This is a genomic window from Enterovibrio coralii, assembly GCF_001559595.1.
In the GTDB taxonomy this organism is placed as follows: domain Bacteria; phylum Pseudomonadota; class Gammaproteobacteria; order Enterobacterales; family Vibrionaceae; genus Enterovibrio; species Enterovibrio coralii.
Window position 1 is genome coordinate 168,592 of the sequence record NZ_LNTY01000034.1, and the last position, 57,671, is coordinate 226,262.

43 protein-coding genes and 5 pseudogenes (2 of these 48 only partly in view) are annotated in these 57,671 nt (G+C 44.7%); 36 read left to right on the forward strand and 12 right to left on the reverse strand.

Going from position 1 to position 57,671, the window contains the following annotated elements:
• Together fadI and fadJ are read left to right on the forward strand one after the other, a co-directional pair.
• Positions 1-1,238, forward strand: the 3' portion of a protein-coding gene (fadI, locus tag ATN88_RS12135) for an acetyl-CoA C-acyltransferase FadI (protein WP_067416039.1). It extends 73 nt beyond the left edge of the window; the window shows 1,238 of its 1,311 coding nt (coding positions 74-1,311); its start codon lies off the left edge, out of view; its stop codon occupies positions 1,236-1,238.
• Positions 1,238-3,361 (forward strand): fatty acid oxidation complex subunit alpha FadJ, encoded by a 2,124-nt coding sequence (gene fadJ, locus ATN88_RS12140; RefSeq protein WP_067416042.1) that lies wholly within the window; start codon positions 1,238-1,240, stop codon positions 3,359-3,361. Before fadI ends, fadJ begins: the two co-directional genes overlap by 1 nt.
• 91 nt (positions 3,362-3,452) lie before the next feature.
• Here fadJ and ATN88_RS12145 read toward each other — a convergent pair.
• Positions 3,453-6,223: pseudogene (locus ATN88_RS12145) on the reverse strand (insulinase family protein).
• Between the two features lie 135 nt (positions 6,224-6,358).
• Between ATN88_RS12145 and sixA the strand changes: the two are divergent.
• Entirely contained in the window at positions 6,359-6,850 is a 492-nt protein-coding gene (gene sixA, locus ATN88_RS12150) for a phosphohistidine phosphatase SixA (RefSeq protein WP_067416045.1), read from the forward strand.
• A gap of 61 nt (positions 6,851-6,911) precedes the next feature.
• On the opposite strand, the gene smrB is transcribed toward sixA, so the two are convergent.
• A complete protein-coding gene (gene smrB / locus ATN88_RS12155) occupies positions 6,912-7,442 on the reverse strand; it encodes an endonuclease SmrB (RefSeq protein WP_067416050.1) in 531 nt (176 codons plus the stop codon).
• Between the two features lie 134 nt (positions 7,443-7,576).
• Between smrB and prmB the strand changes: the two genes are divergently transcribed.
• Positions 7,577-8,509, forward strand: coding sequence for a 50S ribosomal protein L3 N(5)-glutamine methyltransferase (prmB, locus tag ATN88_RS12160; protein ID WP_067416053.1), 933 nt, complete (start codon positions 7,577-7,579; stop codon positions 8,507-8,509).
• Between the two features lie 228 nt (positions 8,510-8,737).
• Positions 8,738-9,823 (forward strand): chorismate synthase, encoded by a 1,086-nt coding sequence (aroC, locus tag ATN88_RS12165; RefSeq protein ID WP_067416056.1) that lies wholly within the window; start codon positions 8,738-8,740, stop codon positions 9,821-9,823.
• A 74-nt stretch (positions 9,824-9,897) separates the two neighbouring features.
• Here the strand turns inward: aroC and ATN88_RS12170 are convergent.
• A pseudogene (locus ATN88_RS12170) lies at positions 9,898-10,547 on the reverse strand (trimeric intracellular cation channel family protein).
• A gap of 224 nt (positions 10,548-10,771) precedes the next feature.
• On the opposite strand from ATN88_RS12170, the gene ATN88_RS12175 reads away from it, so the two are divergent.
• Positions 10,772-11,299: an elongation factor P hydroxylase gene (locus ATN88_RS12175; protein ID WP_067416059.1), complete on the forward strand. Its 528-nt coding sequence runs from the start codon at positions 10,772-10,774 to the stop codon at positions 11,297-11,299.
• Positions 11,300-11,308: 9 nt separating this feature from the next.
• Positions 11,309-11,575 carry a YfcL family protein gene (locus ATN88_RS12180; protein WP_067416063.1) on the forward strand — a complete coding sequence of 89 codons (267 nt, stop codon included), beginning with the start codon at positions 11,309-11,311 and terminating at the stop codon, positions 11,573-11,575.
• A 67-nt stretch (positions 11,576-11,642) separates the two neighbouring features.
• Here the strand turns inward: ATN88_RS12180 and mnmC are convergent, their stop codons facing one another.
• Positions 11,643-13,646: a bifunctional tRNA (5-methylaminomethyl-2-thiouridine)(34)-methyltransferase MnmD/FAD-dependent 5-carboxymethylaminomethyl-2-thiouridine(34) oxidoreductase MnmC gene (mnmC, locus tag ATN88_RS12185; protein ID WP_067416066.1), complete on the reverse strand. Its 2,004-nt coding sequence runs from the start codon at positions 13,644-13,646 to the stop codon at positions 11,643-11,645.
• A 206-nt stretch (positions 13,647-13,852) separates the two neighbouring features.
• Here mnmC and fabB point away from each other — a divergent pair, with 206 nt between their 5' ends.
• The 7 genes from fabB (at position 13,853) to accD (ending at position 23,984) form a co-directional block, all read left to right on the forward strand.
• Complete coding sequence (fabB, locus tag ATN88_RS12190; RefSeq protein WP_067416070.1) at positions 13,853-15,064, forward strand: beta-ketoacyl-ACP synthase I; 1,212 nt, start codon at positions 13,853-13,855, stop codon at positions 15,062-15,064.
• A gap of 208 nt (positions 15,065-15,272) precedes the next feature.
• Complete coding sequence (locus ATN88_RS12195) at positions 15,273-16,418, forward strand: 4-phosphoerythronate dehydrogenase (protein ID WP_067416075.1); 1,146 nt, start codon at positions 15,273-15,275, stop codon at positions 16,416-16,418.
• Positions 16,415-17,440: an aspartate-semialdehyde dehydrogenase gene (locus ATN88_RS12200; protein WP_067416078.1), complete on the forward strand. Its 1,026-nt coding sequence runs from the start codon at positions 16,415-16,417 to the stop codon at positions 17,438-17,440. The genes ATN88_RS12195 and ATN88_RS12200 overlap by 4 nt, the downstream gene beginning before the upstream one ends.
• A 206-nt stretch (positions 17,441-17,646) precedes the next feature.
• Complete coding sequence (locus ATN88_RS12205; protein WP_232313152.1) at positions 17,647-21,798, forward strand: FimV/HubP family polar landmark protein; 4,152 nt, start codon at positions 17,647-17,649, stop codon at positions 21,796-21,798.
• Positions 21,795-21,899, forward strand: coding sequence for a hypothetical protein (locus tag ATN88_RS27300; protein ID WP_232313154.1), 105 nt, complete (start codon positions 21,795-21,797; stop codon positions 21,897-21,899). Before ATN88_RS12205 ends, ATN88_RS27300 begins: the two co-directional genes overlap by 4 nt.
• 157 nt (positions 21,900-22,056) lie before the next feature.
• Complete coding sequence (gene truA / locus ATN88_RS12210) at positions 22,057-22,851, forward strand: tRNA pseudouridine(38-40) synthase TruA (RefSeq protein WP_067416082.1); 795 nt, start codon at positions 22,057-22,059, stop codon at positions 22,849-22,851.
• 206 nt (positions 22,852-23,057) lie between these two features.
• Positions 23,058-23,984, forward strand: coding sequence for an acetyl-CoA carboxylase, carboxyltransferase subunit beta (gene accD, locus ATN88_RS12215; protein ID WP_067416087.1), 927 nt, complete (start codon positions 23,058-23,060; stop codon positions 23,982-23,984).
• Between the two features lie 903 nt (positions 23,985-24,887).
• Here the strand turns inward: accD and ATN88_RS12220 are convergent.
• The 4 genes from ATN88_RS12220 to ATN88_RS12235 are packed head-to-tail and all read right to left on the reverse strand — an operon-like array spanning position 24,888 to position 29,719.
• Complete coding sequence (locus ATN88_RS12220) at positions 24,888-26,387, reverse strand: DUF2079 domain-containing protein (RefSeq protein WP_083539476.1); 1,500 nt, start codon at positions 26,385-26,387, stop codon at positions 24,888-24,890.
• 28 nt (positions 26,388-26,415) lie between these two features.
• A complete protein-coding gene (locus ATN88_RS12225) occupies positions 26,416-27,735 on the reverse strand; it encodes an NAD(P)/FAD-dependent oxidoreductase (RefSeq protein ID WP_067416094.1) in 1,320 nt (439 codons plus the stop codon).
• Positions 27,735-28,718, reverse strand: coding sequence for a lysylphosphatidylglycerol synthase transmembrane domain-containing protein (locus tag ATN88_RS12230; RefSeq protein ID WP_067416099.1), 984 nt, complete (start codon positions 28,716-28,718; stop codon positions 27,735-27,737). The genes ATN88_RS12225 and ATN88_RS12230 overlap by 1 nt, the downstream gene beginning before the upstream one ends.
• On the reverse strand, positions 28,715-29,719 hold the full coding sequence (locus ATN88_RS12235; protein WP_067416104.1) for a glycosyltransferase family 2 protein: 1,005 nt from the start codon (positions 29,717-29,719) through the stop codon (positions 28,715-28,717). The genes ATN88_RS12230 and ATN88_RS12235 overlap by 4 nt, the downstream gene beginning before the upstream one ends.
• A gap of 701 nt (positions 29,720-30,420) precedes the next feature.
• On the opposite strand from ATN88_RS12235, the pseudogene folC reads away from it, so the two are divergent.
• From folC to purF, 4 genes and pseudogenes are all read left to right on the forward strand, one after another.
• A pseudogene (gene folC / locus ATN88_RS12240) lies at positions 30,421-31,688 on the forward strand (bifunctional tetrahydrofolate synthase/dihydrofolate synthase).
• Positions 31,689-31,690: 2 nt separating this feature from the next.
• Entirely contained in the window at positions 31,691-32,233 is a 543-nt protein-coding gene (locus ATN88_RS12245; protein ID WP_067416109.1) for an SPOR domain-containing protein, read from the forward strand.
• 63 nt (positions 32,234-32,296) lie between these two features.
• Positions 32,297-32,788: a colicin V production protein gene (gene cvpA, locus ATN88_RS12250; protein ID WP_067416112.1), complete on the forward strand. Its 492-nt coding sequence runs from the start codon at positions 32,297-32,299 to the stop codon at positions 32,786-32,788.
• Positions 32,789-32,874: 86 nt separating this feature from the next.
• The gene (gene purF, locus ATN88_RS12255; RefSeq protein ID WP_067416115.1) at positions 32,875-34,392 is read left to right on the forward strand and encodes an amidophosphoribosyltransferase; all 1,518 of its coding nucleotides are present in this window, start codon (positions 32,875-32,877) and stop codon (positions 34,390-34,392) included.
• A 59-nt stretch (positions 34,393-34,451) separates the two neighbouring features.
• Here purF and ATN88_RS12260 read toward each other — a convergent pair whose 3' ends face one another.
• Complete coding sequence (locus ATN88_RS12260) at positions 34,452-35,051, reverse strand: Yip1 family protein (RefSeq protein WP_067416118.1); 600 nt, start codon at positions 35,049-35,051, stop codon at positions 34,452-34,454.
• A gap of 181 nt (positions 35,052-35,232) precedes the next feature.
• Positions 35,233-36,123 (reverse strand): LysR family transcriptional regulator, encoded by an 891-nt coding sequence (locus ATN88_RS12265; RefSeq protein ID WP_067416121.1) that lies wholly within the window; start codon positions 36,121-36,123, stop codon positions 35,233-35,235.
• A gap of 308 nt (positions 36,124-36,431) precedes the next feature.
• On the opposite strand from ATN88_RS12265, the pseudogene ATN88_RS12270 reads away from it, so the two are divergent.
• From ATN88_RS12270 to wecB, 18 genes and pseudogenes are all read left to right on the forward strand, one after another.
• Positions 36,432-37,485, forward strand: a pseudogene (locus ATN88_RS12270) (response regulator).
• Between the two features lie 214 nt (positions 37,486-37,699).
• Complete coding sequence (gene rfaH, locus ATN88_RS12275) at positions 37,700-38,197, forward strand: transcription/translation regulatory transformer protein RfaH (protein WP_067416124.1); 498 nt, start codon at positions 37,700-37,702, stop codon at positions 38,195-38,197.
• A 110-nt stretch (positions 38,198-38,307) separates the two neighbouring features.
• Entirely contained in the window at positions 38,308-39,369 is a 1,062-nt protein-coding gene (rfbB, locus tag ATN88_RS12280) for a dTDP-glucose 4,6-dehydratase (RefSeq protein WP_067416126.1), read from the forward strand.
• A gap of 70 nt (positions 39,370-39,439) precedes the next feature.
• The gene (gene rfbA / locus ATN88_RS12285) at positions 39,440-40,318 is read left to right on the forward strand and encodes a glucose-1-phosphate thymidylyltransferase RfbA (protein ID WP_067416129.1); all 879 of its coding nucleotides are present in this window, start codon (positions 39,440-39,442) and stop codon (positions 40,316-40,318) included.
• A complete protein-coding gene (gene rfbD, locus ATN88_RS12290) occupies positions 40,318-41,199 on the forward strand; it encodes a dTDP-4-dehydrorhamnose reductase (protein WP_083539477.1) in 882 nt (293 codons plus the stop codon). The genes rfbA and rfbD overlap by 1 nt, the downstream gene beginning before the upstream one ends.
• Positions 41,200-41,201: 2 nt before the next feature.
• The gene (gene rfbC, locus ATN88_RS12295; protein WP_067416136.1) at positions 41,202-41,747 is read left to right on the forward strand and encodes a dTDP-4-dehydrorhamnose 3,5-epimerase; all 546 of its coding nucleotides are present in this window, start codon (positions 41,202-41,204) and stop codon (positions 41,745-41,747) included.
• A gap of 11 nt (positions 41,748-41,758) precedes the next feature.
• Entirely contained in the window at positions 41,759-42,547 is a 789-nt protein-coding gene (locus tag ATN88_RS12300) for an ABC transporter permease (RefSeq protein ID WP_067416140.1), read from the forward strand.
• Positions 42,548-42,565: 18 nt separating this feature from the next.
• The gene (locus ATN88_RS12305) at positions 42,566-43,771 is read left to right on the forward strand and encodes an ABC transporter ATP-binding protein (RefSeq protein WP_067416144.1); all 1,206 of its coding nucleotides are present in this window, start codon (positions 42,566-42,568) and stop codon (positions 43,769-43,771) included.
• Complete coding sequence (locus ATN88_RS12310; protein ID WP_067416147.1) at positions 43,771-44,901, forward strand: class I SAM-dependent methyltransferase; 1,131 nt, start codon at positions 43,771-43,773, stop codon at positions 44,899-44,901. The genes ATN88_RS12305 and ATN88_RS12310 overlap by 1 nt, the downstream gene beginning before the upstream one ends.
• Positions 44,902-44,909: 8 nt before the next feature.
• Positions 44,910-48,011: a glycosyltransferase gene (locus tag ATN88_RS25540; protein ID WP_083539479.1), complete on the forward strand. Its 3,102-nt coding sequence runs from the start codon at positions 44,910-44,912 to the stop codon at positions 48,009-48,011.
• Complete coding sequence (locus ATN88_RS12320; RefSeq protein WP_067416150.1) at positions 48,012-48,803, forward strand: class I SAM-dependent methyltransferase; 792 nt, start codon at positions 48,012-48,014, stop codon at positions 48,801-48,803. It begins immediately after the preceding gene.
• Positions 48,800-49,174 (forward strand): GtrA family protein, encoded by a 375-nt coding sequence (locus tag ATN88_RS28920; protein ID WP_067416154.1) that lies wholly within the window; start codon positions 48,800-48,802, stop codon positions 49,172-49,174. The genes ATN88_RS12320 and ATN88_RS28920 overlap by 4 nt, the downstream gene beginning before the upstream one ends.
• A gap of 4 nt (positions 49,175-49,178) precedes the next feature.
• Complete coding sequence (locus tag ATN88_RS12330; protein WP_067416157.1) at positions 49,179-49,766, forward strand: NAD-dependent epimerase/dehydratase family protein; 588 nt, start codon at positions 49,179-49,181, stop codon at positions 49,764-49,766.
• A 651-nt stretch (positions 49,767-50,417) separates the two neighbouring features.
• A complete protein-coding gene (locus tag ATN88_RS12340) occupies positions 50,418-51,995 on the forward strand; it encodes a GMC oxidoreductase (protein WP_067416167.1) in 1,578 nt (525 codons plus the stop codon).
• 66 nt (positions 51,996-52,061) lie between these two features.
• Positions 52,062-53,612 (forward strand): hypothetical protein, encoded by a 1,551-nt coding sequence (locus ATN88_RS12345; RefSeq protein WP_198158377.1) that lies wholly within the window; start codon positions 52,062-52,064, stop codon positions 53,610-53,612.
• On the forward strand, positions 53,522-54,379 hold the full coding sequence (locus tag ATN88_RS12350) for a hypothetical protein (RefSeq protein WP_157490718.1): 858 nt from the start codon (positions 53,522-53,524) through the stop codon (positions 54,377-54,379). Before ATN88_RS12345 ends, ATN88_RS12350 begins: the two co-directional genes overlap by 91 nt.
• A complete protein-coding gene (locus ATN88_RS12355; protein ID WP_067416179.1) occupies positions 54,372-55,340 on the forward strand; it encodes a glycosyltransferase family 2 protein in 969 nt (322 codons plus the stop codon). The genes ATN88_RS12350 and ATN88_RS12355 overlap by 8 nt, the downstream gene beginning before the upstream one ends.
• A 30-nt stretch (positions 55,341-55,370) precedes the next feature.
• Positions 55,371-56,498 (forward strand): non-hydrolyzing UDP-N-acetylglucosamine 2-epimerase, encoded by a 1,128-nt coding sequence (gene wecB / locus ATN88_RS12360; RefSeq protein WP_067416183.1) that lies wholly within the window; start codon positions 55,371-55,373, stop codon positions 56,496-56,498.
• Between the two features lie 36 nt (positions 56,499-56,534).
• Here the strand turns inward: wecB and ATN88_RS12365 are convergent, their stop codons facing one another.
• Together ATN88_RS12365 and ATN88_RS12370 are read right to left on the reverse strand one after the other, a co-directional pair.
• Positions 56,535-57,287 (reverse strand): glycosyltransferase family protein, encoded by a 753-nt coding sequence (locus ATN88_RS12365; protein ID WP_067416186.1) that lies wholly within the window; start codon positions 57,285-57,287, stop codon positions 56,535-56,537.
• A pseudogene (locus ATN88_RS12370) lies at positions 57,284-57,671 on the reverse strand (polysaccharide biosynthesis protein); it runs 1,489 nt beyond the window's last position. The gene ATN88_RS12365 and the pseudogene ATN88_RS12370 overlap by 4 nt, the downstream one beginning before the upstream one ends.

Consider the following 57,671-nt stretch of genomic DNA (forward strand, 5'->3'; position numbering starts at 1 on the left):
TTGCGCGGCAGTCAACTGCGTATGCAGATGTACCCGCCGTCGATCTAGGAAAAATGGTGGTGAGCGAGATGCTCAATCGAACCGCCATTGACCCGACGTTGATTGACCAACTTGTGTTTGGCCAAGTTGTGCAAATGCCAGAAGCACCGAATATTGCACGCGAGATTGTGCTCGGCACAGGTATGAATATTCATACTGACGCTTATAGCGTTAGTCGCGCCTGTGCGACCAGTTTCCAATCTGTCGTGAATGTGACAGAAAGCATCATGGCCGGTGCAGTAGACATCGGTATAGCGGGTGGGGCGGACTCGTCGTCAGTTTTACCCATTGGTGTTTCCAAAAAGATGGCGGCGACCTTGCTGGCGTTGAGCAAAGCCAAAACCATGAGCAAGCGCCTCAAGCTGCTTTCCAAATTATCATTGAAAGATTTGGCTCCAGTGCCACCCGCTGTGGCGGAATACTCCACTGGCCTTAGCATGGGGCAAACCGCCGAGCAAATGGCGAAATCACATCACATCAGCCGTGAAGACCAAGATGCATTAGCACACCGTTCGCATAGCCTTGCTGCTAAAGCATGGGCTGATGGTTTGGTGCGCGATGAAGTGATGACGGCGTTTCCAGAACCCTTCAAGCAGTGGATTGATAAAGACAACAATGTCCGAGAAGACTCCACGCTTGAAAGTTACGCCAAGTTGCGTCCAGCGTTTGATCGTAAGCATGGCACTGTTACCGCTGCAAACAGTACACCTCTGACCGACGGTGCCGCAGCAGTGATGTTAATGCGTGAAGGCCGGGCGAAAGAGTTGGGGGTGGTGCCTTTGGGTTACATCCGTTCCTACGCATTTGCGGCAATTCAAGTTGAGCACGACATGCTGATGGGCCCGTCATATGCGACGCCGATGGCATTGGATCGCGCAGGTATCACGCTTAACGATTTGACCTTAATTGACATGCATGAAGCGTTTGCTGCTCAAGCACTGGCAAACGTAAAAATGTTCGGTTCGAAAACCTTCGCAGAGCAGAAACTGGGGCGTAGCAGTGCAATCGGTGAAATCGACATGGACAAGTTCAATGTTCTTGGCGGCTCCATTGCTTACGGACACCCCTTTGCTGCAACGGGGGCACGTATGATCACACAAACATTAAATGAGCTTCGTCGTCGTGGCGGTGGCTTAGCGTTGAACACAGCGTGTGCTGCAGGTGGCCTTGGTGCTGCAATGATTTTGGAGGTGGAGTAATGAACGAGCAAACCCCATCAACAGGCTCTGTTTTTTCGCTTCGCCATGGCGATAACGGCATTGCATGGTTGAGTATTGATGTACCCGGCGAGAGCATGAATACGCTGCAAGCGAGCTTCGTCGATGAAATTGGTGCCATTTTGACGGAGCTTGAAGGCAACAAAGACATCAAAGGTATGGTGCTTTACTCAGCAAAACCTGACAACTTTGTCGCGGGTGCGGATGTGCGTATGTTAGACGCCTGCGAAACGGCAGAAGATGCACAAGCGATTGCACAAGCTGGTCAGCAACTTTTTACCCGCCTAGAGAAGTTGCCATTTCATGTGGTCGCGGCGATTCATGGCCCTTGCTTAGGCGGCGGTCTTGAGTTGGCTTTGGCTTGTCACAGCCGCGTGGCGACAGACGATGACAAAACCCGAATTGGTCTGCCAGAAGTGCAACTTGGCTTACTACCCGGCTCAGGCGGTACGCAGAGATTACCTCGTTTGATAGGTGTTGCAGGCTCGCTTGATATGATCCTGACGGGTAAACAACTTCGCGCCAAGAAAGCAAAGAAAGTGGGTGTGGTTGATGATGTTGTGACGCACTCAGTCCTACTTAAGGTGGCGGAAGAGCTGGCAGGCAAGAGCAAACCAAAACGTAAAAGCTCATGGCAAGATTGGGCAATGGGCGGCAACGCGCTAGGGCGCTCTGTGGTCTTTGATCAAGCGGCGAAGAAAACCCACGAAAAAACACGTGGTAACTACCCTGCGACCGAGGCCATTTTGGAAGTGATTAAGCATGGCCTTGATAAAGGAGTAGAGAAAGGCTTGGCTCTCGAAGCGAAACGCTTTGGCGAGTTGGTGATGACCAAGGAATCTGCAGCCCTTCGCAGCTTGTTCTTTGCGACAACGGCAATGAAAAAAGAAACCGGTGCGGAAGCAGAGCCTCGCGAAGTGACGGGCGTTGCAGTGCTCGGTGGTGGCTTGATGGGCGCGGGTATTGCCAATGTTTCAGCGACCAAAGCTAACCTGCCGGTGCGCGTAAAAGACGTCAGCAACGACGGTCTTCTCAATGCGATGAACTACAGCTACAAGTTACTCGATAAGAAACGCAAACGCCGCATCATCTCCAAAGCTGAGCTTCAGGCGCAGATGGCACGCATCAGTGGCTCAACGGATTATTCCGGTATGAACCGCTGCAACGTGGTTGTCGAAGCCGTATTTGAAGACTTGTCCCTTAAGCACAACATGGTGGAAGAGGTAGAAGGTGCGCTGGCGGAAAATACCATTTTTGCCACCAATACCTCCTCACTGCCTATCCACCAAATTGCGGAAGGTGCAAAGCGTCCTGAAAATATCGTCGGTCTTCATTACTTCAGTCCAGTCGACAAGATGCCGCTGGTGGAGGTCATTCCTCACGCGGGTACATCGGAAGAAACCGTGGCTACGGTGGTGAAGCTTGCTAAAAAGCAAGGTAAAACGCCGATTGTGGTTGCCGACAAAGCGGGATTCTATGTTAATCGCATTCTGGCACCTTACATGAACGAAGCCGCGACCACGCTACTGGCTGGCGAGTCGGTGGAACATATCGACAATGCCTTGTTGGATTTCGGCTTCCCAGTGGGGCCTGTTACGCTCTTGGATGAAGTGGGCATCGATATTGGGGCGAAGATCAGCCCAATTCTGCTCAATGAGCTGGGTGAGCGTTTCCGCGCCCCAGACATGTTCGATGTAATGCTTAATGACGGCCGCAAAGGACGCAAGAGTGGAAAGGGCTTCTTCACCTACAACGGCAAGAAGAAAGAAGTGGATAAACGCGTTTACGGCTTATTGGGTGTTGAACTCAAAAGTCAGCTTTCAGGCCACGAACTGGCTATGCGCTGTGTATTGATGATGCTCAATGAAGCCGCGCGTTGTTTGGATGAAGGTGTCGTGAAATCTGCGCGTGATGGTGACATTGGTGCTGTATTTGGTATTGGCTTCCCGCCGTTCTTGGGCGGTCCATTCCGATACATGGACCAAATTGGTGTTAAGCGTGTGGTGGAGCTGCTCGAACAGCATGAGGCTAAGTATGGCGACCGATTTGCGCCGTGTGATCGCTTGAAGGCAATGGCATCAGAAGGTGTCGCTTTTTACGAGTAAGCCTTGGTGTATTCAAACAAATAAAAACCCGGCGTCATTGCCGGGTTTTCTTTTTTCTGTTCGTTAAGAAATATAGCGCAGTCGAGCTCTACTATCGCTCCAAGCGATTGCGGCGAAACTCGGTAACAGACGTGATTTCGTTCGTGCCTTCCAGTGAGCATTGATCGGGGTGGGCGAGGCCGCAACTGTGCATAACCAAACGGTCTGAGGTGCGTGGTTTCAGTTTCTCAACCACAAACTTCACCATGTCTGCGCGGTCCATTTGCTTGATGGCATCTGCGACTTTACGACGTTGCTCAAAATGAACATCTTTATTGCCGATACTTATCCAATAGCGTTGACCGCGAGCACGTAAGTTAGCATCCGGTTCTTCAATTTGCGCTATCAAACCTTGTTTACTGGCTTGCCACTGCGCTTCGTTAAGCTCTAGCAATACCAAGAAGAATGCATTCAAGAAATCATCGATCGCTTCCATCAGCTTGGAAGGGCCAGCCTGCGGCGATTGAACATAGAAAATCAAACCAGGATGGCGGTTAAGCGGCATGTTGCCTGAACCCACCATGTAACCCAGTTGCTGTTTAGTTCTGAGCTCATTAAAGAAAATCGCCGACATCAAATGCTGGGCAAAGGTGTACATGGCGACATCTTGTGGTTCGGTCGTGTGGCTTTGGTAATACACCAGGACCGCGGAATCTTGCTGATCGCTGCTTAGGTGGTATGACGCGCTACCAGCATTGTTCAAAAGCACCAGTGGGCGCGTGGACTCTTGATAGCGTTGGTCATGCACACGTAGAGCTTGTTTGATGGATTCGGCAAGTTCCAGTGTTTGCGCCTTTTGCCAGTTGCCATACACGAACATTTCCACGTGAAGTTCAGACATTACGCGATTAACAAAGTCAGGCAACGCAGACACTTGGAGCGGTTCCAATGCCTTTATCAGCTGTTCGTACGGCGGATTATTAGGCTGCAAAATGCCCGTCATCGCGTTGTACAAACGGCTGATAGGTTTGTTTTGGGTGGCATTCTTCCAACCGCGAAGCAGTTGGGTTTTGATTATGTCAAAACGATCGGGGTTGAAATCGCGTTTGGCAAAGCGTTCCAGCACCAAATCAAGCAGCAGCGGCAGCTTCTCATTGAAACCGCTGAGTTTGAGTGTCACCCCCCTTGATGGGCATAAAGGTTGTAGCTCAGGCCAGCGACTTCAGCGGGATAGGCCGTTTCATTAATGGCTTCTAGCAACATCTCAACGCTGACGCGCGTTTTGACGATGTTCTCCACGGAGGAGACCGCATGTGGACTGTCTATCGCCACATAGATAACACCTTTTGGCACACGATAGACCGTGTCTTGAAGGTGCCATAGTCTAAATCCTGGCAGCTCCTGGATGAGCTGAGGCTTCTCTTTGTCCGGGGCTTCGAGTAGCGCGGGATCTAACTCGTAGCTGATGAACGGGTTTTGATCTGGCAATGACAGCGCAGACGATATGAGTGGAGAACGCCACTTATCGAGCTGCTTTTCGGTAAAGGGTTTGACGCTGTATGGCGTGTCATACCATTTGGCGATGCGATCGTACTTACCGCCTTTGGCAATGAGCGTCAGGCGAAGATTGTCTGGCGTCAGGTAGCCGAGCATTTTTCTGATCAGGCTTTCATCAAATGCCTGCATCATGTAATCGCCATAAAGCACATCATCAGCATCATAGTGTTGCAAGTTGAGCACCAGGTGGCTGACGGTATCGAGCGGTCTCAGTGGTTCTTGGTAGCGAAACGCCATTTCCTGAACAGCACGCTTTTCCGCATATCGCCACTCGGCGAGCCCCGTGTCGCGAATAAGCTTAATCGCCTGAAAGATATACATGACGATGCTGTCGATTTTTGACAGACCCACTTCGGTCAGCCCAACACTGACAGTGAACTCGCGAAAGTTAGAGCCACTGATGCCGCCGCCGGCAGAAAGATTATTGATGTACCCTTTGTTTTTTAGCAGCGACATCACGCTGCCTGCACCTTCGTAGCCCAAAAGATGGGCGATGTACGAAAGCGGTTTTATTTTGTAGAACTCGTCGGTTGACGGCATGGCAAACGCCAGCGTCAATTTGCGTACGTCTTTGAGCGGTTCAATGGCAATGAATTGCTGTAACTGTGCCTTTTCAGTAAAAGCTACTTCTGGAATAAAGGGCGGCAAGTTGTGGTTTGGAATGCTGCCAAACGCGTCATTGGCTAGGCTTTCAAGATCATCAAGCGTGAAAGGCCCAATAACCGCGGCTGTCATTAAATTGGCACTGTAGTGATGCTTATAAAACGCTACCAGTTCATCACGGACACTGCTGCCTTCTCTGTCTTCCAACGTATCCGCACTACCCACCGAAAATTTGGAAAAAGGGTGGTTGGGATTGATGGTCTCTTTTTGCACTTGGTAGATGCGTCTTACATCATCTTGAAGCTTGAGCTTATATTCGGAGTCAACCGCGTTGCGCTCTTTGTCTACGGCGTCGGCGTTAAACAGCGGCGCGGTAAAAAACTGGCTGAAGCGATCTAACGCTTCTTCAAAATGCGGGTGCTGAATGTCAAAGAAAAACGTGGTGTTCTCTGTACCTGTCCACGCATTATTGCTGCCACCGTGGCGGCTAATAAAAGACTGGAACTCGCCGACAACAGGGTATTTATCTGTGCCAAGAAAAAGCATGTGCTCAAGGAAGTGAGCCAACCCTTCGCGGTCAGATGGATCGCAAAAGTGACCGACGTTAACGGTTAACGCGGCGGCACTGCGCGGCGCTTGTGCGTCTTCGATGAGCAAGACACGTAATCCATTGTCGAGTGTGAGGTGGCGATAGCCACGTTGATCGTTTGGACTGATTTGCACAAAGCACCTCCAGTGATGAGGTCTTAATTATGACTATCTAACCAAACTGAGGCAAACATCTGTGCGCTTTATCGTTCCAGAATGCGCGTTTCGCTGGTAGCATTATTTGGAAACTTTTAAATAAGCAGTATTCCTATGCGAATTTATATCATGCGCCATGGTGAGGCGCAGACCTTTGCCGCCACGGACGAAGAACGCGCGCTCACTGAGCGTGGAGAACAGCAATCGATTGAAATGGCGCGTTGGCTAGCTAACGAATTGCCAGATGGGAAGCTGGATATGGTGCTGGTTAGTCCATATCTTCGTGCGCAACAGACGTGGCAAGGGTGTTCAACCGTCTTGCCTAGCCCTAAACGTGTGCTGACAGAAGAAGGCATTACGCCTTACGGTGACAGCGAGCATGTAGCGTCTTATGTTCGCGCGCTGGCTGATGTGGAAAGCCCTGCATCTATATTGCTGGTATCACATTTACCGCTGGTGGGCTATCTGACTGCTGAGTTTGCGCCAGACATGCAGCCGCCTATGTTCCCAACATCCTCTATCTCATGTGTTGATTTCGACCCAGAAACCGGTGCGAGTGATGTGATGTGGCTTAAAACGCCAAGCCAATTGGAAGACTGCGCCTAACAGCATGAAAAAACGCCCGTGATGGGCGTTTTTTTGTAAGTACGGTTTGATGCTTTTGAGCTTACTTTTCTGGGATCTCAATCAGAACCAGCAAAGCTCCGTCGCCGCCAAACTCTAGAGGAGCTTGGTGGAACGCTAAAACGTCAGGGTGCTGAGCAAGCCAAAGTGGGGTCTTTTGCTTCAAAATGTGCTTGCCAATACCGTGCATCACACACGCACAGCTAATGTCTTCTTTTATGCACGCTGCAATCAACGCACCTAACTCGCGTTTGGCTTCCATCTGCGTCATACCATGCAGATCCAAAAACATATCCGGCACATAAACACCACGACGAAGGCGTTTCACTTCGTACTTAGACACGCCAGTGCGCGCGTATTGTGTTGGGCCATCTTCTTTCAACAGCGGCTCAAACTCATCCGAAAAATAGAATGTATGGTCTCTGACCGTCGAGTCTGACAGCTTCTTCTTAGATTGTTCTGTTGTCTGGCGTCTTGGCGGAGTTATGGTATCCTGCTGCAGTTTTTTAACGCCTTTCACCGCATCGCGGAACAATGAGAAATCATCGTCTGGGATCGGGGTATTCTTGCTCATAAGTCAATTCCAAATACTGATAGCTGCATTGTACTCAAAATACGCGCAATGTCTTGTTGTCGGATTTGGAATTGACCTATGCCGGATACGCCGAGAGCGATGCGCTGGGGTGAATCGGGCTAGTGGAGGCCATTTTGGATAAGATTATTGTTGATGAAGTTGTCAACGAGCTACGTACGCTGCAGGACATGCTGCGTTGGACGGTAAGTCGCTTTAACGCGGCAGGATTGTTTTACGGTCACGGAACGGACAATGCATGGGATGAAGCGGTACAACTGGTGTTGCCAACTTTGTATCTTCCTATCGATGTGCCTGCCGATGTTCGTGAATCTCGCCTGACCACCAGCGAGCGTCATCGCATTGTTGAGCGTGTTGTTCGTCGTATCAATGAGCGCACGCCAGTGGCTTACTTGACCAACAAAGCGTATTTCTGCGATTTGGAATTCTACGTCGATGAGCGTGTATTGGTGCCACGTTCACCAATCGGTGAGCTGATCCAAAACCAGTTCAGCCCAATGCTGCCAGTTGAACCACAGCGCATCATGGATCTGTGTACAGGTAGTGGTTGTATCGGTATCGCGTGTGCTTATGCCTTCCCAGAAGCAGAAGTGGATCTGGTAGATATTTCTACCGATGCGCTGGAAGTGGCGGAAATGAACATTCAAGAGCACGGTTTGGAGCAGCAAGTTTTCCCTATCCGTTCTGATTTGTTCCGCGACCTGCCTAAAGACAAATACGACCTGATCGTGTCTAACCCACCGTATGTGGATGAAGAAGACATGAACTCACTGCCAGACGAATTCCGTCACGAGCCAGAGCTTGGCTTGGCTGCGGGTAGCGACGGTCTGAAACTGATGCGTCGTATCATTGCTAACGCACCGGATTACCTGACAGAAGACGGCGTGCTTATCTGTGAAGTGGGCAACTCTATGGTTCACGTTCAAGAACAATACCCACACGTTCCATTGACGTGGCTGGAATTTGAAAACGGCGGTCACGGCGTGTTCATGATGACTTACCAAGACTTGGTAAGTGTTGCTGACGAATTTTCTATCTACAAAGACTAAGCAACGAAAGACGCAGTCACCCTGACGTTTTGCAGAGTTTAAAAGGCCGAAAATACCCATTTCGGCCTTTTTTATTTTTACCGTTCGTATTTTTCTCTTCTTGTCGATATTCAGCCTTTTACACAAAGAGTTGGAAAGCACCGCCTTAAAAAATTTTTGCTTCTCTGAGCTGGTTATGTTTCATTAACCTGAAGCAGTAGTGCCGCAGAAGAAGAGACAGAGGAAGTAATGGCAGGCAACACAATAGGTCAGGTTTTTAGAGTTACCACCTTTGGTGAAAGTCATGGAGTGGCTTTAGGGTGTATCGTTGACGGGTGTCCTCCGGGACTGGAAATTTCAGAAGCTGACTTGCAGGTAGATTTGGATCGTCGCCGTCCAGGCACATCAAAATACACCACGCAGCGTCGTGAACCAGATGAAGTCCGTTTCCTTTCTGGCGTGTTTGAGGGTAAAACCACAGGTACCTCAATCGGTCTGATGATTGAAAATACAGACCAGCGCTCACAAGACTATTCAAAGATTGCCGATCGCTTCCGCCCGGGGCATGCAGACTATACCTACCACCAAAAATACGGTCATCGTGATTATCGTGGTGGCGGCCGTTCATCTGCGCGTGAAACCGCAATGCGCGTTGCTGCTGGGGCCATCGCCAAGAAATACCTCAAGCAGGAATACGGCATTGAAGTGCGCTGCTATCTCTCTCAAATGGGCGATGTCACCATTGATAACGTCGATTGGGATCAAGTCGAGCAAAACCCGTTCTTTTGCCCAGATGCGAGCAAACTCGATGCGCTGGATGAGCTGATCCGTAACCTAAAAAAAGAAGGTGACTCGATCGGAGCCAAACTTACCGTGGTAGCGAACAACGTACCGGTCGGTTTAGGTGAGCCCGTGTTCGACCGTTTGGATGCCGACATTGCTTACGCTCTGATGGGTATTAACGCTGTAAAAGGTGTTGAGATTGGTGATGGGTTTGATGTGGTCAATCAGCGCGGCAGCGAACACCGTGATGAGCTGACGCCGAGTGGCTTCAAGTCCAACCACGCGGGTGGCATCCTGGGCGGCATTTCGTCAGGCCAAGAGATCGTGGCGCATTTGGCACTTAAGCCAACCTCAAGCATTACAGTGCCGGGTGAAACCATCAATGTGGATGGTGAAACCGTGGATGTGGTAACGCGTGGTCGTCATGACCCATGCGTGGGCATTCGCGCAGTGCCAATCGCTGAAGCTATGGTCGCGATTGTGTTGATGGATCACCTGCTGCGCCATCGTGCTCAGAATGCAGGTGTAGAAACCGCGACGCCAAAAATTTAAGTTTGAGCACAGATAGAAATAACAAAGGCCAGCAAGATGCTGGCCTTTTTGTGTTTGTTACTGCGGGCTGAAACTTACTTCGCCTCGGCCTTTTTAGGTTCGTCGTCTGATTCGAAGCTAAACACAGGTAAGCTCCAACCAAAACGCACGGCACTCATTCGAAAAACAAAACCAACAATCAGCGTAGAAATGGTCGCATAGGTTTCATTAATGCCAATTTGCGCGCCGTAGGTCATCAATACCCAATACATGCCGCCGGATAAAAATGCCACGGAGGCATAAAGTTCTTTGTGCAGCACCATAGGTTGACGCCGACACAAAAGATCGCGCAATAAACCACCGAACACACCTGTGACTAAGGCTGATACCACGCAGATCAGCGGTGAAAGGCCCATGTCCATGCCGACACGACAGCCGATGATGCTGAATGCGATAAGTCCTAGTGAATCCAGACCGACAAACAGTTTGTGGTTGCGATGAACCAAGATGCCATCCAGGTCGTGATAATGCCTGCTACGCACACAATGACTAAATAGTGCGGGTTCGCCACCCAACCTAATGGGTAGTGACCCAATAAAATGTCGCGTACCGTTCCGCCGCCAATGGCCGTGCAACTGGCCACCAGCATGACGCCGAACCAGTCCATATTTCTGCGGCCAGCCGCGAGCGCACCAGTCATGGCTTCTGCGGTGATACCTATGATGTAAAGTGTGGACAACAACATTTTCTATTCAGTGAGTTACATAAGATTGACGAATTACCCGCGATTGTATGTGTGATAAATCTCACAAACCAATGAAAGCTTGTGAACTCACGCATGAATTCGATTCATGCTTAAAGGCGGATAAATCACCATTAAAGCGACTTTTTCCTGCGACAAGCCTCTGTGGGATGGGTAAAATGCCTCTCGACCTAATTTGTTGTTACTGATTTTTTACATTTACTTCCATGCACCACGACTACAACGACCTAATTTCTGTCTTTAATCAGACTTTTATCGACACCTTCAATACAGAACTGCTGCTGGGTGGTGATGAACCAATCTATTTGCCTGCTGATGAGGAGCATGCCAAGCATCGCATCATTTTTGCGCGTGGTTTTTATGCCTCGGCACTTCACGAAGTGGCGCACTGGTGCATTGCTGGGCCTGAGCGTCGTTTATTGGAAGACTACGGCTACTGGTATCAGCCGGATGGCCGTGACGAAACAACACAAATGGAATTTGAAAAGGTAGAGATTAAACCTCAGGCTGTGGAATGGATTCTGTCGGCAAGCTGCGGCTTTCGTTTTCAGGTAAGCTGTGACAACTTAAATGGAAACTTTGAACCTGATCGCCCTGCGTTTACCCCGAAAGTGCGTGAACAGGTATTGGCGTATTTGGATGGCAGCATGCCAGAGCGTGCGAAGGCCTATTCAGATGCCCTGAGAACGTTTTATAATCTGCCCCCTTTGACTGCAGCAAACTTTGACGCTTGAGAGAAAAACATGATCCAAGACTATGAAGAAAAGATCCTCGATCTGATTGATGCCATGGTAGAAACCGCATCTGACGATGAGCTGTTTGCAAGCGGTTACCTGCGTGGCCACATTTCACTGGCGGCTGCAGACTGTGAGCAGGAAGGCATTGATGATATCGAGTCGCTGAAAATCCGCGTTGACGGCAGCCTGAAAGACAATGCGAACGAATTGAATCCGGCTGACCAAGCCTTGGTAGCGAACTTGTGGTCTTCACTGCAAGCACAAGCAAACTAAGCGACGGTTGGCTTGAAACAAAAAAGGCACTGATGAACAGTGCCTTTTTTTGTATCTTGTTTTCCTACTACAGAGCTTTACCCTTCAGTAGTTTTCTCACCCACATGCGTCCGGGGTGAAGGGCATCCAATACATCAACAGGCAAAGGCAATGGGTCACCACAAATTTGCGATGCCATCAGCTCACCAAGAATCGGCGCAGACGTTAAACCGCGAGAACCCAGTGCCAACAGGCTGTAAAGGTTAGGGTAGACCGGTACGTCAGCAGCATTGTCCTGATTGTGCTTCAAGTCTGCATAAACCGTTGTTAGCTCATCATACACACACACATCACCCACATACGGCAAATGGTCGCGACTTGCACAGCGGATGCCTACACGGCCTGCACCATGGTCAGTATCAATCGCACTTGGCCACTCTGCTGGAATACAGTCAATCAGGCGTTGTCGGTTCTCAACTTGATCGTCCATGCGAAAATCCATCGACACATCGTTACGGCTGTAAGTGGCACCAATACAATGCGTGTCATTTTTCGGGTTCACAGGTGTGAGGTAACCGTCGTAGCAAAGGACAGTCTTGAGTTTTTTCAGTGCAGGCGTGGTGTTGATATGGCTGACCTGACCACGCACGGCATAGGCTGGAATTGGGGCGGTTTGTTCAAACGCCGTGAACTTATGACCGTTAGCAATGACCACGGTAGCGTGTTCAAACGTTTCGTTTGCTGATTTCAAACTCCAAGCACTTTCATTACGTTCAATTTCTGTAATTTCGGTGTTGTAGTGACAAGTCAGCAGGCCTGTTTCTTCTGCTAATGCAATCAGGCCTTGAGTCAGTTGCTGAGGGCAAAGCCAGCCACCCATCGGGTAGGAAACTCCGCCATGTCCGGTCTCAATGTCAGTAACATCTGCGGTTTGTTCCTTGGTCAGGCTGGTAATGATTGCTTCTGGGAAGCCGCCAGTGAGCATTTTTGCCAGTTTATCGGCACTTTTCTCATCCCAACCCAGTTGCGTCACGCCGCACCAGTCATGGTCAAAATCAATCTTGGTTGCCGCCTGCTCGACAAACTGACGAGAGAACACAAAAGCCGGCGCGAAAAAGCGCGACAATGCATCATTGTTGCCGTTTAGTAGCGGATAGACTGCGCCTTGACGATTACCAGAGGCTGCTTGGCCCGGTTTATCGTGCTCGCAGTAAAGGGAAACACGCTTGCCGCGACGTACTAGAGACAGGGCTAGCGTGGCACTTGCTACACCGCCACCAATGATAGCAACGTCATTGCTGTCGTCAGACGAAACACGTTTGTACCACGGTGCTTGCTGGATAGCTTGGTTGCGCTCTTCCATGGTGCCGACAATCATGTCACGCTTGGTGCCATAGCCTTTGGCTTTTTTCATGGCAAAGCCAGCATCAATTAGGCCGCGACGCACAAACCCTGCTGCGGTAAAGGTTGCGACAGTACAGTCATTTCTGGCAAGTCGCGCCATGCCGTTGAATAGCTCTTGGCTCCACATTTCTGGGTTTTTGCTGGGTGCAAAACCATCAAGGAACCAACAATCCACGATACCGTCATCAGAGGTCCACACTTGTGGCATACAGTCTTTGATGTCACCAAACCACAAATCGAGCGTGATCATGCCATCAGCAAGAATGATGCGGTGGCAACCTGATACGGCCGCCGGGTAGTGGCGTCGAAACTCCGCCGCGAGGTCAGCTAGCTCAGGCCATGCTGCATGGGCTTTTTCTAAGTCAGACGCTGTAACGGGGAACTTCTCAAAGCTGATGAAGTGAAGCTGACGGGTTTGTGCTTCAGGGTGTGCTTCGCGAAAAGCGGCAAACCATTGCCACACGGCAAGGAGGTTAAGCCCGGTACCAAACCCTGTTTCAGCAATGACAAACCGGTCACGATTGAAGTGCTGCCAGCGGTCAGGTAGCTGATTTTGTGCTAAAAACACGTAACGCGTTTCTTCCAAACCATTGGCATTTGAGAAATACACATCGTCAAAGTTATCTGACACAGGTGTGCCGACATCATTCCAATGGATTTGGGCGTGTTCTATGCGAGGTGGGGTCACGGGCCTTACCTTAAATTGTTAGCATCTGTTTCTAGGCGCGGATTCTAACGCCAATTTACGTTGAGATACAGAATCGCAGGCCACGGAATGCGGGGCGAGAGCAGCGTGACCCAAATCTCAGCGTACAAGTGTACACAGGAAAGCTGACCACTTTGCTGATTTAAAACCGCTATCATCGGGGCGAACTCGAATTGTAGGAACAAAAGATGAAACGAGCCGTAATCACAGGTATGGGAATTGTTTCCAGCATCGGTAACAACGTTAAAGAAGTGCTGGAGTCGTTAAAGTCGGGCAAATCAGGGATTAGCTTTTCCCAGCAATTCGCAGACATGAAGCTTCGCAGCAACGTCTGGGGTGATTTAAAGCTAAATCCAGCCGATCACATCGATCGTAAAAAGTTTCGTTTTATGGGCGATGCCGCAGGCTTCGCTTATCTGTCAATGGAGCAGGCTATTGCAGACGCTGGCCTGACCGAAGACCAAGTTTCAAATGATCGTACTGGCCTGGTAGCAGGTTCTGGTGGTGCGTCATCTATCAACCAAGTTGCAGCGACAGACACTCTGCGTGAGAAAGGCGTGAAGCGCGTAGGCCCTTACATGGTGCCACGTACTATGTCTTCTACTGTTTCTGCATGTCTGGCAACGCCATTCAAAATCCGCGGTGTTAACTACACCATGAGCTCTGCATGTGCGACGTCTGCACATTGTATCGGCCACGCGGTTGAACTGATCCAACTGGGCAAACAAGATGTTGTTTTCGCAGGTGGTGGTGAAGAACTGGATTGGTCACTGACTATGATGTTTGACGCAATGGGCGCGCTGTCGACTAAGTACAACGACAACCCAGAAAAAGCGTCTCGTACCTACGATGCGGACCGTGACGGTTTCGTTATCTCTGGTGGTGGCGGCATGATGGTTATCGAAGAGCTTGAGCATGCACTGGCACGCGGCGCGAAAATCTACGGTGAAATCGTAGGTTATGGCGCAACGTCTGACGGCTACGACATGGTTGCACCGTCTGGTGAAGGCGCAATCCGTTGTATGAAGATGGCGATGCAAGACGTAGACAGCATTGACTACATCAACACCCACGGTACATCCACACCAGTAGGTGACGTGAAAGAATTGGGTGCGATTCAGGAAGTGTTCGGCAACAACAGCCCAGCAATTTCTGCAACCAAAGCGATGACTGGTCACGCACTGGGTGCGGCAGGTGTTCACGAAGCGATTTACTCCACCATCATGCTGGATAACAACTTCGTAGCGCCAAGCATCAACATCGAAAACCTAGATTCAGCAGCGGAAGGTTTGGACATTGTGACTGAAACCCGTGAAGTAGAACTGAAGACAGTGATGTCTAACAGCTTCGGTTTCGGTGGCACCAACGCCACGCTGGTGATCAAGAAATACGAGGGATAAGCGTAAGGGGCTAACAGCCACCTTTTGTCCCCTGAGTTTTCCGGGACGTTGGCTCTAAGCCTTCAACAGACGCGGGTTGAGTTCGATGAGAGCCGAGTTCAACCTTTCAGATCCTGGATTTTACCCGGCTTCGGCCGGGTTTTTTCGTTTTAAGTCATGCCGAAAAGCGTCACAATAGAGGCATTGATGTACGTGCAGAGATAACAGCGTGAATATTCTGATTGATGAAAATATGCCGTATGCCGCTGACCTGTTCAGCCGCTTGGGAACCGTAACCGCAAAATCCGGACGTGATTTGACTGCCGATGACTTGGTGGATGTTGATGCTTTGATGATCCGCTCGGTCACGAAAGTGAACGAAGCCTTGTTGGCAAAAGCGAACCGCCTAAAGTTCGTAGGCACAGCAACAGCGGGTACCGACCATGTTGATGCTGACTTGCTGGCAAGCAAAGGTATCTTCTTTACCGCCGCACCGGGTTGTAACAAGGTAGGCGTTGCTGAGTATGTGATCAGTGCGTTGTTGGTACTTGGCCAGCAACAAGGTTTCGAGCTGACTAACCGCAAAGTCGGCGTTGTCGGCGCGGGTCAGGTGGGTTCTTATCTATCAAAATGTCTTTCGGCATTGAGTATTCCGCACCTTCTTTGTGATCCACTGAAAGAAGCTGAAGGTGACAAGCGCGAATTTCACCCACTGAGCACACTGCTGGCTGAGTGTGATGTGATTACGCTGCATACCCCACTGACGAAAGCAGGTGAACACCCGACGCATCATCTAATCAGTGAAAAAGAGCTGGCAGCACTTAAACCTAACAGCATCCTGATCAATGCGGCGCGCGGCCCAGTGGTGAGCAATGATGCGCTGAAAGCGGCATTAAAGACGCAGCAGCTAACTGCTGTACTGGACGTGTTTGAGTTTGAGCCTGAAGTCGACCTAGAGCTTTTGCCATTGCTCGCATTTGCGACGCCGCATGTGGCGGGGTATGGCCTTGAAGGTAAAGCACGTGGCACCACCATGATTTACAACGCCTACTGCGATTTCCTCAATAATGGTGAAGCACACGTCGACGCCTCATCGCTGCTGCCAACGGCACCAATCCCACATGTTTCTCTCAGTAAGAAATGGGACACGGCAGACCTGATGGCACTTTGTCAGCTTATCTACGACGTTCGCCGTGATGACGCAGAGTTTCGCCGAGAGATGGTAGATCTCAATAATCAACGCGCAACCTTTGACCGCTTGCGTAAGAATTATTGGGACAGACGCGAGTACAGTGCAATTACAGTAGCGGGACAACCTGACTTTGGGTTAGAGTCGCTCGCTAATTTAGGTTTTACCGTAGAGGAACAATCATGACACAAGAATTTGATGTGGCTTACGATGTCGCTGTTTTAGGTGCTACTGGCGCTGTTGGCCGCACCATTATCGAGGTGTTGGAAGAGCGTAAATTCCCAGTGCGCACCCTGCATTTGCTGGCGAGTGAGCGCAGTGCCGGTGAAACCATTCGTTTTAACGGCAAAAGCGTGCGCGTTAAAAACGTAGAAGATTTTGATTGGAGCCAGGTGCAAATTGCACTGTTCTCAGCGGGTTCAGAAGCATCTGACCGTTGGGCACCAATCGCAGCCGATGAAGGCGTTGTAGTCATCGACAACACCTCGCGCTTCCGCTACGACTTTGATGTTCCTCTTGTCGTGCCTGAAGTTAACCCAGAAGCGATTGCAGATTTCCGCAACCGTAACATCATCGCTAACCCGAATTGCTCAACCATCCAAATGTTGGTGGCGTTGAAGCCAATTTACGATGCAGCAGGTATCGAGCGCATTAACGTCGCGACCTACCAATCAGTATCAGGTACCGGTAAGAAAGGTATCGATGAGCTGGCGGGTCAAACCGTGAAACTGCTGAACAGCCAAGAAGCAGAGCCAAGTGCGTACAAAAAGCAGATCGCGTTTAACTGTCTGCCACACATCGATCAGTTCATGGATAACGGCTACACCAAAGAAGAAATGAAAATGGTGTGGGAAACGCAAAAAATCCTTGGTGATGAAAGCGTTGCGGTTAACCCGACCTGCGTGCGCGTGCCTGTGTTCTATGGGCACGCAGAAGCCGTGCACATCGAATGTCAGCAACCGATAGATGCAACAGAAGCGATGGATATTCTGGCTCGCACTGAAGGCGTGGAAGTGTTCTACGGTGAAGACTATCCAACCCAAGTGAAAGAAGCGACAGGCAAAGACCACGTTATGGTTGGCCGTGTGCGTAACGACATCAGCCATCCAAACGGTTTGAACATGTGGATCGTTGCGGACAACGTTCGTAAAGGCGCAGCCACCAACTCTGTTCAAATCGCAGAAGTTCTGATCCGCGATTATCTGTAAGAAATCCCAATGAAAAACCGGCATCACGTGACGTGGTGCCGGTTCTTTGATCACAAAACACAGTTTTAACTCTCCACACTACAGTTTTCCTCTGCCCTTCCGATATAGTTAGGGAAATAACCAGTATTATCAGTTTCAGTGAATTTTTGGTCTGAAAATTGCTGCGATTGAGAAAAGCCTATTTCTGCCATAGGGGAATGCGGGCAGTGTCTGACCCAGATTTTAACAACACCATGACGCGACAATTCTTTTCATCTTTTTCTGGCCGTCGTATCGGCAAAACACTTGTCGTCTCTTCATTATTGCTGAGCCTTGCCGCGACCTTCTCTGTGCAGTCGGCGATTCGTATTCTTGGTCCGCAAGATGAGTCTCCATCGCCAAATGCGGTGCAGCCTCTGTCTCAGTCTACTCAACCGACATCGACGGCAAATCGTCGCCAGGCTGTTGGCCCTACACGAGATTCCGATACCCTTTGGTCGATTGCGAACAATTACAAACCAAGCAATGCGGTGACGGTTTATCAGACGCTAGGGGCGATTTACCGCTTAAACCCTGCCGCATTTGAAGACAACAATATTCATGGTCTGATCCCAGGCAGTACGCTGTTGATGCCAACAGTGTCAGAAATCCGACGCGAAAGCACCGACGACGTTGCGCAGCGTCTGCAAATTGACCAAGCACGAAAAGACTCGCTTCGTCGTGTGGACAATCGTCCACTGAGCCAACAAGTTACCGCTCCTGCTCCACAACCCGTTCAACCTGCGCCAGCGCCTGTAGTACCTGCACCTGCGTCAGTAAAAGAAGCGAAGGTTGAGCCGGCAAAACCTGAACCTAAAGAGGCAATGGCAGAAGAAAAAGCCATGATGCCGAAAGAGGAGATGGCAAAGACAGATTCAGAAATGATGAAAGACGGCGCGGAAATGACACCGCCTAAGCCAGACATGGCTGCCGTTCAAAATCAAATCAACGAATCCGATCTTCAAATGGGCAAATTGGTTGAAAGCAACCACATCCTGAAGATCCGTTTGGCAGAAGTGCAAAACGAACTGGCGGCACTGAAAGACCAAATGACCGCTGACGAGGAATTGACGGGCGAAATTCGCGAGTTCCTTGAAATGCAGCGCATGCGCCAAGCGCAAATGCAAATGAAAGAGCCGACTTTCATGGAATCGCTTATCGCGAGCCCATTGATGTTGGCAACCGTCGCGATCATTCCTGCACTATTGATTATCGGTGCTGCGGCATTCTTTATCATGCGTCGTCGTAAAGATGACGACGTAGAAGAGCCGGAAGGAATCGACAGTGAAATGCCGGATGACATGCCAGTCATCATGGTACCAGAACCGGGTGATGACACTGACGAACTCATTCTTGAAGATGACGAACTCGAAGTCACAGAAGACACCGATGCGGATGAGCTCTTCGGTGATGAGAGCCTGTTTGATTCTGAGCTGGATGACATCAACCTGTCTGATTCTCTTGAGTTGTCCGAAGAGCCAGAAGAAGGTGGCTTGGATCTGGATGCGGATACTGACTTTGGCACCGACACTGACCTTGCAGCCTCGCTTGATGATTTCGATACCTCAACCGACTTGGATGTTGAGGCAAGTACTGACGGTGCAATTGGTCTGGAAGACATGGAGCGCGCGCTCGATGAGATGTCGGCCTCGCCAGATGAGTCAGAACTAAGCCCGGACGAAGCGTTGGCTGCGATGTGGGAACAGTCGCTGAGCGGCGGCGGTGATGATGACGTCGATGACATTGATGCGCTGCTAAACGCTGAGCAGGGGGCTCCGGAAGAAGAAAAGGAGTCCGTAGCTGACGTTGAGGCGTCTGAATCAGAGCCAGATACTAATGAAGCTCTGTTCGATAAAGTTTTAGAAGATGAACCAGAAGTTGACCTGACCCAAGACATTGATTTGTCAGATGACGACGACGTGTCTGATGACAATGCCGCGATGCTGGATGACCTGCTTGGTGAAGATGTCGATCTTATTGATGACGATTTCCTCAACGAAAAAGAAGAGGAAAACCTAGGTGAGACCGACGCGCTGCTTGATGAACTGTTTGATGGTGAGCAGCTTGATGAAGACGGCAATACGGTTGAACCAGAAGCCAAAGATGATACTGATGACTTGTCATTGGATGCGCTTCAAGACGAAGACATTACCGACACAGATGCGCTGCTTGATGAGTTCTTAAATGATGACGATGCAGATCCGTTGGATGAGTCAGCGTTACTGGATGAATCTATCGATGACGATGACTTGCTCGAAGAGGTTGTCGGTCAGCAGGAAGATGACAGTGAAGTCGATTTAGGCGAAACCGATGCCTTGCTAGATGACTTGCTCGGCGATGGTGATGAGGACGACGAGACAGCACTGCTTAATGACGTCGAAGACGAAGACTTATTAGGTGAAGACCTTCTCTCCCTTGAAGACGACATCTTATCAGAAGAGCCTGCGGAGACTTCCGCCGATGCAGACTTTGACGATTTACTGGGTGAAGAGACACAGCAAGCAGAGCTGGATGACCTCGAAAGCCTGCTAGAAGAGGCAGACAGTGAGCTGCAATCTGAGCCTGAAGCAGAAGACATTGCCAATCTAGACGAACTCGATGATATCAGCCTCGACGATGACATGGCTGAACTTGAGTCGCTGATTGATGAAGCTCCAACCAATGAGATTGAAGAACCAGAGGCTTCTGACGATGACATGGCATTGTTGGATGAAGCACTGGAAAGTGATGAAGAGCTCTCTCCTGAATCGTCAATGGAAGACGTGCAGGACATTTCTGCAAGCGAAGAGTCGGATGATGTCGCTGACGATAACGTAGACGCTTCAAACGAAGAGCTGGACTTGCTCGACAGTTTGCTGGACGAACAAGCTGACGACAGTGACGCATTAGAGCAAGCAGTAGAATCTGTTGCAGAGTCTGAAGGCGATCTTGCAGAGGCTGAGCAGCCTGAAGTTGCGGAAGACATTGCAGATGATCTGGCGGCGTTCGTCGATGAGCCAACGGCAGACAGTGCAGAGCTAGACATTCCAGATGCAGAAGAAAGCCCAGAAGGTGTAAGTGCCGAAACCGAAGCGGCTGAAGAGTCACCGGCTGTCGAAGCCGACGCTGCTGACGAGATTGAAGACGAGATTCTCGAACAGCCTGAGCCTGAAGACGCTTTCGAGCCAGAGGCGGCCGTTGACGACATTGAGCATGCTGAAGAACCTGTCGCAGAGGTCGAAGCGTCAGACACTGATACACCAGAAGCAGAAGCTTTATCAGAAGATGATTCAGCAGAAGATGATGAACTGCTAGATCTCTCGTCATTGCCAGAGTATGACGAAGAAGCGGCAATGGCTGACATCGACCTTGAGCCAGCACCTATCGAAGAGATGGATGACTACGAGGACGATGGTGCAGATGACGAGCCGCTGGATCTCAATAATCTGCCTGAGTACACAGAGGAAGATGCTGCAGCCGAATTTGATGTTCAGCCTGAAAATGACGCTCAGTCTCCTGAGGATGAGTCAGAAACAGAAGCATTCAACACGGACGATCTGGCTGACGAAGAGCTGGCCGAGCTAGATACTGAATTAGATGCGCAAGAGGCTAATTCACCAGAGCTTGAAGAAGAACCAGAAAACGTCTTTACCGCGACTGAGCCAAACACCTTGGCGTTCCCGAAAGTGGATGCGATCAGCTTAGATGACCTGGGTGAGTTTGATGAAGACGACGCGTTAGATGCGGCGATGGAAGAGCAACGTGAGCTGGAAGAAGGCATTCCAGAAAGCGAACGTTCGCGCTTCACACAAGAAACGCCGCCGCAATCAGCAGGTTTCCGCGCCGCTGAGTTAGATGACATTGCTGACCTTGAAGACGACGCGCACCAAGTCGCGGGTCTGAATATGGACGCGTTGCTTTCTGAGCCTCTGGAAGACGAGCAACTTGGTCTCGGTGATTTTGAGACCGAAGAACTGGATATCCCAGAAGATGAAAGCGGCATCTGGAGTGCGGAAGTTGAGCCAGAACCAGAGCTTGAAAGCGAAGATTGGTCTGAGCAACCAGAAGTGCTTGGTGATGACATCAAGTCAATGGAGCTTGAAGCTGATCTCGAAGGGCTTTTGGAAGACGCTGAAAGTGAGCTGATCGAAGAGTCTACGTCAGACAAAAACTACATCAGCATCGAAGAACTGATGAAAGATGACGGCGTTGAACAAGAAGACCCAGATTCGCTGAAAATGGACTTGGATGTGGGCTTGGAAGACTTCCCAGATGTGTTGAGTGATATCCAACATGCAGATGTCGACAGCAGTGGCGAGTCGGCGATGCAGATGGATTTGGCAAAAGCTATCTGGAAATGAACGATGTCGATGGTGCCTTGCAATTGCTGGAGAAAGTGATGCAAGGTGATGATTCGCAACTGAAAGATGAAGCACGAAAACTCATCGAAAACCTCAACTAGCGAAGAAACACAAAAATGGCGGGAGTTATCCCGCCATTTTTTTGACCATCGTATTTGAGGAAGTGACGGCGAATGTGGTCAAACCCTGCACCTCATCGTCTTTTGTGTATATAATGCGCCGCTCTAAATAACCGCATAGAAAGACAGAGACAACAAAATGAGAATTGCCCTGGGTGTTGAATATGATGGCTCGAAGTATTACGGCTGGCAAAGACAGCGTGAAGTACCCAGCGTGCAGGAACATCTCGAAAAAGCCCTGTCTAAAATTGCAAATCAGCCAATCGAAGTGCAGTGTGCTGGTCGCACTGATGCAGGCGTACACGGCACCGGACAAGTTGTTCACTTTGATGTAGATGGTTCACGCCCACTTCGTGCGTGGACCATGGGCGTGAATACTCATCTGCCTGATAACATTGCCGTGCGCTGGGCGAAAGAAGTGCCTGAGGAGTTCCATGCGCGCTTCTCGGCAACTGCGCGCCGCTACCGCTACGTGATTTACAATAATAACCTGCGCCCAGGTATCCTTCGCCACGGCGTCAGCCATTACCACTGTGATCTCGATGAGACCTTGATGCATGAGGCGGGACAGTACCTGCTAGGTGAGAACGACTTTACCTCGTTCCGAGCGGCGCAGTGTCAGTCAAACACGCCATGGCGCAATATTCATCACTTAAATGTGACTCGTCAGGGGCGTTTTGTGATCATTGATATTAAAGCCAATGCTTTTGTGCATCACATGGTGAGAAATATCACCGGTAGTTTGATTGCTGTCGGTAGCAAAGAACAAAAGCCTGAGTGGGTGAAATGGCTGCTTGAAGCGCGTGATCGCAACCTTGCGGCCGCAACGGCCAAGGCCGAGGGTCTGTACTTGGTTGAAGTCGATTACCCTGCTGAGTTTGATTTGCCTTCTTCTCCGGTAGGACCACTGTTCCTGCCAGATGAGCAACTCTAAGTTATACAGAACGGAGGAGGGCATAACTTGTGAAGTAAATGCGGCAAACAATAGGTAGTACCAGTTTTTTGTCCACAGTCTTTATGAGTTGTGTTTTAATCCTCCGTTGAATTCGTAGATATTTAGGCCACTTGCCTTTGTAAAGATGCTGAAGTTGTCAGCACAATCAAAAAAACAGGCAAGTGCTCCAATAGAAAAGGTCGTTCATGAGCTGGCTTGAAAAAATTCTGACAAAAAGCAACATCGGTTCTTCACGTAAAGCCTCTATTCCAGAGGGTGTATGGACGAAGTGTACGTCCTGTGAGCAGGTGCTTTATCACGCTGAACTTGAGCGTAACCTACATGTGTGTCCAAAGTGTGACCATCACATGCGTATGAGCGCACGTGCGCGCCTAGAGACCTTCCTAGATGAGGGTGAGCGCGTTGAGCTGGCAGGTGATCTTGAGCCAAAAGATCTGCTGAAGTTCCGTGACTCGAAAAAATACAAAGACCGTTTGTCTTCAGCGCAGAAGGCGAGCGGTGAGAAAGACGCACTGGTTGTAATGAAAGGCGAGCTGCTGGGTATGCCAGTGGTTGCTTGTGCCTTCGAGTTTTCCTTCATGGGCGGCTCAATGGGTGCCGTTGTCGGTGCGCGATTCGTCCGTGCTGTTGAAGCAGCGATGGAAAACAACTGTGGTCTGGTCTGTTTCTCAGCCAGTGGCGGTGCACGTATGCAAGAGGCACTAATGTCTCTGATGCAAATGGCGAAAACCAGTGCGGCACTTGAGCGTTTGTCTGAAAAAGGCTTGCCGTTCATTTCTGTACTGACGGACCCAACCTTCGGTGGTGTGACAGCAAGCTTTGCAATGCTGGGTGACATTAACGTGGGCGAGCCCAAAGCACTGATCGGTTTTGCTGGTCAACGTGTTATCGAACAAACGGTTCGTGAGAAGCTGCCAGAAGGCTTCCAACGCAGTGAGTTCCTGCTGGAGCATGGTGCAATCGACATGATTGTTGACCGCCGTGAAATGCGTCAGCGTCTTGGTGGTTTGTTGGCAAAAATGACCAATCATGCGTCTCCGCTGGTAGTGTCAGTAGACAAGCCTCTGGAAGGCGAAGTGATTGAAGCTGAGCTTGTAGATGGCAACGAGTAATTGATTCCGTCTCGTCACAGTAAAAGAGCACCTTATCTGTGCTAGTTCAGGTGAGGTCTGACACTTCAATTTGAAAAGAAGAGAGTTACCCACGTTGATTAAGGTGCTGAATCTTGATCAAAGTGGGTAACTGACATGCTTCACACCAGCAATCCAACCATAAGCATAAAACTGACCCTATAAGTCTCGGAGAAGTGCTCCGTGATGTCTCAAAAACCTATCGAGTGTCTCCGTAGAACTATCTATCGCTAACAAGCGTGAGAAACTGGTGGCGTTTAGGCTTTGATCAATAAAAACCGAAGAACGCTCAACGTGGAAAATCATGTTTATTCGACAAAGGAACCCTTTTTCGTCTATGCAGTGGAATGTCCATCAAATTGGTAAGTGAGAATAAGTGACGACCAGAGGAAAGGAATCTTTATTTCAGCAAGTGCTGTTTTCGTTGTTTGGCAAACTCTCTTAATGATGAGGTCTTTCCTTACTTAGAGTTTGAAGTGCTATCGTTGTCGCTTATCTTCAAAGATAGAGGCAATTGAATATAGGATAGTTTAGTGTTGTTGCCTGAGTGAGCAGTGACATAGACCACACGAAAACAAAAGTGATGTCGTCTCTAGACATCCGCGGACGCTTCCACAAACTCAAGCCCTACTAAGGCATTTTCAGTAAAAAACGCTACACGAATTAGACGAGTTTCAGAAAGAACCATGCGTGACTCAAAGGCGGATATTGTCACGGGCTGTACACTAATGTAAGGGAAATGATCTGGGTAGAGGACAATCCCACCCAGATAGAACTTGATAATACTACTAAGAGTGCGTGGCTATCAGGTAAGATTTGAACGACTGCACAGTCGAGTAGTAACAGACATTCATACAAACCACATTGATAACATTGAGTCCAAAGTTATTTCTTCCTATAAAAACAGCGATCTAAGGCATTAATACGTTCAAAAAACTTTGTTTCGAAGTCATTCTGTTTAAACCACTCTAATGGAAGTGCACTGTTATTAAATGTATCGTGGCGAGTCCATTCACAAGGGATAAAAAGATAGTCAGAATCTTTAATTGAAAGTGGGAATAAGCTTACTTCAGCTTTATCTTTTAAAAGTGCCATTCCAAGTTCATCAGTTACAACATTTTTGCCTAACTGCACCTTAGATTCAACATCACTTCTAATGTCATACCCGGTAGGCAAGCCCATAACCAAGTGCTCGAAAGATATAAAGCTTTTTTGTTGCTCCTCAATTGATGGTAACCTTTTTGAAGTGATTTCAGAGTTATATATATATAGTGATAATATAACTGATGGGAATATTAGTAAAAATTTTGCTTTGGTTTTATATTTAGACATCCATTCTGAATATCCAACCGCACCAGAAAAAACCAAAATGGGGAAGTAGTAACTATGATAATGCGTTAACCAACCTACTTTTTCCGCCCCGCCAACATTTCCAATAATATTTGGAGACATAATAATAAATGATAGAAAAGCAAGTTTTAGATTGCCTAAACAAGCCAACAACAAAGGCAGACTAACAAGTATAAGCGTGAGTAAGTTGTCCCTAAAAGCGTCTAGTGAAAATCTAGAGTATAAATCTGTGAAGCTGGAAGGAAGGAAACTATCATAGTACTGATTACTTAGCATATATGTTTTTACTAAAAATGAGTAAAATAACATAGCACCTCCAATAATCAGATAAGGTGATATTTCTTTTGCACTACAGCTTTTCTTTGTATTAGTAAAAGGGAGTAATAGCATTATCCCACCACCAATTAGTGCAGCTCTCTCATTTAGTAAAATCACAATGATTGCTACACTAATGGTTGCTAAAATATTAACTCTAAAGTAAACCAAGTAGCATAGTATGAATCCGAATAATACAAAAAGTCTGTCAGGATAAAACTGCCCCATCAATGATCCTATAAAGACAGGTGACATTGCGACGACAAGAGTAAACAAACAGGCTGCAAGCCAATTTCGGCTAACTTTTAAAACAGTATACAAAGCACAGCAAAGTAATCCGCTATATGCACTTATATGCATTACAGAAAGAATCAAAGAGCTATCAAAGAGAGATATTAGTGGTGCCACTAAAAATAATAGCCAATATGCATGAAAGCTTAAAATGTTCCTTTCACTACTTTCTGGCTGGCTAAGCTCTGTATTTATTATTTCATTGAAAGGTATTGCAAAGTATACATTGTCAATAAAATGCTGAGTTGAAGAAAATACATTAGAGATAGCTCCACGACCTGCATGTATATTCTCGACTACTTGTTCGAATATGGCAGAGTCTGCACTTCTATTTGTTTGTATTGAGTCCTTTCCAATTGAGAAAATTAGTGTTATTGAACTTAATAACAAAATGGAAAATAAAAATATAAGTTTGCTATTGTTCGTCATTTTATTATAACCTGTTATCGTCTATCAATTATTTAAGCTCATTTGATAACTTTCTTCCCATACGTCTACCTTCCCTGATTGCGTAATTGGTTCCTCTGTCTTCTGGGTAAATTTGAGCCATAGAACAAATGTGCATTCCGGATTCTGGTCCAGTTTCTTCAGGAATAAGTTTGCTGTATTTTTTTTCTACAACAGGCTGCGACCATCGAGCTCGCCATAAATGATGCTTCCTTATCCAAGAAATATCAAATTCTGGAAACATTTTCTTTAAATAAGGGACTGAGTACTCTAATAGTTCATCAGAAGTCATTGAATATAAGTGATCAGTATGAGGTAGATACTTAGAAAGGTAAACGATATGATTTCCACCATAGTTCTCTGGTTTTTTGAAGTTTGTATGTTCAATAATACCAACAAATGGAAAGTCAGGATCATTAACGTTTAGCCAGTAGGTATTAGATAGAGACTTTTCTAATTCTAAAACAAGACATACATTACCTATGTAATTTATACGGTTGAGTGTTTCTAAATACTTTTTATCAGCCCATTCTTCAATCATTTTAGAGATTATTGGCAGTGCGGTTGTAAATACAACATTTTCAGTTTTTATGATTTCATCGCCAATACAGACTTGCCATTCGTTATTATTCTTTATTACGGATGATACTGGAGAATTTAGCCGAACTTCGCCGCCTAATTGTTGAATTTTTTCGCAAAGTGAGTTGGCTAAAGAAACGAACCCACCTGTATAATAGGCAAGTCTCTCTTCTCCTCCTTTACCACGACTTCCACCTCTAAGTTTGAGCTTATTCCAAAACCATACCGCTGAAACATCCTCGGCATAAGGTCCGAACTTGCCTTTCAATAAAGGCTCCCAAACAACTTTATATACGCTTTCACCACCTAACTCTTTGAGCCACTCTTTCGCCGTTTTATCTTCCAGGTCCATCCAGTTTTGGATACGTCTAGCTCTCAATGCGAGTAGCCCTAATCGTATTCTATCTGAAAGTTTTAGTGGGGAAAATTTTAACAAGTCTAAGGGGGTTGACAATTTGAAAAAATTGTTTGAATAGTACATCCCTGTGTTTGTAGGATTAATTTCAATATTTTCATTTAGCCCGAGCTCATCAATTAAGTTCATGACATCTAGATCATTAGTAAACCAATGATGATAAAATCGGTCTAACTTTTCGCCTGATACATCAAAAGAAGCCGCAAGGCCTCCAATCTCACTTTCAGACTCTAAGACTAATACGTCAATATTGTCCTTAGCCAGTTCGTAAGCAATGGATAGACCAGTAAATCCGCCACCAACTATTGTAACTTTATTTTTTTTGATATTTTTCACTACGACAATTTCCTAATTTCTGATGTACTCATGATTGGTTTGAAAATAAAACATAGGGCACCGACTATAGTAGGTGGTATCCATATTACGAGATGAAGTACTAGGGCATATACGGTAGCACTTATTTTGCTGTTTCCACCCATTGTCATTGCTTCTGACGTGAAATAGTCAAAGGTGCCAATGTAGCCAGGTGTGCTTGGAATGACAGTTGCTAATGTTCCAATGGGTAATGCTAACCAAGCTGCGAATGTGTTTGTTAATGTTGGTATGGCTAGAGCAACTAACCAGAAAACCAGCCCTTCGCATACCCAAGCAGCAGCGGACCATAAAATAAGCTTTACGGTAGTAGAGCCAGTTGAAACATAATCTAGTGCCAGAAATATCTTATTGAAAATTTCTTCCACTTTATTTCCCACGTCAACAGAAATTGATTTTAATACTGAAGTAATCACTCTAAATACTGGCTTAAAAACCTTTGGGAAGTTCAAAATAGCCACAATGATAACTCCGATCAAAATTAATCCCCAGCCTCCGATTCCAATTAAAGCTGAGTATTCTCCGTCTAGATAAGGAAGTATTATTCCAAGAATAGTAATCACCATCAATAGGTCTAACATCCTTTCAACTAAAAGAGTAGTAATTGAAGTAGACACGCTAATTTTCAGGTGCTTATTAAAGGCAAATGCTCTTATAATATCACCCAGGCGAAATGGAAGAATGTTATTCGCAGCGACACTAATAAACAGAGGGCTAAAACAGGCTTTCCATGTCAAAGACGGATTGTCATTTTTTAACATTACTCTCCATCTTTCGACTCGACAGGCATAGCCGAAAAAAAACATAACAATAGCTAAAACTATGTATACGAGGTCAATTTGATAAAATAGATCCACTAATTCATTGGTATCTATATCTTTTAAAAACAAAAATCCAAAAAGAGCAGCTGTGGAAATGCCAATAAGTGATTTATGCAGGTTTTTCACACTTTTTCACCATTGACTTCAAACTTATGACTGCCTTTCTGTTTGTCTGGGGAAATCTCAATTATTTCACTCACAATGTATAGAGGTCTGTCTTTTGACTCATTATAAATTCTACCAATATACTCACCAAGGATACCGATACAAACAAGCTGAACGCCACCAATAAACAGTATAGCGATAATTAAGGCAGTCCAACCCTCGACCCATGTATTCGTGAATAACCTTAGCGATAGGGCATAAAAGATACCAGCTAATGCCAAAGTGGCTGAAGTCATGCCCAACCCTATGGATAATTGCAATGGTTTAGTAGAAAACGACAAAATACCATCAGTTGCAAAGCGCAGCATTTTCTTTAGCGGATATTTACTTTCGCCAGCGTATCTTTCTTCTCGATTATAGGGGAGTGCAATTTGCTTAAAACCAACCCAACTTACCATTCCTCTAATAAAACGATCTTTTTCGGGCATGGATTTAAGTGCTTCAACAACGTTTCTTCCCATTAACCGAAAATCACCAGTATCCATCGGGATTGGAACATCCGAAAGTTTGTTCAATAACTTGTAAAATGCTCTAGCGGTAGTCAACTTGAATATTGATTCTCCTCGACGCTCCGCTCGTTGACCATAGACGACGTCGAAGCCTTCTTGCCATTTTACTATCATTTCATGGATAACTTCGGGTGGGTCTTGTAAATCTGCGTCAATTAGTATTACCGCATCCCCCTTCGATACTTCAATGCCTGCGGTAACAGCAACCTGATGACCAAAATTCCGAGCAAAGCAAACAACTCGAACTCTGCTATCTGCTTCTGCAAAGCGCCTCAAATGCTGCTTCGTATTGTCACTGCTGCCATCATCTACGAATATTAACTCAACATCCATTGCTTTTAACGAGCGATAAAACTGTTGCAATCGGTCATATGTTACGTCTATTACTTCTTGTTCGTTGTAGCAAGGAACGACAATCGATAAAAGCGTCCTGGTGCCTTGGTTATGAACCATTTTTCTGTAGTTATCCTTTTTTACGACTGCTCTTTATTCAGTCACTTATTTATCTTCTCGTAGTGATTTGGCCAGATGACCTGCGGCATTGTCGAAACGCTTGGAGCGTACAGATCTCTAGTCAATCCCAAATCAATTAATTTCTGGTTTTAATGTCTTGCTTTGTCGGCTAAGTATCCGTTTGGTACTGTACATAGGACGGCCAAGAGTTGGAACAATACCTATGCTTAATGTTGCTGAATCTCTCATTATACTAAAATTAATTCTCTTTAAGTATCTTCTTGTGTGGGACAAACGTTTCAAGTCCGAATTCGAGCCGAACTTATTTTAGGCCAAGAACCACCGCTACCTCACTTAGCTGCGATTGAAAAGGTTATTTGTCAAAGCAGTGAACTCGGTTTGCACCCATTAGCCGCAAGGTACTGTTTAAATCCAGTAGGTCCGGTTTTATGTGATTGAGAGGCGAAGTGAAGCTGCCATTTATTTTCGGTGAGGTTAGCCAGAGTAGCCATTCTGCGAGCGTTGAAGTTACAATGTTAGTTGTCTCAAACTCTATTTCTAAGAAAGCCACAGCATTTAAAAAGCAGCTTCAATCAAATTTCTGAGCGATACTTATGGACTCACTCTCACAAATAGCCTTATGGCACTCTTTGTCTTTTAGCTGATATGATTAAAGGATTACTTTCTACAGTAGATTACTGATGTCAGAACAAATTTTACCCACAGCGCAATCACCGCTTTCTGAGTGGTTGAGCTATTTAGATATCCTCCACACCAGTGCAATCGACCTCGGCCTTGATCGTGTCTCGCACGTTGCTCAAAAAGGTCAACTGACAAAGCCTGCACCTAAAGTGATTACTGTTGCCGGGACTAACGGTAAAGGCTCTACCTGCGCCATGATTGAAGCCATCTTGCAAAAGGCCGGTTACAAGACAGGTGTATACAGCTCGCCTCATCTTATTCGTTACAACGAGCGCGTTCGCATTGATGGAAAAGAATTGGACGATGAACGCCACGCTGAAGCGTTCGCCGCTATCGAAGCGTTGCGTGGTGATACTAGTTTAAGCTTGTTCGAGTTTGGCACGCTAGCGGCACTGTGGCTGTTTATCGACAATGCTGTGGATGTTGTCATCCTCGAAGTTGGTTTGGGTGGCCGTTTGGATGCCACCAATGTGGTTGATCACGATGTGTCTGTTATCACCAGTTTGGCGATTGACCATGTTGACTGGCTGGGCGTGACATTGAAGTCATTGGTTTTGAGAAAGCGGGTATCTTCCGCGCGGGTAAACCTGCAGTTTGTGGCCAGCCAGAGCCACCTGCAAGCGTTGCGGCTCACGCTGATGATATTGGTGCAGACTTGCATCAAGTCGGGTACCAGTTTAATTACCAGCAAGATGGCGACGTATGGCATTGGCAATGCGGTGCATTCGATCTGCGCGATCTTCCTGTTCCAAGCTTGCCGCTTCCAAATGCCGCTACGGCTTTGATGGCACTGGGCGTATCTGAGCTAGGTGTCACCGATGAACACATCGTTGACGGGTTAGCGTCAGTTAAGCTGGCTGGTCGCATGGAAAGGCTGTCTGAATCTCCCCTAATTTTGCTTGATGTGGCGCACAATCCACATTCGGCTGGCTACCTTGCGCAAAAGATTTCGGAAATGAAATCGGCTTCGGGTGCGAAAGTGCACGGCGTTGTGGCCATGCTGCATGACAAAGACATCAAAGCAACGCTTGAGGAAATGAAAGCGGTGGTAGACCATTGGTACCCAGCCTCTTTGAAAGGTCCTCGCGCTGCGGATTGGAAAACACTGGCCGATTCTCTGCCCGACGGTATTCAAGGCTTTGAAACACCCAGTGACGCTTTTGAGGCGGCAAAAGCTGCCATTGCATGGGAAGGCGATATGATCATTGTCTTCGGTTCATTTCATACAGTAGGCGAAATCGCCGACCGTTTCTCTCAGTCGGAGTAATTGTGGCAACTCAATTTCAAAACCGTCTTGTCGGGACACTGATTCTGGTGTCTTTGGGCATTATTTTCATTCCAGACGTGTTTGATGGAAAAAAGGCGCATTATCAGGAAAACTTCGAAGCGATTCCGCTGCATGAAGAGTTCGATGAAAGTGTGCTGAATGCACCGGTGGAACTGCCAGAAGAGACCGAGTCTTTTATGCCACAAGACCCGGTAATGGTGACTGTCGATACGGATAATGCTGACGTTGCTCAGCCGCAAGCTGTTGACGATACACAGCCTCAGGAAGGCTACCAAGACTCCGCATGGATTATTCGCCTTGGTACGTTCCGCAACCTTGAAAACGCAAAGAACCTAGTAGCGACGCTACGTAGTAAGGGTTATCGTGCCCAACTCTTGCCCCGAGGTGTTAAAGAGGGTGAGCTCGCCCGAGTCGAAGTGGGTCCTGATGTCTCTAAAGACAAGCTTGCGTCAATGACTGCAGATTTGGAGTCTTTGACCGGATTAAAAGGTCAACTGCTTAGATTTAACCCACTAAACCCATAAGAAAACGTTTGCGTCGTCATTTTTTCTGTTAAAATGCGCGCGAATCGCTCAGATGATTAAAAGATGAATTGGATAGATTACGTCATTATTGGAGTGATCAGCTTCTCTGCTGTGATTAGCTTGGTCCGTGGATTTGTGAAGGAAGCACTGTCGCTGGTGATTTGGTTTGGCGCCTTTTTCGTTGCCAGCAATTTTTACCCTCAGCTTGCCGCTTACTTTACTAACATTCAGGACGAAATGATTCGAAATGGCGCGGCCATTGCCGTGTTGTTTATAGCGACTTTGATCGTTGGTGCTGTTGTGAATTATGTGATTGGACAATTAGTTCAGAAAACGGGCCTGTCAGGCACGGATCGCGTGCTTGGTATTGTGTTTGGGGGCATTCGTGGCGTGCTGATTGTTGCCGCCGTATTGTTCTTCCTCGACGCGTTTACAGGCTTTGCTAGCAGCGCCGAATGGAAACAATCACAATTAATCCCTAAATTTGGGGTAGTGATTGAGTGGTTTTTCTCGTATTTGGAGCAAAGCTCCAGCTTCTTACCCAAGGTGATTTAACGACGGTCAGGTGCTGTCGACGCAGCACCTGATACTATCGTTAGCTGTCCCTCGGGAACACTCTGGCTTTACAAGGAACAGCATACATGTGTGGGATTGTTGGGATTGTGGGTGAAACCCCGGTTAATCAGTCGATTTACGATGCGTTGACGGTACTTCAGCATCGAGGACAGGATGCCGCGGGGATCGTGACTATTGATAACAACCGTTTTCGCTTGAGAAAAGCAAACGGATTGGTAAAAGATGTTTTCCAACTAAAACACATGCAACGTCTGCAGGGAACCGTGGGTATTGGCCATGTGCGTTACCCAACAGCGGGCAGCTCCAGTGCTTCTGAAGCACAGCCTTTCTACGTTAACTCGCCATACGGCATTACTCTGGCGCACAACGGCAACCTGACCAACGCTAACCAATTGCGTGACTCTTTGTTTGCACACGACCGCCGCCACCTGAATACGACATCAGATTCAGAAATTCTGCTGAACGTACTGGCTCACCAGATTGACAAAGCCACGTCTCATCCATTGACGGAAGAAGATGTATTTAACGCGGTGCGTGCTGTGCACAGCCAAGTATCAGGTGCTTATGCGGTTGTGGCGATGATCATCGGCCATGGCCTTATTGCATTCCGCGACCCAGATGGCATTCGCCCAATTTGCATGGGTAAGCGCACGGTGAACGGACGCACAGAATACATGGTCGCTTCTGAGTCAGTGGCATTGGATGCGGTAGGTTTTGATTTTGTTCGCGACATTGCACCCGGGGAAGCGGTTTACATTACCTTTGAAGGTGAGCTCTTTACGCGTCAGTGTTCAGACACACCATCGCTGTCACCATGTATTTTTGAATTCGTATACTTCGCACGTCCAGATTCATTTATCGATAAGATCTCTGTGTACGGTGCTCGAATCAACATGGGCAAAAAGCTTGGTGCGAAAATTCGTCGCGAATGGGAAGACTTGGATATTGATGTAGTTATTCCAATCCCTGAAACTTCATGTGATATCGCACTAGAAATCGCACAAGTTCTGGAAAAACCGTATCGTCAAGGGTTTGTTAAAAACCGCTATGTTGGCCGCACCTTTATCATGCCTGGCCAGCAGCAACGCCGTAAATCTGTGCGTCGCAAGCTAAATGCCATCCGATCTGAGTTCAAAGACAAATCCGTTCTGCTGGTGGATGACTCTATCGTTCGCGGTACAACGTCTGAGCAAATCATTGAGATGGCGCGTGAAGCGGGCGCAAAACGCGTTTACATGGCGTCTGCAGCCCCAGAGATTCGCTTCCCGAACGTTTATGGTATTGATATGCCAAGCGCAAATGAATTGATTGCGCATGGTCGTGAAGTGGAAGAGATCAACAATATCATCGGTGCGGACGGTTTGATTTTCCAAGACCTGAGCGATTTGGAAGACGCAGTGCGTGAAGGCAACCCTGATATTCAGCAGTTTGAAAGCTCAGTATTCAGCGGTCACTATGTCACGAGCGATATCGACCAGACTTACCTTGATTACATTGCGAGCCTTCGCAACGATGAAACGAAAGCTGTGAGAGAACAGCAGCAAGAGCTGGCAAATCTCGAAATTTACAACGAAGAAAACTAGAAATAGAGCATGAAAAAAGCGCGGCAGAAGCCGCGCTTTTTGTTTGTCTGAAATACCGATTAATGCACAAACATCGGGCCGAAACCCACATTCCACATGATGACGGTGCTTGCGAGTATCGCGACCAGTAACACCAGTCCGCAGGTCACCACTGATGAGGCGTAAATAAACCCACGCTCTTCTGGGATGTGCATAATGATGGGTACGCCGGTATACAAGAGGTATACCGAGTAAGCTATGCCAGCCAGCCCGACTAACATCACAAACCACACCACTGGATACAAGGCTGCGAGTCCAACCATGAATATCGGGGTAGCGGTGTAAGCGGCAAGTTCTAACGCTTGGGTGTAAGTAGGCTCAGAGCCAAAGGTACGGCTCATCCAGAGGGTGAGATAGGCGAGTGCCATTACACCAGTGATAAGCGCAAAATACATGGCAAAGGCAATGATCGCGGCACTTTGCTCAGTTAAAAAGATGGGATCGCCTACGCCAATGCTCCAACCAATGTGTACGCTTGAGTAGTAGGCGCAAATTGGTGGGATGAGAGCCATAATGGCCGCATGCCCGAGGCTTTCAACCGTCCCTTCGTGACGATCGTAAATGTTCTTCCATTCTTCTTTTGGATGGGTGTAGAGGCCCCACAAATGTCCCAGAATCATAGTCGCTCCTTCAGGCAGCTTGTCATGTGTATCGCTCAACTATCTCTTACGTAAGAAGAGATAATTTGCGTTTACATACCTATAACAATTAGCCGTTGCGAGAGCGCTTATCAAGTTTTACAGACCAAAACTTAGTCTATTTTTTAATCACTTATCGAAACTGGGACACTTGAGATCTTAATCACGAATTCGATGTTCTCGACTGAAAGAATGACAGTGAAAACTCGATAAATGCACGCAATTTTTCAGGTTGGTGTGTCTTGTCGCGGTACATCAAATAAATGTCACGTGGGTTCGACGTCCAATCCTGAAGAACGTGTTCCAATTCACCGCTTTCCAAATCTTGCTGAACCAAGACATCAGGGATCAGAGCAACGCCCAATCCATCTTTGGCCGCAACGCGGATAACACGGAGCTCGGAGGCTTCAAAACGTCCTTGCTGGGAAATGCAAAGCTGTTGGCCTTTGTCGTCATTCAAGCGCCAGCGCATCAACGGCCAACCTTTAAGCAGGTCATGGTTTGGCAAATCTGCCGCATCACGAAGAGGTGGACGATTCTTCAAGTAACATGGGCTTGCGACCAGAATGTCACGGACAGAATGCAGCTTGCGTGCAATGAGTGACGAGTCACGTTGCGGACCAATACGAATGAAGGCATGGCGGTCTTCATTGTTTTGTTGGTCAACATCATTCGACAAAGACAGGTCTAGGCGGATGTCAGGGTACTTTTTCAGGAACGCCGAGAACATTGGCTGCAACAACTTCATCGCGATGTTTGATGGCGCACTGATGCGCAGAACACCAGAGGTACCTTTACAGCTTTCTGTCAGATCATCAGCTGTATCAATGAGTTGCTCTAAGAGTGGTTTACAGCGTTCGTAAAATGCTTGGCCTGCTTCAGTCACAGAGAGTTTTCGGGCATCGCGGTGCAACAGCCGAATTTGAATGTCTTCCTCAAGAGCCTGAATCCGGCGGGTGAGAGTAGCGACAGGTATCCCGGTTTTTTTAGAGGCTAGTGTGTAGCTGCCATGCTCAACGATAAGCCTGAACAGATTTAAATCATCTAGTTTCATAAAATTTCAGTTTCATGCGATGGCCTTCACTAATGGGCCAGTAATTATGTATTTCAAATTAACAAGGGCCTCTTTTCGTTGTCTCATATCAAGAAAGAGTGAAAGTCGTGTGGAGTACCCTCTACACAGTTTAGCTCAATCGATTTAAAAACTGACGTGATACAGATGGTTAGAGCCTTGCTATATGGAAAAGTGGTTCAGAGTACCACGAAAAGCGGCAAAGCCAACTATTCTATAGGCAGAGATAAAAGGCGTTGCGATGCCAAAACGTGTTGTAGAGTTCGCAATGTAGGCAGGAGTGTATGACAGTGTTAGCAGGAAAAGAAGTTCTCATTGTTGAAGATGATCCGGTGTTCATCCGCATCATCTCTGGATTCCTTAAGAAGGAAGGCTGCACCGTGCGTGAAGCTGAGAATGGACTCGACGGGTTAAAAGCACTGAGAGAAGGCATTCCGGACCTACTGATCAGCGATTTGTCGATGCCGGTCATGACAGGATTGGAGTTTGTCCAAGAAGTTAGTCTTGAATACCCCATGCTTCCGGTGATTGTTATCTCAGGGACAGGTGGCATGTCAGACGTGGCGCAAGCCTGCGCTTCGGCGTGAAAGATTTTCTTATCAAGCTATCGACGACATCATGGTAGTGCGTTCGGCGATTATCTCAGTACTTGAAGAGTCGGAAACAGAAACAAGCAACGACACTGACTTTTCGCAGCAATGGTTTAAGGTCTCCCAAGGGAGTGAGCAACCACTTACTGAAGAGCTTCGCTGGCACTTGGATGATTTGCTGGATAATCCCGGTAGTGCGAGAGACCTCCTAATGGGACTTATGCCGGAGCAAGACTCCCGACAAGGCGACTGGCGTTTATCTTACCACTCCCTGCAATCTGCAGACTCTAATCCTGTTGTCCTCGATTACATGTGGATGATGGATGGCAAGATGGCCTTCTACATGGTCGACAGTGCTTCGGCTGGCGAGAATGGCACGGCAACGACCCTGATGATACGCGCGTTTTTCAACGAGTATCTCCGCTCGCAAGATGCAGATGAGAGAGGGTTCATACACCTCGTCCACCAAATCGAGCATGCGATTAAAAAATCCACCTATGCCAGCCCAATCCGTGCAATGTTCGGCATACTCAATGCTGCGGACAACCAGCTCGATGTCCTTTCGATGGGCTTGAATGCAGTCGTGGATGGTGCAGGAAACGCCATCATCGTTAAAAACGACCATCTTCTCGGCAAAGATGCCGCCTCAACGCGCTTTCAGACCATCGACTTGTCTAGCGGCAGCATACGCGTATCCCTTAGTGAAATAGGGTTAACCAGTTTTAGCCTAGACATCCAGCGCTTGAGCGCATAGATACCTCCCCTACAAAACCAAGCCATCCTTTGCGGTGGCTTTTTCAGTTTTTGTAACAAAGCAAGCACTCATAAACAAAATATGATGGAGTGCAGACAAATTGTTCAGTTACCTGCACAGCCCTTGCTGCATGGTATCCAGCCTAATATACTCTTGAGTTGCTTCGCAAACCCGATGCAAGAATTGCCCTAGCTTTGAAATCGACGAGAAAGAAATGAATCCATGGTATCTGCTCTATTGTAAACGCAGCGAGCAACAACGCGCAGAGCAGCACCTAAAACGTCAAGGTGTCGATTGCTACTACCCTCAGGTGACAGTAGAGAAAATCAGACGTGGAAAGCGAACTTCTCTTAGTGAACCGCTATTTCCAAATTATATTTTTGCATCATTTGATCCAGAATCTGTCAGCTATACCACTATAAGGTCTACTAGGGGAATAGTGGATTTTGTCAGAATGGGGAGTATTCCCCAAACGGTTCCTTTCGCTCTGATTGTAGAGCTGATGGCTCACGAAGACAGTGACGCTCAAAGAGATGCTCTAAAGGGCGTTATTAATGCGGGTGATGCTGTTCACGTCATTAGCGGGCAATTTCAAGGGTGTGAAGCGATATACAAAGAACCCGATGGCGAAAAACGTTCAATTTTGTTGATCAATGTTATTACAAAGCAAATTGAAGTTTCGACTGAAAATAGAGAAATAGAAAAGGCGTAAATTGCCTGGAAATTTAAGCTAGATGCGCTTTTTGAGGGCGACACTCAAGGGCGGTAGCGTGTCTGAATTTGCTAAAGAATGTCGTTTTAAGAATTAAATTGGATATCTAGATGAAAATACTCGTCACAGGCGGAGCGGGTTTTATTGGCTCTGCCGTTGTTCGCCACATTATTGAAAATACGCAAGATAGCGTCGTTAACCTCGATAAACTGACTTATGCGGGTAACCTTGAGTCTTTATCGCTGATCTCTGATAGCGAACGGTATGCCTTTGAGCAAGTCGATATCTGCGACCGCGCAGAGCTAGATCGTGTGTTTGCAACACACCAGCCAGATGTTGTCATGCACCTTGCTGCAGAATCGCATGTAGACCGCTCGATTGATGGTCCTGCGGCATTTATCGAAACCAATATCATCGGTACTTACACACTGCTTGAGGCGTCGCGTCAGCATTGGAATACGCTGGACGGCGACAAAAAAGCCGCGTTCCGTTTCCATCATATCTCTACCGATGAAGTGTACGGTGACCTTGAAGGCACAACAGACTTGTTCACCGAAGAAACATCGTATGAGCCATCAAGCCCTTACTCTGCGTCAAAAGCGTCAAGTGACCACTTGGTTCGCGCGTGGCTCCGTACTTACGGTTTGCCAACCATTGTGACTAACTGCTCAAACAACTATGGTCCGTACCACTTCCCAGAAAAACTTATTCCATTGATGATTTTGAATGCACTGGATGGCAAAGCCCTGCCTGTCTATGGCGATGGCATGCAAATCCGTGATTGGCTGTTTGTGGAAGACCACGCACGCGCGCTTTATAAAGTGGCGACTGAAGGTGAAGTGGGCGAGACCTACAACATTGGTGGTCATAATGAAAAAGCTAATATCGACGTCGTGAAGACCATCTGTTCACTGCTAGAAGAACTGGTGCCGAATAAACCAGCGGGTGTGGCGCAGTATCAAGACCTCATTACTTACGTAAAAGACCGCCCAGGTCACGATGTGCGCTATGCCATCGATGCGTCAAAAATTGAGCGAGAGTTAGGCTGGAAACCGGAAGAGACCTTTGAGTCCGGGATACGCAAAACCGTGATGTGGTATCTCGATAACAAAGCGTGGTGGTCACGCGTGCTGGATGGCTCATACAGTCTAGAGCGTTTGGGCAACCACTAATCCTTCTTCCATCATCTAATCAATGTCATGCCCATTCGCGGCATGGCATCGCAATAGAGTAAGCATTTTCATGAAAGGCATCATTCTCGCAGGCGGCTCAGGCACGCGTCTTTACCCCATTACTCGCGGTGTGTCGAAGCAATTGCTTCCAATCTACGACAAACCGATGATTTACTACCCGTTGTCAACGCTGATGTTAGCGGGTATTCGCGACATTCTTATCATCACCACACCTGAAGACAACGAGAGTTTTAAGCGTTTACTGGGTGATGGCAGTGATTTTGGTATTCACCTCGATTATGCGGTACAGCCAAGTCCAGACGGCTTGGCACAAGCGTTTATTATTGGCGAAGAGTTCATTGGTGATGACAGCGTGTGTTTGGTGTTGGGAGACAACGTCTTCTACGGCCAGTCGTTCAGCAAGACATTGAGAAACGCCGCTTCGCGCGAGTCCGGTGCCACCGTATTTGGTTATCAAGTCAAAGACCCAGAGCGCTTTGGCGTGGTGGAATTTGATGACCAGATGCGCGCCGTCTCGATAGAGGAAAAGCCAGTGACACCAAAATCAAACTATGCGGTCACTGGTTTGTACTTCTACGACAACCGCGTCGTGAGCATGGCCAAAGACGTGAAACCGTCTGAACGCGGTGAACTCGAAATTACCACCTTAAATGAAATGTACCTAAACGATGGTTCACTCAATGTAGAACTGCTGGGGCGTGGTTTTGCCTGGCTCGACACAGGAACCCATGAAAGTTTGCATGAAGCGTCATCTTTCGTCCAAACGATAGAGCATGTTCAAGGGCTTAAAGTGGCGTGTTTGGAAGAAATTGCGTGGCGCAACGGCTGGTTGACCGCTGAGCAAGTTGAACAGATTGCCAAGCCGATGCTGAAAAACGAGTACGGCCAGTACCTGATGCACCTTATCAACGAAGAGAAAGCGAAATAATGAAGTTACTCATTACAGGCAGTCTGGGACAGGTTGGCCGTTGTTTGGTTGAGCAACTTAACGGAATGACGGATGTAGATTTCTTGGCGTTAGACCGTGAAGAACTGGATATCACCGATGAGGCTGCTGTATCGGCGGTGGTTACCTCATTTTCTCCGGATGTCATCATTAATGCGGCGGCGCATACCGCAGTCGATAAAGCGGAAGAAGAAATCGCACTTTCTTATGCGATAAACCTAGATGGCCCTGCGAACCTTGCCAACGCGGCAGATAAGGTTGGTGCGGCCATGCTGCACATTTCTACAGACTATGTGTTTGCGGGCAACAAAGACGGTGAATATGTAGAGAGTGACGAAACAGGTCCACAAGGCGTGTATGGCGAGAGTAAGCTCGCCGGAGAAATCGCCGTGGCTCAGGCATGTGAGCGTCATATCATCTTAAGAACCGCATGGGTATTTAGCGAGCTTGGCGGTAACTTTGTGAAATCCATGCTGCGTTTGGCCCAAAGCCGCGAATCCTTAGGCATTGTTGCTGACCAATTTGGTGGGCCAACCTATGCCGGTGACATTGCAAGCGCATTGCTTCACATCGCCGTGGCCATTACCAAAGAGAACCACACAGGTTTTGGTATTTACCACTACTCGGGCATGCCGCACGTGAGTTGGTATGACTTTGCCAACACCATTTTTGCAGAGGCGAAGCAACAGGGTGTGCTGACAACCGCAATGACCGTCAACCCGATTGCCACGGCAGACTATCCGACACCGGCAAAGCGTCCTGCAAACTCAAAACTGAACAACGACAAAATCCTTACTCAATTTGGCATTCATCCAAGTGATTGGCAGTTGGCTTTAAAGAATTTGAAAGACTACGCGAGTTAACCATGAACGTAATTGATACAGACATTCCAGACGTAAAAATCATTGAGCCAGCCGTGTTCGGCGATGAGCGCGGATTTTTTATGGAAACGTGGAATCAACAGAAGTTTGAAGAGTTGGTAACTGGTAAGCCAACTCGTTTTGTGCAGGACAACCATTCAAAGTCTAAAAAAGGGATTTTGCGTGGTTTACACTATCAAACGGAAAATACACAAGGAAAGCTGGTTCGCGTAGTTTCGGGTGAAGTTTTTGATGTGGCGGTAGACATTCGGAGAGACTCGTCCACGTTCGGTCAATGGGTGGGTGTGTATCTCTCAGCTGAGAACAAGCGTCAGTTATGGGTACCTGAAGGCTTTGCGCATGGTTTTTATGTGACGAGTGATGAAGCAGAGTTCGTGTATAAATGTACGGATTATTATAACCCAAGTGCTGAAGTTTCTATTAAGTGGAATGATGAGTTGCTTAATATAAACTGGCCGCTAGAAATGGAGCCATCACTATCGAATAAAGACAAAGATGGGCTCGAATGTTCTAAAGCACCAAAACTATAAGCTGAAAAGTCATGTATCTAATCAAATCACTCGTATCGATGAGAAAGATTTTAGTCTCATTGGTGGTCAATGAATTAAAACTAAAATACTTTGGCAATAGCCTTGGTATGATTTGGGCATTTATACAACCATTAGCAACAATATTAGTTCTATGGTTCGTGTTTCAGGTCGGATTCAAAGCAGTTCCTGTTGATAACGTGCCTTTTATATTGTGGTTGTCGTGCGGTATGATTCCTTGGTTTTTCATCTCCGATAGTCTCAATGGTGGCACAAATAGCATTATTTCAAATGCGTATCTTGTGAAAAAAATAGCTTTCAATGTCGAGACACTTCCATTTGTTTCAATATTATCCAATCTGGTAATTCATCTTTTCTTTGTAACTTTTATGATGATGATGTTTGTCATATATGGATATGAGCCAAATATCTATTGGTTACAACTTCCCTATTATATCTTTGCATCATCAGTTTTTGTTTTAGGACTAAGTATGATTACATCATCCTTAGTTATTTTTATACAAGATATAAGACACCTTGTTGCAGTGATAATCCAGTTTGGTTTTTGGTTAACTCCAATTTTTTGGAATATGAACCTTGTACCAGAGAGATTTGTTCCCATAATTTCATTGAATCCCCTGATTCATATTATTGATGGCTTTAGGGGAAGCATGATCTATGACCAATGGTTTTGGGAAAATCCAGGGGAGTTAGCCTATTTCTGGGGATTTACCATTATTTTGCTATTGGTAGGTAACGGTGTCTTTAATAAGCTTAGACCTATGTTTGCTGATGTCGTGTAAGGTTAACCTGTGAAAGAAATGATTGAAGATAAAGAGATTGTTATTTCTACTAGCGATCTTAGTAAGAAATACAAATTATACAATTCAGCTAAAGATAGGATTAAAGAAGCATTTAGTCTAAGTAATAAGAAATATCATCAAGAACACTTTGCGCTAAAAGATGTAAGCCTTGACCTCAGGAAGGGAGAAACAATAGGTCTTATTGGTAAAAATGGAGCAGGAAAATCTACTCTTCTAAAAGTTATTACAGGTATAGTAACTCCATCAAGCGGGGAAATTAAAGTAGTCGGTAGGATTGCCTCACTTCTAGAGTTAGGTGCAGGTTTCAATATGGAGTTAACGGGTATTGATAATATATACCTTAACGGTACTCTTATGGGCCTCACTAGAAAAGAAGTCGATGAAAAAATCAACGGAATTTTGGAGTTTGCTGATATAGGTGAGTTTATTCATCAACCTGTTAAGATGTATAGTTCGGGCATGTTTGCCAGACTTGCATTCTCTGTTGCTATTAATGTCGAACCAGATATTCTCATTATCGATGAAGCCTTAAGTGTTGGAGATCTTAGGTTTCAACTGAAATGTATGGACAAATTTAATGATATTAGGCGCGCAGGAAAGACAATTATATTTGTTAGCCATGATATCAATGCGATTAAAAGATTCTGTACCTATAGTGTTTGGATTTGTGATGGTGAGGTACGAGAAGTTGGTAATACAGATATCGTAACAGATGCATACCTAGACTACTTGAAATTGTCAGATAGAGATTCAGCCAAAATATCAAATGACGTAGAAGCAGTTAGAAGTGATATTGCACAAATAAAAAACACTTCAATTAGAGGCACTGGTGATAATGCTGAAAGAAGAGAGTTTAATTACCTAGAAGATGTCTACGTAACGGTAACATATGAGGTATACGATGACTCTGTAGATAGACCTGTCCTAGGTGTTGCTATAAACACATTAGATAATAAAAATATATGCGGTTTGAATACATTGCTGGATGGTATTGAAATACCTTGGGAGTTAGGTTTAAACAGCATTACTCTACATTATAAAGAGGTTAGCCTTATCGGTGGAACTTATTCAATTGATGCGGCGTTGTTTGAAGAAAATGCCTCAGTATCTTTTGATTACAAGCAGTGTATTGACAGTGTAGTTATAAGGACCCCTTATGTTGGTGAGGGCGTATACATAATTAAACACTCATGGCAAGAATAATGAAATACTCATTTGAATTTGATAAAGACAGTGATTCAGCTCCAGCGTGCATAGCCAGAAGAATAAAACAAAACAGTAGAGTTCTGGAGTTTGGTACGGCAGATGGTGTATTAACTGAATATTTAAAGAAAAATCTAGATTGTGAGATCTTTGGTGTGGAACTTAATGAGCAGTTTGCTAAGGCTGCTTCTAAGTTCACGGAAAAAATGTTTATTGGTGACATCGAAGAATATGGATGGTTGGGCTTTTTTGAAGGATTAAAATTCGACTATATTATTTTTGCCGATGTACTGGAGCATTTAAAAGAACCAGAATTGGCGATTAAGAAAGCGTCTGAGCTATTGAACATCGATGGTGCATTGATTATGTCAATACCCAATATAGCACATTCATCTATAATTCTTAGTTTATTAAACAACTCGTTTGATTATAGCGAAACAGGATTACTAGACAGAACGCATTTAAGATTTTTCACAAAAAAAACAATTGAGAAAATGATCGAAAACTGCGGGTTGCATATCGGTTATTGCTCTGGAATATATCTGCCACCTAATAAAACAGAATTTAAATATGGTTATAGTGATATTCCGAAAAGTGTTTCAGATTATATTCGCAAAGAGAAGTACAGAGAGGTCTATCAGTACGTATACGAAGTTCGCAAACAAGACCAGCCAGACAAATTAGAAGAGTTTCATCCTAAAGCATTTGTTACAATTAGTTTAGGTGATGAAGACGCGGCAAATTTTTCCACTGTTTATAATGGCCCTGTCAACATAGTAACCCCATTTAAATTTGATGTAACGATAGATTATAAATTTGAAACTAAAGCGATACACTTGGTAGTTAACAATGTTCCAAAATTAAGTGGTATTCAGTATGTTAAAATTAATGGGATTAATTACAGTGGATATAGTACTAATTTGAGTGAATTTAAGTCCATTATGGCTGTGAACGAGGCTGGGCTAACATTATATTTACCTTTTCATGAAAGCCTAATTGTAAAAGACATAAGTGTAGGGTTTTATGAAATGAATACAAATATAGATAACGTAAAAGATAAGCTTGAAGGCAACAAAAATGTCAAGAAATCACTTATCGAGATAATTTTAAACTCAATGAAAAGGTCCTAAGTTTCAAGATGAAAGCTAGAGTTAAAGCTATAATAAAGCCTTTATTTTTTAGGCTACCTGTTAAAGTTAGGGCTAGATTAATCGCGCTATACCTGAAGGCTTTTGGTAGTAAGTTTCAACAAAGAGAAGTCTCTATAACTGGAAATGTTTTGTTGCTATCTGCGCTAAATAGTACAGGAAAAAGTGTACTTCTTTTTCCTGTGATAGATTGGAACTTTAGAACACAAAGGCCACAACATTTAGCCAAAGAAATGTCTAAGTTGGGCTGTAGAGTGGTTTATTTTACCACTCAGTTTAGTTATTCAAAGGTACCGGGCTTCAAAATCGTAGAGAACCCTGAAGAAAACGTTATAGTTGTTAGTTTGAACCTAAATGTTTTAGGTCTGAATATATACAAAGATAAGCTGAGCTTCGATAATATTAGTTTTCTGTCACATAGTGTGGCAGCAGTTCGAGGGGCTTTAGGTTTAGGGCACACAATATCTGTAGTAAACTTGCCATTCTGGCGAGAGTTGGCTGAAGTACTCCCTGCTAACAATATTGTATATGATTGCATGGATCATCATGCTGGTTTTGAAAATAATGATGACAAAATGCTTGATGAAGAAATTAAACTATTTAAATCATCAGATTTAGTCATAACAACCGCAACGAGACTTTCAGAACACGTCTCTAAATATGTGCCAAATGTAATTGTTAGAAACGGCGCGGAAGTTGACTATTTTGCAAAAGCACTGAATACGAAAAGAGATACTCAGAAGAGACCAAAAATTGGTTACTATGGTGCTGTGGCTGAATGGTTTGATTTGGATCTAGTCATAGAAGCGGCTGACAAACTACCTGAATATGATTTTGAAATCATTGGTAATGTGACCATCGATGTTTCTTCTGCGGCAAGATTAAATAACATTAAGTTTCTGGGAGAGTGTCCTTACAATAAGTTAACCAATTATTTAACTGAATTTGATGTATGTATAATACCATTTAAGTTGATTGAATTAACACTTTGCACTAATCCCGTTAAAGTATATGAATATCTGGCAGCAGGAAAGCCAGTAGTAGCCACTGCAATGCCAGAGGTGGTTGCTATTAATGAAATGCTACATGTTGCAAGTGATAAAGACGAGTTTGTGAATAAAATCAAAGCAGCATACGGCGAGTCCGAAAACCAAGAGTTGGCATTTAAGCGATCCCGGTGGGCTGAAGGACATAGTTGGGCTAACCGAGGGATTCAACTGTTAGAGGAAATTGATAAGCTAGAGAATAAAAAGGTTAGTATAATAGTACTCACTTACAATAACCTAAAGCTGACTATTGATTGCCTAAATAGTATCGAGAAAAATACCGCTTATAATAATTACGAAGTTATCATCGTGGATAACCAGTCTACCGATGATACAAGAGAGTACTTGTCAGAGAATTACTCTAATAAGGAAAACTATACTGTCATTCTAAATGATGATAATTTTGGTTTTGCTGGGGGTAACAACATAGGACTGGAAGTCGCCACTGGTGACATACTAGTGATATTAAATAATGACACTGTTGTTTCACCTTTTTGGTTAGGTGCAATGGTTAATGCATTGAAAGAAAATCCAGATCTAGGAATGGTTGGTCCAGTTACTAATAATATCGGTAACGAATCTAAAATAAATATTAGTTATAGCAACTGGTCTGAAATGACAGAGGCTGCATTAAGTTATACGACAAAGAACATAACCAAAATCTACGATATAGAGTGTTTGGCATTTTTCTGTGTAGCTATACGTCGTGAAGTTTATGAAGAAATAGGTGGGTTATGTCTTGATTATGGACTAGGTTTCTTCGAAGACGATGACTATTGTATGCGTGTTAAAAAACTGGGATGGAAACTTGGCTGTGTAGAGTCATCATTTGTCCACCATCATTTGTCAGCAAGTTTCAATAAACTAGCTAACAATAGAAAACAACAATTGATGAATGAAAATAAAAAGAAATTTGAAGCAAAATGGGGAGAATGGAAACCTCATACCTACGTAAAGGGGTTAACTGAGGTGAAGTTGCTATATCTGTCACCAGTTCCTTGGGAAAGCATCGCACAAAGGCCGCACTTCTTTGTAAAAGAGGCTTTAAAGTGTGGTTTTGATTCAATCCTCTGGGTGGAGCCAACTCCGTCACGATTCCCTAACGTTTACGATTTTAGGCGGTTATACGGAAACAAAAGCACAAAGAGTTTCGACAAACCGAATAATGTGTCTGTTATCGGTGCTTCTTGGATACCTGTGGAGCCTTTTGGAAAAATTTTTGACATAGTAAACGCGAAGTCAATACGACAGATATCGAGGCAAGTCGAAGAGTTTTTAGATGGCGATGAATGCGTACTAGTGGTAGGAAAGCCTAGTCGATTAGCTGTTCAGCTGAATGGAGAATTTGTTTTCAGTCATACTGTTATGGATGTTATGGATGATTTTCCTGCTTTCTTTACTGGCATGTCATCAAACAGTATCAAAAATCTCAATTCTGCTTTGTTGAAAAATACTGACATGGCAATATTTTCGTCATCAACGTTAAAGGACAAGTACGCCTCAAACACTAAAAAGCACGCATTAATTCTAAACGCTTGCGACAGTGAATTCATATTTAAGTGTTCAAAATCGAAAAACGCAAGTATAACGAAATCTAAAACTTTCGGATATATAGGAAGTATAGCCGATTGGTTTGACTGGGATTTAGTTAAAGATCTAGCGATACAGAATAGTGGTGACAAGGTAGTTATTATAGGCCCGCTTCATGGCAAGAAAATACCGAAACTACCAAGTAATGTAGAGATAAGGAAGCCTATTTCTCATGATGAAGTTGCTGATATGTTGAAGACTTTTGATTATGGAATCATTCCATTTAAAAACAATAACTTAACTCACTTTGTTGATCCGGTGAAATACTATGAATATTTGGCCGCTGGGATTGAAGTAATAAGTTCAAGGTTCGGTCAAATGAGTGAAAGAATAGATAGGAATCAAGTCTTAAGCTTTGATAATTATATGCTTAAGGTGGATACCTCCAAAGAGGAAGTTGCCACCTGGAGTGATAGATTTACCCCAGTTCTAAAAGTTATGCTAGGAAAAGTATAAATGAAAAGCTTGATAGAAAAATTAAAGGAAAAGAACTTTGATTCGTCTACTATTGATAATGAAGAACGCTTATCAGAACATAGAAGAATTCTCGAAAATAAACCGTTAACTAAAGCAGTATTTAAAGAGTTTCATGATCAAATTGACTCTTTAGACAAAAAGTATCTCAGCGGTCAAGGTATTCGAGTTGAGCTTGGTGCAGGTGTTGCGGCAATGAAAAGCAGCTATCCTGATGTTCTTTCGTCAGATATCGTCCCTAGTGAAGAGCTAGACATGGTGATAGACGCAGGAGCTATGCCAATGACTGATTCAAGTGTTAGAACGGTTATTGGACAAAACTGTTTCCATCATTTTCCTGAGCCTCAGAAGTTTTTAGATGAGCTTGACCGAGTTTTGGAAGTTGGGGGAGGTGCGATACTTATTGAGCCTTATTATGGCCCGCTTTCTAAATTCCTCTATAAGCGACTTTTTGCTACAGAAGGTTTCGATATGGATTTTCCAAGTTGGAATACGCCGAGTTCTGGACCTATGAATGGAGCGAATCAGGCTCTGAGCTATATAGTGTTTAAGCGTGATTTTGAAAAGTTTTCACTTAACAATCAGAATTTAGAGATCGTACACCAACGAGTGTGTAACAATTACTTGTCCTATATTCTATCTGGCGGTCTGAACTTTAAGCAACTATGGCCAGCCCGTTTGAAGTGGTTCCTAGATGTCATGCAAGTAATTTTGACACCGGTTAATCATTTATTTGGTGTTCATCATGTTATTGTAATTAGAAAGAAAAAATGAAAACAATTTCTCTTTATATATTGTTTCAACTGGTTTCATACTCCTTAGAGTTCTCTTCTTTCTACTTGTTGGCATTTGTTTTTAGTGTCGATGTTATTTATTCTAATATACTATCGAAGGTTTTATCAGCAACAACAGCATTTTTCTGTCACAAGTACTTTACGTTTAAAGTCTCAGACAGTGGAAATACAGTGGGTGAGGCAGGCAGATATATAGTGGCAATCATTATTAACATGGTGGTGTCATCATCTTTACTGTATATACTGGTTGGTTCCCTGCCGGAATATGTTGGAATTTCAAAGTTATTTTCTGATGTTTTTGCAGTGATATTAAGCTTTATCATTGTCAAAAAGTTCGTATACAGGGCGTAGAGAAATGAACGTATTAATAACGGGTTCTAGCGGTTATCTTGGTAAGGAACTATCTAGCTTTCTTGAGAGTAACGGGTTTGGCGTTGTTAGATGCAGTAGACGCAAAAAAAAATCGTCAGAGTTGTTCTATTCGATTGAAGACTACAAAAGTTTTCAAGTACCTAAAGACATCGATGCAGTTATCCATCTGGCTGCATTAACGCAAGCGAAATGTACCGGTAAAATAAATGATATTGAAGTCGCTGCTGCAGTTGATTTATGCGAGAAATCAGTTGCGCAAGGTTGCAAATTTATATTCATTTCTAGTTTGTCGGCACAAGACTGCTCTCTAACTACTTACGGAAAAACAAAGTTTGAAATTGAGTGTAGATTAATAGATAAACCAAATGTATTTGTAGTAAGACCTGGGTTAATATATGGCGGAAAACCTTCAGGTTTGTATGGAAGTATAGTTAACTTGGCGAAAAAGTTACCAATCATTCCTGTTTTTAAGCCGGAACCAATCATACAGATAGCCATATATTGCATGTATGTGGTGGTATTAAAAAAATTTGCCAACATTCTGGAAATGAATTTAGTGATGTTAACCTAATATCTAAATCCATGGCGTTCTCCAGTTTTCTGGAATCTATATCGATAAAGTTGATTAAGAAAGAATTCCGCTTCATTCGAATTCCTTCACCAGTAACGAAATTGCTATCAAAAGTGTTAACAGTTACCAAGCTTAACCCTTTTGGTATTAACAATTACTTATCATTGAGTTTGGGATACAAGTTGTTTGAACCTACTCCGGGGTTCACTATTATCGATTGTAAGTGTGAGCATGTGTTTCATGGGTATCACCGCAAGTATAATATTCTTGAAGCAAGAGCCTTACTGCAATACATACTGAGAGTGAAACCATCACTTAACAATGTAAAACGGTATGTTCGAGCAATAGACGTATTAAAAAACGGGCAACCTCTACATTTGAATCTACAATGTTTATATTCACCATATAAGATAGGTCAGCATGACAACTTAATATTTAAGGACCAAGATTTACGCGACCGTTTGAATATTGCAATGACGACAGTCGAGTGTTCACCTCAAGGCTTCAATATCTTTGTAAACTCAAAGCATAACTCAATATGGCTATCTACAACAAAAGCCATCTCCAGCCTTTCTTTTGAAATTTATGTAATTATCTCCTCAGTACTTAAAAAGTTTGTATTTAAGAGTAAGCTTTACCGGAGCAAAGATTATGCAGTTTGATGTGATTGTAATTGGTTCTGGACCGGCCGGTACTTCGGCTGCATTGCCACTAGTTAGAAGTGGGAAAAAAGTTCTTATGTTAGATTGGGGTAATAAAAGCGACAACTCTGTGCCCTCCCAATCTCATTATGATTCTAGAGAAAGTGATGATAAGCAATCAAATTGGATGATTGGGAAAGATCTATTTTCTTTAAAAAATAACTCTTCGGTATCTCCAAAGTTAAGAATACCAACATTAGAATATGTATTTAGAGATTTTGAAAAAAGTTTTTCCGTAGATAGCGACAACTTTTTCTACACAGGCTCTATGGCTACTGGTGGTCTATCTAACGCATGGGGTGCGGGTGTCGCTGCTCTATCTCCTGCAAATTTGATCAAAGAATATGGCTCAGCTTATAGAGAGATGCTCACCTCGTACGCAAATGTTTCTCCTAGGTTAGGCATTAGTGGAAGTAACGCAGATAAGTTGTCAACGTATTTTAACGTCGATAGATGGGCTGACAAGGGTGTCGATCTTGATGATCTACCAAAGTATATCTTAGAGGAATATGATAACAAATCGGAAAGCTCTGATGTGGTTTTAGGTCGCGCTCGAATTGCTGTTTTGAGTAAGCCTAAAGATGAAAGAAAAAAATGTGATAGCTTAGGAAACTGTCTTTGGGGCTGCAAGAACGAATCGATATACTCTGCGAAATACGAAATGCGCTCGCTTATGAAGAGCAGCAATTTTAAAGTGATAAACGGAGTTGCTGTCACCAATATAAAATCCAATGAGAATAGGGTTTACGTTAGCGGTTTTGATCAAAACGGCGGTGAAATTACTTTCGATGCTCATTCGGTATTTTTAGGGGCCGGTACGCTATCAACGTCTAAGATATTAGTTAAATCCTTAGCAATTCGTAATAGTGAACTTAGAATACAAAGTTGTCCTACTGCTGCATTTCTTCTTTTTGTTCCTAGATTCTTTGGCAGAAAAGTGAGTAAATCAGAGTTTGGTTTAGGGCAAGTCTCGTTTAAGGTAAAACTCACTAAGAAACTTGATGGGTTTGGGTCCTTTTTTGGTACGCAGGGTTTACCTCTCTATGAGTTTGTAAGGCATCTACCTATTGGTATTTCCTCTGGTGCTAGATTTTTGAGTAGTATTATAAATTCATGTATGGTTGGTAATCTATTTCTTCCTGGCACACTTTCAACGTCGAAAATGATCGTTGATGAGAGAGGTGAGATTTCGTTGTCGGGAAGCTATGATGACTCTTATAGAAAGTTAGGCTCTAATGCAAAAACTAAGCTAGTCAAGCAATTTGCCAGAATGAAGTGTTTTATGGTGCCTTTCAGCTTTAAGTTTACAGAGCCAGGCGCGTGTATACATTATGCATCTACATTTCCAATATCTGACTCAAATGAAATTGGCACTTGTAGAAAATCTGGCGAAGTCGTTGGATTAAAGAATGTATATGTAGTTGACGGGGCTTCTTTACCAAGTTTGTCCGAGAAATCACATACCCTAACCATAATGGCTAACTCGGACAGAATTGCTCGGAATTACATATCTAGAGCACATAAGTAGCCATGAACGGATACGACTATCCTTACTGAATTAAATTTTTTCAGACTTAAATGTTTAAGGGCGGAAATGGACAACATACTAACAATACCAATCTTTATATGTGTACTTGGGTTGTTTTTTTATTGGGCATCTTTTAGATATAAAACTAATAACTGTTTAATGGCCTTTTTGGTTGTTTGTTATTTTTTAGTCTTGGGAGGAGATGTCCTAACATTATCAATGATCTTCATTGGTACTTACTCCATCGGTTTTTGGCTAAACTACTTTTTGGCAAAACAAGAGGATTTTGGCCCCTTAAACCTAGTTTCAGGTTTTGTTGCTTTATACATTCCCGTTTTCTTTATTTCGGTCATTAGTTCCTACCCGGGAATATTGGGCCGGTTGCCAGTATCACTGAAAGCCAGTTTATTAGATACAAAACTTCTTTCTGTTCTTATCATCATTATTGCATTGGTTTGCTTTGTTAGCCTAATAGTTAAGAAGGTAGAGCCTTTAAAGGCACGAGTTCACGACACACTAGCTCAATTCGAAGATGCTAACGCGTTGACTTTTATCCCACTTTTATTTGTGGTTTCTATTACATCATATGTTGCAATGCCTACTATAGGCTATGATGACTTAGCCATACATTCCTATATACAGAATCAAGTTGTAGCTGGTAAATTTCCTATTTTTGACGTTAGTGTTAACGTTTGGTCTTATGCTCAATGGGTTTCTAATGTTTATTATGGTTTGGCGGGTATATATTCTAACGTTGAAGGGAGAAGTGTTTTAAATTTGTTTATGGCATTGTCAATTGTAACAATGTTGATTAAGCTATTCCGAAGACATTTTTCAACCAACATTTCCTTATTGTTTGTAGTTTTCGCTTCTTCGACTCCTTTATTTATACTCAGCTTAACCAACAGTCAGAGTGAGTTGATATCTACTTTTCTCCTCGTTTCAATACTTTATTGTTACATTAATTACAATCAAAATACGCTTGTTAAAGCATTGCTGATTTTTGCGTTTTCTGTGGCTATAAAACCAAGCAACGCAATAGTTTTCGGGCTTCCTTTCGTTATGTTTTTAGCGAAGGAGTACGAATTGCACAAGCTTACTTTGTTTAAGAGTGTACGCTTCTATTTTTCACTGTTGGTTTCGCTATTTATATTTTCTTCTGTATATATTTTTGCGTTCGTAAAAACAGGAAATCCAGTTTATCCATTGTTTAATGGCATTTTCCATGCACCTGGTTTTCCAAATGTTAATTTCTTTAATTCAGTATATTCCGGCAACTTCAATGTCAACGCGTTTTTAGGATTGATCTTCAATACATCAAAGTATATGGAGTCGAATGATGGAGTTGCAGGTTTCCAGCTACTATTACTTCCTTTGGTCCTTTTGGTTTCACCATTTCTATACAAGAGAGCTAATAAGGAGGTTCTGTTCCTTTATGCGATCATCATCTCAGCAATAGGGATGTTCTACTCACAGCAGTATGCAAGATATGTCGGTCCTAGCATATTTGTGGCAACTGTCGTTTCATGTTTGCTGCTTTCCAAGATCCAAACCTTAAGCAAAAAAGTATTAATCTCAATATTGCAATTTTTATCATTGCCAATTTTTCTCACCTAAATCGTGTTATTTGGTACTTTTCCGGTTGGAGTCCTGATTTAGTATTAATGCCGGAGAAGAGAGAAAAGTTTGTTATTAATAACGAGCCTATATTGCAAGTTAATGATTATTTGAATTCACTTAAGGGTACAGTGACGGTCGTATATCCGCCACAGAAACCATTTGCGTCTAACCTTAAAGGTAATTACGTGTACTTAAATTGGTATAATACTAAAGGTTCTGATGCATTTAGTTTGGGAGAGGATGAGTTATTTAAGTATATCCTTTCTAAGAATTCTACACATATCATTACATTTTCCGGTGTAGACGACGCTCTTTCTCGTGTGGCTAAGAATCATGGGGAATTAATATATCAAAATGTACTCTACGATGTTTATGAAATAAAGAAGAAACCTGTGAATATTGAACCGAAAGTGAGTTTTTTCGGTGATGTTCCTGTGAATAAAAACGGCTCTTTTTCTGTTAGTTCAAATAACTTTGCACTATATGAGTATCCTCAAATTGAAGGTTCGCGAAAATTCAATTTGGAATTCGTATACTCTTGCGCGGAAGGAGGAGTTTGGAAAGATTATGTTGAGTTTGATAGGTACACCAACTTTACAAATATGATTAGAACAAATGTTTGTAAAACCCCTGGGGTAAAACAAAAGCATAGTCTTGTTGTTGAGGCTCCTTTTGCCACAAAAAATATAAGAATCTTTGTACAACCTATGAGTGGTGTATATACCGTTTATTCAGTCGCCCTTAGTGAGTTAAGAAATGATTGACGATAAAAAAATAGGCGTGGTAGTGCCATGCTACCGAGTTGTTAAGCAGATTGATAAGGTGCTTGAACGAATTCCGGGAGATGTGGATGTAATCTATATTGTTGATGATTGCTGTGATCAGGGAACTGGTGAATACGTATCAAACAATATCTCCGATCCTCGTGTGAAAGTGATTTTTCATGAACAAAACCAAGGAGTTGGAGGTGCTGTAATTTCGGGTTATCGCCAAGCCGTGTTAGATGGATTAGATATTGTCGTTAAAATTGACGGTGATAATCAAATGGACCCCACTCTGATACCAAAGTTTGTAAAGCCAATTGCTTCTGGTAATGCTGACTATACAAAAGGTAATCGCTTTTTCAATTTTTCAGACTCTGCAAGTATGCCTAAAGTCCGCTTGATGGGTAATATTGGTTTGTCCTTTCTTACAAAGGCGTCTAGTGGTTATTGGAAGAACTTCGACCCTACTAACGGCTATACTGCTGTTTCCGTTACAGTGCTGAAAATTCTCCCTCTAGATAAAGTTAACAAACGTTACTTTTTTGAAAGTGATATTCTGTTCAGGTTATCATTGGCTAATGCAAAAGTTGTAGACGTTCCAATGAGAGCCGTCTATGAAGATGAGGAATCCAATCTCCATATAAGGAAGGTGTTTTTCCCGTTTTTGAAAGGAAACTTAAAAAATCTTTACAAACGTATAATCTACAAATATTTCTTACAAGACTTCAATATCGCTTCTTTAGAACTGTGCTTTGGCATCATATTTATGCTTTTCGGGTTTGTTTTCGGGGGCGTAAATTGGTTCAATAATGCGATTGCAGGTATAGAAACCCCTGTCGGTACGGTAATAATTTCTGCCCTTGGCATCATTGTAGGATTTCAGCTTTTTCTTTCATTTCTCTCATATGACATTTCTAATTATCCAAGTAAAGCTGTTTCGCCAAACTTAGATAATGACTGAGCTTCACTCAACGTTAATTGGTAGTTTTTTATGATAAAAGTACTTTCGGTATTCGGAACTAGGCCTGAAGCAATCAAAATGGCTCCCGTAGTGGAAGCGATTAAAAATGACGCTAGGTTTGAAGGGAAGGTATGTGTTACTGGCCAACATAGACAGATGTTAGATCAAGTTCTGGAACTCTTTGAGATCTCACCAGATTATGACCTAAATATTATGAAGCCTGGTCAGGATCTCACAGATGTGACTACTGCCATTCTTGTGGGGTTACGTGAAGTATTGGCAGAGTTCAAACCTGACTATGTTCTTGTGCATGGTGATACGGCTACAACTCTGTCAACGACGCTTGCTGCATATTACCAGCAAGTTAAGGTGGGACACGTCGAAGCAGGACTTCGTACAAACAACATATATTCGCCGTGGCCTGAAGAAGGCAATAGAAAGGTGGCTGGTTGTTTAGCTAACCTCCATTTTGCGCCAACGGGAACCTCTCAAGACAACTTGCTTAGTGAGAACGTAAACGCAGATGATATCATCGTGACAGGTAACACCGTCATTGATGCATTGTTGATGGTTAAAGAAAAGCTAAAAACTAACCATAACCTAGGTAGCGCACTTGATAGCCAATTTAGCTTCTTGAAAGAGGATAGCAAGGTCGTTCTTATTACTGGCCATCGACGCGAAAGTTTTGGCGGCGGATTTGAGCGTATTTGCGAATCTATCTCGATTCTCTCTACCAAATACCCTGACGTTGATTTTGTCTATCCAGTGCATCTAAATCCTAATGTTAGAGAGCCTGTAAATCGTTATTTATCTGGGAAATCTAATGTTCATTTGATTGAGCCGTTGGACTACCTTCCATTCGTATACTTGATGAACCGCTCAGATATCATTCTTACTGACTCTGGTGGTATTCAAGAAGAGGCTCCTTCTTTAGGTAAGCCTGTGCTTGTTATGCGAAATACCACAGAAAGACCTGAGGCCGTCGAAGCCGGAACTGTGAAGTTAGTAGGTACTGATGTCGAACTGATAGTCGACCAGGTATCTACGCTACTTACAGACGACGATGCTTACACAAAAATGAGCTTTGCGCATAACCCGTATGGTGACGGGAATGCATCGAGACGAATAGCTGATGCGATTGTGCTTAAATGTAACTAAAAAAAGGCATGCTTAGCATGCCTTTTTTTTCAATACTTATCCTATAAATTTTAAATGGTATCTAAGAGAGCTTTTCACATACCAAATGAAATGCTTGGAAAACAACTTTCTGTTCTGGTGTGATGCAAAGTGTACCGCTTTAACACTAGGGAAGTAGCTTACTTTTAGCCCCATCTTGTTCGCTCTTGTGCACAAATCGGCATCTTCAAAGTACATGAAGTAGCGATCATCAAACCCACCCAATTGCTCATAAGATGCAGATTTTACCAACAAAAATGAACCTGCAGCCCAATCTATTTCAATCGGCTCTTTGATTTCGTCCTTGTTATATACATCCGTTCTTTTGATACCAAATAGAGACTTCACTGGGGCAAGAAGTTTAGGGTAGTAGCGAATAGAGATATCGTAGCTAGAGAAGTCACTATCTCTAAACAGATTAATGGCTGAAATATCTGAGTTGCGCTCGACTGCCAGTGTAAGTAGTTGCCTTACGCTTGCGACTGAAATGGCCACATCTGGATTAAGAACCAAGAAATAGTCTTCAGCCACCATTTCCAGAGTTTCCTGGCAATACTTAAAAACCGCATTGTTGTTCGATGCGAATCCGAGAGGTTTCTCTCCACAAACTAAGTGAATTCCAGCATCATCGGCATATTTCTGCAGTGCTGTTGACGGTGTTGTGTTCGAACGAATCACAACGTTATAGCTAGTTGCGAGGTTAGCGAGCGTATCGTTAGCGGTGATCAAGCTGTCATGACCGTGATTGATTACAGAGACAAACAGTTTCATGAAAGATCGCCGTTTTTAGGTTTATAGCCAGTAGGTGCGGTTAGCAAAATATCCTTAATACAGTCAGTGTCGAAGTGGTGGCAACAACTATCAAGACGTGTCAATAGTGCCTCCATTTCCGGCCATGAAAGTTTTTCCTCACTAGCTGTCATTATCTTCTTATGGCTCGTACCTTCAACATTCTCTCCAACTAACAACTCTTCGTAGAGCTTTTCGCCCGGCCGTAAGCCCGTAAATTGGATCTCAATGTCACCGTCATCACTGTTGCCGTCGTAGTATTCCTGCATGCCCATCAAACGGATCATACGGCGGGCCAGATCGACAATCTTCACTGACTCTCCCATATCCAACACAAACACTTGTCCGTTTTTACTCATTGCCCCT

What these genes read in the sequence shown, in the direction of transcription:
- ATN88_RS12340 (WP_067416167.1), top strand. Translation starts at nt 50,418, where the DNA reads ATGCAGTTTGATGTGATTGTAATTGGTTCTGGACCGGCCGGTACTTCG.
- cvpA (WP_067416112.1), top strand. Translation starts at nt 32,297, where the DNA reads ATGAATTGGATAGATTACGTCATTATTGGAGTGATCAGCTTCTCTGCT.
- sixA (WP_067416045.1), top strand. Translation starts at nt 6,359, where the DNA reads ATGCGAATTTATATCATGCGCCATGGTGAGGCGCAGACCTTTGCCGCC.
- ATN88_RS12180 (WP_067416063.1), top strand. Translation starts at nt 11,309, where the DNA reads ATGATCCAAGACTATGAAGAAAAGATCCTCGATCTGATTGATGCCATG.
- ATN88_RS12300 (WP_067416140.1), top strand. Translation starts at nt 41,759, where the DNA reads ATGTATCTAATCAAATCACTCGTATCGATGAGAAAGATTTTAGTCTCA.
- ATN88_RS12260 (WP_067416118.1), bottom strand. Translation starts at nt 35,051, where the DNA reads ATGATTCTGGGACATTTGTGGGGCCTCTACACCCATCCAAAAGAAGAA.
- fadJ (WP_067416042.1), top strand. Translation starts at nt 1,238, where the DNA reads ATGAACGAGCAAACCCCATCAACAGGCTCTGTTTTTTCGCTTCGCCAT.
- ATN88_RS12330 (WP_067416157.1), top strand. Translation starts at nt 49,179, where the DNA reads ATGAACGTATTAATAACGGGTTCTAGCGGTTATCTTGGTAAGGAACTA.
- ATN88_RS12310 (WP_067416147.1), top strand. Translation starts at nt 43,771, where the DNA reads ATGAAATACTCATTTGAATTTGATAAAGACAGTGATTCAGCTCCAGCG.
- rfbB (WP_067416126.1), top strand. Translation starts at nt 38,308, where the DNA reads ATGAAAATACTCGTCACAGGCGGAGCGGGTTTTATTGGCTCTGCCGTT.
- smrB (WP_067416050.1), bottom strand. Translation starts at nt 7,442, where the DNA reads ATGAGCAAGAATACCCCGATCCCAGACGATGATTTCTCATTGTTCCGC.
- ATN88_RS28920 (WP_067416154.1), top strand. Translation starts at nt 48,800, where the DNA reads ATGAAAACAATTTCTCTTTATATATTGTTTCAACTGGTTTCATACTCC.
- aroC (WP_067416056.1), top strand. Translation starts at nt 8,738, where the DNA reads ATGGCAGGCAACACAATAGGTCAGGTTTTTAGAGTTACCACCTTTGGT.
- ATN88_RS12235 (WP_067416104.1), bottom strand. Translation starts at nt 29,719, where the DNA reads ATGGTTCATAACCAAGGCACCAGGACGCTTTTATCGATTGTCGTTCCT.
- ATN88_RS12355 (WP_067416179.1), top strand. Translation starts at nt 54,372, where the DNA reads ATGATTGACGATAAAAAAATAGGCGTGGTAGTGCCATGCTACCGAGTT.
- purF (WP_067416115.1), top strand. Translation starts at nt 32,875, where the DNA reads ATGTGTGGGATTGTTGGGATTGTGGGTGAAACCCCGGTTAATCAGTCG.
- ATN88_RS12200 (WP_067416078.1), top strand. Translation starts at nt 16,415, where the DNA reads ATGACACAAGAATTTGATGTGGCTTACGATGTCGCTGTTTTAGGTGCT.
- ATN88_RS25540 (WP_083539479.1), top strand. Translation starts at nt 44,910, where the DNA reads ATGAAAGCTAGAGTTAAAGCTATAATAAAGCCTTTATTTTTTAGGCTA.
- ATN88_RS12265 (WP_067416121.1), bottom strand. Translation starts at nt 36,123, where the DNA reads ATGAAACTAGATGATTTAAATCTGTTCAGGCTTATCGTTGAGCATGGC.
- rfaH (WP_067416124.1), top strand. Translation starts at nt 37,700, where the DNA reads ATGAATCCATGGTATCTGCTCTATTGTAAACGCAGCGAGCAACAACGC.
- ATN88_RS12320 (WP_067416150.1), top strand. Translation starts at nt 48,012, where the DNA reads ATGAAAAGCTTGATAGAAAAATTAAAGGAAAAGAACTTTGATTCGTCT.
- rfbC (WP_067416136.1), top strand. Translation starts at nt 41,202, where the DNA reads ATGAACGTAATTGATACAGACATTCCAGACGTAAAAATCATTGAGCCA.
- ATN88_RS12365 (WP_067416186.1), bottom strand. Translation starts at nt 57,287, where the DNA reads ATGAAACTGTTTGTCTCTGTAATCAATCACGGTCATGACAGCTTGATC.
- ATN88_RS12220 (WP_083539476.1), bottom strand. Translation starts at nt 26,387, where the DNA reads ATGACGAACAATAGCAAACTTATATTTTTATTTTCCATTTTGTTATTA.
- rfbD (WP_083539477.1), top strand. Translation starts at nt 40,318, where the DNA reads ATGAAGTTACTCATTACAGGCAGTCTGGGACAGGTTGGCCGTTGTTTG.
- truA (WP_067416082.1), top strand. Translation starts at nt 22,057, where the DNA reads ATGAGAATTGCCCTGGGTGTTGAATATGATGGCTCGAAGTATTACGGC.
- ATN88_RS12345 (WP_198158377.1), top strand. Translation starts at nt 52,062, where the DNA reads ATGGACAACATACTAACAATACCAATCTTTATATGTGTACTTGGGTTG.
- accD (WP_067416087.1), top strand. Translation starts at nt 23,058, where the DNA reads ATGAGCTGGCTTGAAAAAATTCTGACAAAAAGCAACATCGGTTCTTCA.
- fabB (WP_067416070.1), top strand. Translation starts at nt 13,853, where the DNA reads ATGAAACGAGCCGTAATCACAGGTATGGGAATTGTTTCCAGCATCGGT.
- ATN88_RS12175 (WP_067416059.1), top strand. Translation starts at nt 10,772, where the DNA reads ATGCACCACGACTACAACGACCTAATTTCTGTCTTTAATCAGACTTTT.
- ATN88_RS12305 (WP_067416144.1), top strand. Translation starts at nt 42,566, where the DNA reads ATGATTGAAGATAAAGAGATTGTTATTTCTACTAGCGATCTTAGTAAG.
- ATN88_RS12350 (WP_157490718.1), top strand. Translation starts at nt 53,522, where the DNA reads ATGTTTGCTGCTTTCCAAGATCCAAACCTTAAGCAAAAAAGTATTAAT.
- ATN88_RS27300 (WP_232313154.1), top strand. Translation starts at nt 21,795, where the DNA reads ATGAACGATGTCGATGGTGCCTTGCAATTGCTGGAGAAAGTGATGCAA.
- rfbA (WP_067416129.1), top strand. Translation starts at nt 39,440, where the DNA reads ATGAAAGGCATCATTCTCGCAGGCGGCTCAGGCACGCGTCTTTACCCC.
- wecB (WP_067416183.1), top strand. Translation starts at nt 55,371, where the DNA reads ATGATAAAAGTACTTTCGGTATTCGGAACTAGGCCTGAAGCAATCAAA.